Source organism: Uliginosibacterium sp. 31-12 (assembly GCF_030548425.1).
GTDB classification, from domain to species: domain Bacteria; phylum Pseudomonadota; class Gammaproteobacteria; order Burkholderiales; family Rhodocyclaceae; genus Uliginosibacterium; species Uliginosibacterium aquaticum.
Window position 1 is genome coordinate 54833 of sequence record NZ_JAUOOA010000008.1, and the last position, 55391, is coordinate 110223.

Sequence of the window (55391 nt, forward strand, 5' to 3'; positions counted from 1 at the left end):
TGGGCGAAAGCCGGCACGCAGACGATGGCCAGCGAGGCGGCGGAAAACTCACGCAGGCCGCTGGCGGTGGCGACGATGCGCTCGAGGCCGAGCCAGGAACGCTGCACTTCTTCGAACAGGCTCAAGGCGCGGGCGGTGGGCTGGAGGCGGCCACGCACCCGGTCGAAGAGGGCGAAGCCGAGCAATTGTTCGAAGCGGGCGAGATCGCGGCTGACGGTGGGCTGTGAGGTGAACAGGCGGGCGGCAGCGGCGGTGACGCTGCCGGCCAGCATCACGGCCCGGAAAACCTCGATATGGCGATGTTCGATATTCATGTGCGCTCCTGGTCGGCACGTTTGCGCGCAGCGCGCAAAAACTCCTGCAGCAGCGGCCCGCTGTCGAGCAGGCCCTGATCATGGGCGGGATGGAATTCCGGGTGCCACTGTACGCCGTAGACGAAGCTGCTGCCCTCCCAGCGGATGGCTTCCACTACGCCGTCCACGGCGGAGCGGGCTTCAATGTGGAGGCCGTTGCCCAAGCGGTTCACGGCCTGGTGGTGGATGCTGGAGATCCTGGCGCTGAGGGCGTTGTGTGGATAGAGACGGGCGAGCAGGGAGTTTTCGCTGAAGGCGACCGGATGGGTGTGGGCGTCGTAGGCCTCGGCATCCACATGGCGGATGGCGTCGGGCAGTTGGGTGCTGATGTCCTGATACAGGCTGCCGCCGAAGGCCACGTTGAGCAACTGGCAGCCGCGGCAGATGCCCAGCACTGGTTTGCCCTGGAAAATGCATTCCCAGATCAGATCCAGTTCGTAGAGATCGCGCACACGGTCGCCACTCCATTCCGGGCGCAACGGGAATTCGCCGTAGCTGTTGGGGCTCACGTCCATGCCGCCCTGCAGGAGCAGGGCATCGATGGCATGCACATAGTCGCGCAACTGTATGGCCGAGCGGTGCAGGCTGCTGGCCCCTTCCACGGTCGGAATCATGAAGGCCAGCGCGCCTTCGGACAGTACCCAGTGGGCGATGTTCTGCTCCAGGTATTGCAGGGTCTTGTTGCGAAAGCCCAGCTCGGCCGGCGGCTTGTGCATCAGCCGGGCTGAAATGCCAATGCGCAGGGGCTGTTTGCGCAGCGCCGGCTTGAGGCCGGCGGCCTGGCCCGGCCTGCTTGCCGCAGTCACGGCGTGTCACGCCACTTGCGGGCCTGCTGCCAGACCAGGTCTGGCAGCGAGCCCTGGCGGGCATACACTTCGCGCATCCAGCTGGCGTCGTTGCCCGCCTGGAGGGCGCTGCGCAGCGAGGCGAGCAGTTCGCTGGTGCCCAGCTCGGCTGCATGCGGGGCCAGCAGCTCGAAAGTCGCGAGAATGTCCTCGCGCAGCACCAGGCGCTGCTGGCTGACCGGATCGAGCAGGCCCCCATCAAGGCCGAAACGGGCGGCCTGGAAGCGGTTGAAGGTGTACACCGCATACAGCGCTTCGTTGATGACGAAGGGGCGCTCGACCAGCAGATAGCGGCACAGGGTCTGGGCGTAGGCCGTGAGTTCGGTGGCGCGGCGCACGGTGAGCGGGGTGTCACAGATGCGGATTTCGACGGTACCGAATTCAGGCTTGGGCCGGATGTCCCAGTAGAAGTCCTTCATGCTTTCGACCACACCGGCGGCCTGCATGGTTTCGTAGTAGGTGACGAAATCATCCCAGCGATGCACCAGCGGCGCCCGGCCCGAGAGCGGGAAGGCAGACACGGCGGTCAGGCGCGAGCTGTCGAAGGCCGTGTCCACTCCCTGATAGTAGGGCGAGGCGGCGGACATCACGATGAAGTGCGGCAGATAGCGCGACAGGCTGTGAAGCAGGAACAGCGCTTCGTCTCCGTTCGGGCAGCCGATGTGGATGTGCTGGCCGAACACCGTGAACTGCTTGGCGAGATAGCCATACATTTCGTTGAGCTGGTGAAAGCGCGGCTTGTCGAAGATCTTGCGCTCGGCCCAGTGCTGGAAGGGGTGAGCGCCGCCGCCGCTGATCAGCAGGTTGAGGCGGTCGGCCGCCGCCAGCAGGGTCTGGCGGATGTCATCGAGTTCGGCGCCGAGTTCCGTGCAGCTGTGGTGCACCGAGGTCGATACCTCGATCATGCTCTCGGTCATCTCAGGCTTGAAGTCGCCACGATGCGGCTTGCGCTCCACCAGCCCCAGTAGTTCGCTGGCGCCGCCGGTGAGGTCGCCGTCGAGGCGACTGATGATCTGCAGTTCGAGTTCGACGCCGAGGGTCAGTGGCGTGGAGGCGGGAAAATCGAGGCTACTCATGTCGGGTCTCCGGCTTCGTTGGCGCGGCGCAGGGCAAACTGCAGCGCGGGCGGGGCGAGGAATTCCATGATCAGCAAGGCTGTGAGCACCACGGCGGCCAACTGGCCGCCTAGCTCAGGCCATACCAGGGCGGTGCGTTCGGTCCACAGCAGGGCCGCGCCGGACATCGGCAGCATGCCGATCGCCAGCAGCGAAGCCTTGCGCAGCGACAGGCCGCTCGGGCGGGCAAAGGCGAACACGGCTACGCCCTTGGCCAGTGCGCGCGCCGCGAGCAGACCGATGGCCGGCAGGGCCGCGCTGGCGAAGCTGTCCGGGTTCAGCAGCGAACCGGTGGCGACGAACATTACGATCAGTGCGACCCGGCTGAGCAGGCCGAAATCCATCGGCTGCAGGCGATGTTCGCGATCCAGGCTGCGGCTCAGGATGCCTGCCATCAGCATGGCCAGCACCACCGAGAGATCGAGGGTGTGTGCTAGCGCCACACTCACCATGATCACTGCGATGGCGGCCAGGGTCTGGCTGTAATGGCCCACGCGAATCCTTGCCAGCAGGCGCAGCACGGTCCAGGCCGCAAGCGCGCCGAGCAGTGAGGAGCCGGCCACCAGATACAGGGGATGCAGCAGGATGGTGGTGAGTGGTGCGGCCGTCTCGCCATGCAGCACTCCGTAGCACACGCCGAGGATCAGGAAGCTGTAGCAGGTGGATAGCGCCGCGAGCAGGCCCAGGCGATCGGTGACCTGGCCGCGGGCTGCGCAATCCTTGCTCACGGCGAGGATCACGATCGGCCCGGTTGAGCAGGCGATAGCGCCGATCAGCACGGCCAGCATCGGCGGCTGCTGGAACAGCAGCATCAGTGCGGCCACGGCGACAAAGGCCAGTGCGGATTCGGCCAGGCTGGTGACCAGCAGCCAGGGATTGCGTCGCAGCCAGCCCAGATCGATGCGCTGACCCAGCTCGAAGAGCAGCAGCGCGAAAGCGAACTCGAAGATCTGGTGAGCGACCGGACGCAGCCCGGTGAGGCTGGGCTCATCGCGCAGCAGGCTCAGTAGCACGCCGGTGAAAATGTAGGCGCTGATGCGTGGCAGGTGCAGACGGCTGAAGAGCTCGCCCAGGGCGATGGCAAGGAATAGCAACAGGCCGAACAGGAGCAGGGGATGGGCTTCGGGCGGCCAGGCGGGAAGGAATGGCAGGGCTTGCAGGGGCTGCAGAATCTCCATGAGGTGGGTTCCCTTCGTGGATGGCGTGAGCGCGGATGATCGCCGGCGCGGGTGAAAAGCTGGCTGCGCGCGGACTGCGGTTTTATGGCAGTGCTGCCGGAGCGGCACTGGAAGTCTGACGCGGCTGAGGCCCGAGGGTTCCCTGATTGATGGTTTGTATATCAAAAACGGATTGATTGTGTATTTTTAAGTATTTTACTGAATTGAATTTGGGTGACATGCTTCGCCCCTCTTCAGCCGCTGCGGCCATTGCCCGCAACTGCGGCAACTCGACGGAGTTCTCTGCATGCAAAAGCCTTTGGACCAAGCCTGCCTGGGCCGCCTCGCCACCGAATTCGGCACCCCGCTGTGGCTTTACGATGCTGCCGTGATTCGCGCGCGCATCGCCGCGCTGCGCGCCTTCGACCATATCCGTTTCGCGCAGAAGGCCTGCTCGAACACCCACATCCTGCGCCTGATGCGCGAAGAGGGCGTGGTGGTGGATGCGGTGTCGCCGGGCGAGATCGCACGCGCCCTGGTCGCCGGCTTCAGCTCGAAAAATGGCAAGAGCGAGATTGTGTTCACGGCCGATCTGGCTACCGAAGAGACGCTGGATCTGGTGGTGCGCGAAGAGATCCCGATGAACGCCGGCTCGATCGACATGCTGCGCCAGCTCGGCGCCAAGGCCCGCGGCCACCGCGTGTGGCTGCGCATCAATCCGGGCTTCGGCCACGGCCACAGCAACAAGACCAACACCGGCGGCGAGCACAGCAAGCACGGCATCTGGCATACCGACCTGCCGGCGGCACTCGCCGTGATTGCCGAGTTTGGCCTCAAGCTCGTCGGCCTCCACATGCACATCGGTTCCGGGGTGGATTACGGCCACCTGCAGCGAGTCTGCGGTGCGATGGTGCAGCTGGTGAAAGACGCTGGGCAGGACATCGAGGCCATCTCGGCCGGCGGCGGCCTGTCGATCCCCTATCGCGACACCGATGCGCAGATCGATACCGCTCACTACTTCGGCTTGTGGGACGCAGCGCGCAAGGAAGTCGAGGCTCACCTCGGCCATCCGGTGAAGCTGGAGATCGAGCCGGGCCGCTATCTGGTGGCCGAATCCGGTCTGCTCGTGAGTGAAGTGCGTGCCACCAAGGACGTGGGTTCAAACCACTTCGTACTGGTCGACGCAGGTTTCACCGAACTGGTGAGGCCAAGCATGTATGGCAGCTATCACGCCATCAGCGTGCTGCCGCGCGATGGTAGCGATGTGGCTAAGCGCCCGTTGCGCGAGTCCGTGGTGGCCGGCCCGCTGTGCGAATCCGGTGACGTGTTCACCCAGGCGGAAGGCGGCGTGGTCGAAACGCGCAGCCTGCTGGCCGCTGAGGTGGGCGATCTCTTGGTGCTGCACGACACCGGCGCCTATGGCGCGAGCATGTCCTCGAACTACAACAGCCGCCCGCTGATTGCCGAAGTGCTGCTGGAGGGCGAGGCTGCGAAGCTGATCCGCCGCCGCCAGACGATGGACGAGCTGCTGGCACTGGAGGCTTGATCTTGGCCTGTAGGTGCGGCTTCAGCCGCACACCGGGCTTGGCGGCGGACTGAATCAGCTCTGCATTCGAGGCTGGCTTCAGTCGCACGCCGACCCCGTGCCTGTTGCCCTTCGATCAGCGTGTGCTGCACAGGCGGGGCGTTTTATCCCCGCGCTGACCGCAAGGCGTCTTCGCTTCGGGGTTTGGGTGAGGTGTGCCGTCGTCATCCATGCGTGCTTCCACCGCATCCCAACTCACGACGCCAGCCTTGTCGAGCGTGAGGCGCAGCAGCCAGCCGGTGCGGCCGGGGGCCTCGTCAAAACCGTCAAACACGAAGTTGCCGAGGCTGTAGATGACCGGCTTGCCACGATAGATCTCGGCGCCTTGCGTGACATGCGGATGCCCGCCGACCACCGCATCGGCGCCGGCATTGATCATCAGGCGGGCGAGCTGGCGCTGGCGGGCGTCGGCTTCGCGCACGTTTTCCCAGCCCCAGTGCATGAAGGGGATCACCAGATCGGCCCCGGCCTTGCGCGCGGCGCGGATGTCGGCCACGACGCGGCTATCCTCGCTCCACGCAATGCCGGGCCAGTCGGCACCTGCTTCGAAGCTGCGCGGCTTGTACTCGTTGTAGGCGAGCACGGCGATCTTCAGACCCTTCTGTTCGATCCACAGCGGGCGATGCGCTTCGGCCAGATTGCGGCCGCCGCCGAAATAGCGGATGCCTGCTGCGTCCAGTAGCGTCATGGTTTCGACGAAGGCGGCCTGACCGTAATCGCCAGAATGGTTGTTGGCCAGCGACACCGCATCGAAACGCCCTTGCAGTGACCTCAGTACGGCCGGCGCCGAGCGGAAGGTGACAATCTTGCTGGCGTTGGCCTTGCCGCTTGTGGCGACCGGGGTTTCGAGATTGCCGATGCGGTAGTCCGCCTGCCGCAGGATGCTTTCAAAAGGCTTGAGCGGATCGCCGCCGCGCGCGATGAGGCGCCCGGGGCCGTCGTCGAGCATGAGGTCACCGGCGAAGACCAGACTCAACGTTTCCGCAGCGTGTACGGAGCCGGTAAGCAGTAGCAGACAGGCGAGCAGGCGTTTCATCGGTGAGTCTCCCGGGGGCCTTGAATCTCGCACCAGTAGACCAGCTCGCTGTCGCGGATCGGTTCATACACACGCTGTTCGCCGGTGAAGCCGAACTTGCCTTGCGAACGCGTGGCGGCCGGGTAGGCGTAGCGCGCCACATGCAGCGGCAATGGGCCATCCGGGTGGTCGGTGAGGCTGTAGAGCTTTACTTCCGTGGGCTCGAAAACCGGCCGGAACAGGAAGTAGGAGCCGATGGCGAGCGGCTTCTGCGTGTAGGCCGTCTGTGCGCTGGCGAGCTGAGGCTGCCGGACGCTGCGGGTTTCGCCGCCGTAGCTGTAATGGCAGACCAGCTCGGGTGAAGCGGCCATGGTCGTCTGGCAAGCGACAGCCAGCAGCAGGGCTGCGCACCTCACAGGAAGCGATCCAGCAGTTTGCGCGAGTGGCGATCCAGCGCGGAGAGCTGGCGGATCATGAACTGGATGCCGTGGGCGTCGGCGATAAGCAGGATGCCGCCGGGCAGGCGGCGAATGTCTTCTTCGCCCTTGAGCACGAAGCTGGCGGCGCCACGATCTGTCTCCACTTCCCAGGTGCTGGGCGTGGCGAAGCTGGAGACTGTGTTCAAGCGCTGGATCTCGGGCATGAACTCGCGTGTGCTGAGTTCTTCCTCGATCAGCGCGCGTAACTCAGCCGGCACCCAGGCGAGCAGTTCGATCCAGGCGACTTCGTGGCCTTCCGTGCTCATCAGGGCGATGCCTTCGAGCGGTGCGGAGATCGGGTTGGCGCGGACCGGGGTCACGCCTTCATGGCGAATGCCCTCGGCATCGGTCAGCACGAGCTGGCCGAAGGCGTTGCGTTCGAGCGAGAAATTGACGTTCAGCGGCGCGCTCATCATTCGCCTCCTTCGAGAAGATTCTGTTCGGCATTGCGCAGCTGGGCCTGATACAGGCGCCAGTAAGCGCCCTCGGCGGCCATCAGTTCGTCGTGGTTGCCGACTTCGACGATCTGGCCACGGTCCATCACCACCAGGCGGTCGGCCTTGCGCAGGGTGGACAGGCGGTGGGCAATGGCGATGGTGGTGCGGCCTTGCACCAGGTTATCCAGCGCGCGCTGGATTTCCTTCTCGGTTTCGGTATCCACCGCCGAGGTGGCTTCGTCCATGATCAGGATGGCCGGGTCGATCAGCAGCGCGCGAGCAATCGACACGCGCTGGCGCTCGCCGCCGGACAGGCCCTGGCCGCGCTCGCCGACGATCGAGTCATAGCCTAGCGGCAATCTCAATATGAATTCGTGGGCATGAGCGGCGCGGGCGGCGGCGATGATCTCGGCGCGGGTGGCGTCTGGCTTGCCGTAGGCAATGTTCTCGGCGATGGTGCCGAAGAACAGGAAGGGCTCCTGCAACACCAGCCCGATGTTGCGGCGGAAATCCGCAATCGCCACGCTGCGGATATCCACGCCGTCGATCATGATCGCGCCTTCCGATACATCGTAGAAGCGGCAGATCAGGTTGACCAGCGTGCTCTTGCCGGAGCCGGAGTGACCTACGAGGCCGATCATTTCGCCGGGTTTGATGTCCAGCGAGAGGTTGCGGATCACCGAGCGGTTGCCATAGCGGAAGCCGATGTCACGCATCTGGATGCTGCCGGTCACGCTGGGCAGCGGCACGGGTTTGACTGGCTCGGGCACGCTGGAGACGTGATCGAGGATATCGAAGATGCGCTTGGCGCCGGCGGCAGCCTTTTGCGTCACCGAGACGATGCGGCTCATCGAGTCGAGTCGGGTGTAGAAGCGCCCGATATAGGCGAGGAAGGCGACCAGCACACCGACAGTGATGTCGTTATGCGAGACCTGCCAGATGCCGAAGGCCCACACCACCAGTAGACCGATTTCGGTGAGCAGGGTGACGCTGGGCGAGAACAGTGACCAAGTCTTGTTGATCTTGTCATTTACCGCCAGGTTGTGGGCATTGGCCTCGCGGAAGCGCTGGGTCTCGCGTTTCTCCTGCGCGAAGGCCTTCACTACGCGGATGCCGGGGATGGTGTCGGCGAGGATGTTGGTGACTTCGCCCCACACCCGGTCGATTTTCTCGAAGCCGGTACGCAGGCGGTCGCGCACCGTGTGGATCATCCACATGATCAGCGGCAGCGGCAGAAGGGTGACGATGGCCAGCCAGTGGTTGATCGAGAACAGGATCGCCGTGGTCATCGCGATCATCAGCACATCAGTGATGAAGTCCAGCGCGTGCAGCGAGAGGAACACGCTGATCCGGTCCGACTCGGAGCCGATGCGCGCCATCAGATCTCCGGTGCGCTTGCCGCCGAAATACTCCAGCGACAATTTGATCAGGTGCTCGTAGGTGGTGGTGCGCAGATCGGCCGAAATGCGTTCGGACACCAGTGCCAGAATGTAGGTCTTGGCCCAGCCTAGCAGCCAGGAAAGCAGGGCTGCGCCGAAGAGGCCGGCGAGCAGCTTGATCTCGAGCGCGGTATTGATGGGTTGGCCGTTCTGGTAAGGAATCAGCACCTTGTCCATCAGCGGCATGGTCAGATAAGGCGGCACCAGGGTGGCGGCGGTGGCGCCGGTCATCAGTGCGAAGCCCGAAACCAGTTGCCAGCGGTACGGTTTGGCGAAGCGCCACAGGCGGAACAGGGTCCAGGTGGAAGGCGCTTCATGCAGCTCGCGCGCGCAGATCGGGCATTCGTCTTCGCCCGGTGGCAGTGGCGCCTTGCAGGTGGCACAGACCTCTTCCTCCGGTGTGGCCGGCGGCTGGCCGGTGAGGAGCGCTTCGATATGGCGCTCGAATTCGCTGATCAAGCGCAGCGCGGCGAGGTTCTGGCTCAAGGTGTAGCGCCAATGGGCGAGGCGGCCACTGGCATCGACCAGTTCCAGCGAGCCGACGCCGGCATGATCCGAGTGGCGTAGGGTGAGGCTGGCTGCGAGCGGCCACTCCTGCCAGGATTGGTCCGGGCTGCAGGCCAGCAGGCGGCGGGGCGTGAGCAGCAGCAGGCCACGTGCAAACTGCAGGCGGGCGTCGAGATCCAGTTCAAGTACGGCCAGTACGGTTTCACCGGGCATCAGGCGGGCGAGGGCGTCGGCTTGCCAGATGGCAGGGAGCTTGGGCTCGGAAATCGGCAGCAGCATTGTGTTTGTCAGGTGCAGTGGTGTCAGTTTTTTGTCAGCAGCGGGCCGGATGCGGGGCGCCGGCCGGCACGGAAGTCCGGTAAACTCGCCGCTGGCAAGGCGGGATCGGCCGGGCAGAGGATGATAAACGCTGCAGGCTGGTTCAAGTTTACAGGGATCGTGGCAGGTGTCCGCCTTGTCCGGCCGGGTGTACTTCGTGCCCGTTCGTAAACCTTTCGCTGCCTGCGTCGTTTACCGGACATTGGCGGAAGCCGGCAGGCACCCGCCCACTACATGGCTGACATGAGCAAAGACATCCGCATCCTCGGCGTGCAATATTTGCGCGGCCCCAATATCTGGACCTACCGCCCGGCCGTCGAGGCCCTCGTCGATATTGGCGATCTCGAAGACTGCCCCTCCAACACGATTCCCGGTTTCTACGAGCGCCTGTCGGCCTGGCTGCCTGGGCTGATCGAGCACAAGTGCAGCTACGGCGAGCGCGGCGGCTTCCTGCGCCGCGTGCAGGAGGGCACCTGGCCGGCGCACATCCTTGAACACGTCACGCTTGAATTGCAGACCCAGGCGGGCCAGCGCACCAGCTTTGGCAAGGCGCGGAGCACTTCGCAGCGCGGCGTGTACAAAGTGGTGGTGCGCTCGCGCCAGAAGGATGTGACCATTGCCTGCCTCGAAGCGGCACGCGATCTGGTGATGGCAGCGATCGAGGACAAGCCCTTCGACGTGCCCGGAAACATCGCCCGTCTGCATGATCTGGCCGACTCCCTGTGCCTCGGCCCCTCCACGGCCTGCATTGTGGATGCAGCCACCGATGCCAGCATCCCCTCGATCCGTCTGACTGATGGCAATCTGGTCCAGCTCGGCTGGGGCTGCCGTCAGCGCCGCGTTTGGACGGCCGAAACCGACCGTACCAGCGCGATCGCTGAAAGCATTGCCAGCGACAAGGATCTGACCAAGAGCCTGCTGGTGCCTTGCGGTGTTTCGGTGCCTGAAGGCCAGATCGTGAATAGCCCTGATGAAGCCTGGGAGGCCGCACAGGACATCGGCCTACCGGTGGTCGTGAAGCCTTCCGACGCCAATCATGGGCGCGGCGTATCGCTCGAGCTGATGACTGAGGACGAGGTGAAAGCCGCCTTCCCGGTGGCGGATGCCGAAGGCAGTGACGTGATCGTCGAGCGCTTCATCCGTGGCAATGAACACCGTCTGCTGGTGGTGGGCGGCAAGCTGGTGGCGGCCGGGCGTGGCGAGAATATTTTCGTGACCGGCGATGGCAAGTCGAGCGTGCGCGAACTGATCGACAGCCAGCTCAATACCGATCCGCGGCGCGGCGAAGCCGAGGAGTTCCCGCTCGAAACCATCAAGATCGATTCCGACCGCACCATGCAGCTCCTGATCGAGCGCCAGGGCTGCACTGCCGAATCGGTGCTGGCAGCCGGGCGCAAACTCACCGTGCAACGCAACGGCAATGTGTCGATTGATTGCACCGACGAAGTTCACCCTGAAGTCGCCGCCGCCGCCTCGCTGGCCGCGCGCATCGTCGGGCTGGATATCGCAGGTATTGATCTGGTGACCGAAGATGTATCGCTGCCGCTGGAGAAAACCGGTGGTGCGATCGTTGAAGTGAATGCAGGCCCCAGCTTGCTGATGCATTTGAAGCCGGCCCAGGGGCAGCCGCGCCCGGTGGGGGAAGCCATCGTGGCCCACCTGTTCCCGGGCGAGGGTAATGATGGCCGCATTCCGGTGGTGGGGGTTGCGGGGTGCGACGACAGTACCCGCATCGCCCGTCTGCTCGGCTGGCTGCTCCATGTGGGGGGCTACCATGCCGGCCTCGCCTGCCGTGAGGGCTTGTTCCTCGATCAGCGTGCCGTCGAGCGTTGCGATAGCGCCAATTTCGCCGCAGGTCAGCGCCTGCTGATGAATCGCCAGGTCGATGCGGCAGTGTTTGAGACGCCTGCGGCCAACATCCTCAGCGAAGGTCTGCCTTACGACCGTTGTGATGTGGGGGTGCTGACCAGCATCCGCGTGCTGCCCGAGCTGGAAGCTTTCGATGTGCGTGAGCTGGAGCAGGTGCGCAATGTGCTGCGCACCCAGGTCGACGTAGTGAGCGAATCTGGCACAGCCGTGCTCAATGCCGATGACCCTGAAGTAGCCGGACTGGCCGAGCTGTGCGATGGCGAGGTGGTGTTCTACGCCAGTAGTGGTTCGGCGCCCGCACTAGCCGCGCATCTGGCCGCAGGTGGCCGCGCGGTGTATGCCGAGGCTGGTCAGCTGGTGCTGGCCAGTGGTGACAAGCGTCAGGTGCAGGCCAGCGATTTGCCGGCCGGCCGAGCGCTTGGCGCCGAACTGGCGGCAGTGGCCGCCGCTTGGGCGCTGGGTATTTCGCCGGATCTGATCAATAGCGGCATCGAGAGCTTCGAAGCCAGCCTGGCCCGCTGAGGCCGGAAACAACAGGAATACGTTCAATGGAAGTTTCCCGCATCCGTGCGCTGCGTGGCCCCAATCTGTGGAGCCGTCACACCGCCATCGAAGCCATCGTAACCTGTGAGCCCGGCGAGCGTTCGCTGGCAGACCTGCCCGGTTTTGATGCCCGCCTGCGCGAGCTGTTTCCGCAGATCGGCGAGATCCGTTCCACCGATCACGGTGAAACCCAATCCATGGCTCATGCCCTGGAGTTCGCTGCGCTTGGTTTGCAGGCTCAGGCTGGCTGTCCGGTAACCTTTAGCCGAACCACCACCACGACCGAGATCGGGGTGTACTTGGTTGTGGCGGAGTACAGCGAGGAGGCGGTCGGCAAGCGTGCGTTCGAACTGGCTCAGCAGCTCGTGCATGCCGCTGCGCATGGCGGCGAGTTCGATGTGGAAGCGGCGCTGGCCGAGTTGCGTGAGCTGGACGAAGACGAGCGCCTTGGCCCCTCTACCGGCTCCATCGTGTATGCCGCTGTGGCCCACAATATTCCCTTCCGCCGCCTCACGACCGGCAGCCTGGTGCAGTTCGGCTGGGGCAGCAAGCAGCGTCGCATCCAGGCGGCCGAGATCGATTCCACCAGTGCGATCGCGGAATCCATTGCGCAGGACAAGGATCTCACCAAGAAGCTGCTTGAAGCTGCCGGCGTGCCTGTGCCTAAGGGACGCCCGGCCACTGGCCTGGAAGACGCCTGGCTTGCAGCTAACGAGATCGGTTTCCCGGTGGTGGTAAAGCCGCAGGACGGCAATCAGGGTAAGGGTGTGGCGGTGAACATCACCACCCGCGAACAGTTCGAGATCGGCTATCGCGCGGCCAACGAAATCAGCGATGAAGTGCTGGTCGAGAAGTACCTGCCTGGCCATGATTTCCGCATGCTGGTGGTGGGCGACAAGCTGGTAGCCGCCGCGCGTCGCGAGCCGCCGCTGGTGATTGGCGATGGCATGCACACAGTGCGTCAGCTGGTTGAAGAGGTGAACAAGGATCCGCGTCGTGGCACCGGCCATGCCACCTCGCTGACCAAGATCCGTTTTGATGACATTGCACTGTCCAAGCTCGCCGACCAAGGACTCAATGCTGAAAGCATCCCAGCCAAGGGCCAGCGGGTGATCCTGCGCAACAACGCCAATCTGTCTACCGGCGGCTCGGCTACCGATGTGACCGATGATGTACATCCGGACATGGCCGCGCGCGCAGTGGCCGCCGCGCAGATGGTTGGCCTCGATATCTGCGGTGTGGATGTGGTGTGCGATAGCGTGCTGCGGCCGCTTGAAGAGCAGTCTGGCGGTATCGTCGAAGTGAATGCTGCGCCGGGCCTGCGCATGCACCTGTCGCCCTCTTACGGCAAGGGCCGTAACGTGGGCGAGGCGGTGATCTCCACCATGTTTGCACCGGGCGATGACGGCCGCATTCCGGTGGTGGCGGTGACCGGCACCAACGGCAAGACCACCACCGTGCGCCTGATTGCTCACCTGCTGATCAAGAGTGGTCTGCGTACTGGCATGACCAATACTGATGGCGTGTATGTGCAGGGCAAGCAGATCGACAGCGGTGATTGCTCCGGTCCGCGTAGTGCGCGCAGCGTGCTGATGCATCCGGATGTGGATGCCGCCGTCTTTGAAACCGCGCGCGGTGGCTTGCTGCGCGAAGGCCTCGCTTTTGATCGTTGCAAGGTGGCCGTCGTCACCAACATCGGCATGGGCGATCACCTCGGGCTGAACTACATCACCACCCTGGATGATCTGGCCGTGCTCAAGCGCGTGATCGTGCAGAACGTGGCTGACAATGGTTACGCCGTGCTCAATGCTGCCGACCCTATCGTGGCCGGCATGGCGGCCAATTGCCCGGGCCAGATCATCTACTTCGCCGCGGATCGCAATAACCCGGTGATGGCTACCCATCGCGCTCAGGGCAAGCGCGTGGTGTATGTCGAGAACGACGCCATCGTGTGTACCGAAGGCAAGAAATCACAGCGCATCTCGCTGGCCGGCGTGCCGATCACGCGTGATGGCACGATCAGCTTCCAGGTTGAGAACGTGATGGCCTCGGTGGCAGCGGCTTGGGGCGTCGGTCTTGAGTGGGATGTGATCCGCGCGGGTCTGGCCAGTTTCGTGGCCGATAGCGATAACGCGCCAGGGCGTTTCAACGTCTTCGATTACAAGGGTGCGACCATTATTGCTGACTATGGCCATAACCCGGACGCCATGCTGGCGCTGGTCAAGGCAGTCGAGGCCATGCCGGCCAAGCGTCGCTCGGTAGTGATCTCGGGTGCTGGGGATCGCCGCGATGAAGACATTCGTCAGCAAACCGAAATCCTCGGCGCTGCGTTTGATGGTGTGATCCTGTACCAGGATGCCTGTCAGCGCGGTCGTGCCGATGGTGAAGTGATCGGCCTCTTGCGCGAAGGGCTCAAGGGGGCTGTGCGTACTGCCGTGGTCGAGGAGATCAATGGCGAGTTCATCGCGATCGACCGGGCTTTGGAACTGCTTCAGGCGGGCGATCTGTGCCTGATCCTGATCGATCAGGTCGAAGAAGCGCTGGCGCATATTCGCCAGCGTGTGGCGGCGCAGTAAGCACAAATCAAGGCGCGAGCATCAAGGGCGGCCTCGGCCGCCTTTCAGCTTTCTGGAGGGCGATCATGAAGATCAAGCATCTGAGTGCTCTGTTGGTGTCCGGGCTTTTGCTGCTTGCCTGTTCCACACCGCGGATTCCTGTTGCCGGTACCCCGCAGATGGATACACAGGCCAAAACTTTTGCAGTGCATCCGGCCCGCGCCCGCATCTATGTATATCGCAATCTCAGTAGTCTCAGCGAAGAGTTGCGGGTGAATGGTGCCGTAGTCGGCACGCTCACGGGCCGCAGTTATCTGCCGCTTGAAGTCTCCCCGGGTACTTATCGCCTGCAGGCCAAGCGTGAGCGCGAGACGATCCTGGAGTTGAATGTGCTGGCCGGGCGCAATTACTTCGTGCTGCTGGAGGCGATCGAATCGCCCATGAACTACCGCAGTTCGTTGCGAGAGGCGAGTGAGGCCGAGGCGCGCGAGGCGATCAAGAGCAGCCAACTGCTGCTTTCGCCGGTCTATCCGCTCACCCCCTGAGGGGACGGCACGTCAACGAAAAAGAGCGCCCGCGGGCGCTCTTTTCGCGTTCTGCGGCGAGGCGAATTACTTCTTGGTTTTGGGGGCTGCCTGCGCCGTGACGGTGATGGCCAGAGCCTGGCTGAACACGCCTTCGACCTGATCACCGACCTTCACTTCCGCCAGCTTGGCCGGATCTTCCACCTTGAGTTCCACGATGCGGCCAGCGGCGCCCTTTACGGTCACGAGTTTCTTGACGCTATCCACGGCAATCACGTCTGCCACGAACTGCACTTCGCGTTCGAACAGGGCACCCGGCTTCTTGCCCTTGGGGGTCCGGCCGACCATGGCCCCAGCCGTGGTGTGGGCTTCGCCTTTGACTTTCTTGAGCTGCATGGCAATGGCTTCAAAGTACTCGGCACTGACCTGATCACCTGCGCGCAGGTTGTCCAGGTTACGAGCTTCCGCACCGGCGACCAGATCGAAAGTCTCGCCATCTTTGCTGCGCAGGGTCACCTTGCGGGATTTCAGGTTGACGGTGACCACCGTTGCTTCGAACTTGGCAGAAACTGCCATGCCGCCACCAGGCACACTGACTGCTGCCGGCTCGGCAGCGAAGATCGGCGTGGCGAAGAGGCCAACGGTGAGCAGGGAGATAGTGCAGAGAGCACGCATGTGGCGATCCTTGTTGTCAGGGTGAAAAACGGGAAGCGCTGGCGCATCGTTGAATGCCTTGATGGCCAGCGTATGGCGCTATGATCCATGGGAACATAGCATGGATCAGATTCGTATTTTTTGCCCGCAGGGGCGGCTGCCTGCCGCGCCTGGCCATCGGAGAGTTCTCATGCCAGGATCTGCCCGACTCGCCTTGCGTCTGATGCTGCTGTGCTATGCAACACGGGCCGCCGCAGCCCCTTGTTCCGAGCTGAAGCCAGGTGGCGCGCAATGAAGCTCTTGCGTGGTGTGCTGCTGGCGTGCATGTTGCTCATTGGTGCATGTGCCACGCCGCGCCGCGATCCTGCGCGTAGCGAACTGCCCTTGCCGGAGCCCAACGAGCCAACCCGGCTGGAGCAATTGGCGGAACAGGAACTGGGTACGAGCCCACAACTGAATGCCTTCCGTTTGCTCCCCGAGAGTGTCGAGGCGCTGCTGGCCCGCCTGATGCTGGCCCGCACCGCCGGACGCTCGCTGGACCTGCAGTACTACATCTGGCGCGATGATCTTACGGGGCGACTGTTGACCCAGGCATTGCTCGAAGCAGCCGATCGGGGTGTAAGGGTTCGCGTGCTGCTGGATGATGTGGGGAGCAGCGCCAATGACAAACTACTGCTTGCGCTGGATGCGCATCCGCTGGTGGAAATCCGCCTGTTCAACCCCGTCAGTTCACGCTCCTTCCGTACCCTGGGCATGGTGCAGGACTTCTCGCGCATCAACCGGCGCATGCATAACAAGGCTTTCCTGGCCGATCACAAGATGGCCATCGTGGGTGGGCGCAATATTGGTGATGAGTATTTCGGGGCCTCGAACGAGATAGCCTTCGGTGATCTCGATGTGCTGACCTTTGGCCCGGTGCTGTCGGAATTACAGGACTCCTTTCAGCGGTACTGGGATTCTCCGGCGGCCATTCCGATCGAGGATCTTCTGAACGACGTGGCGGGCCCCGATGAACTCGATGCCCTGCGCCGTGACCTGACTGGCTTTCTGAGCACACAGCGCGATAGCCCCTATGCGCAGCTTGGCAGCAGCATTCTGGCGACCTGGTTTGGCGATGCACCGATCACTTTTCACCGCGGTGATGCCCGCGTCCTGCAGGATGATCCGGACAAGATCAGCCGTCCGCCGGGCAACATTGCCGGCACCCTGATCACCCAGTTTGGCTATTCGTTGGTTCAGCCTGCAGAGGAAGTCTTGCTCGTATCGCCCTACTTTGTGCCGGGCAAGGCTGGACTGGAGTGGTTTCGAGGCCTCACTGCGCGTGGCATACGGGTGACCGTACTGACCAATTCGCTGGCGGCCAGCGATGTGGCTGCGGTGCACGCCGGTTATGAGCGCTATCGCAAGGAACTGCTGGCTGCCGGCGTGCACCTGTACGAAATGCGTCCGGAGTCGGACCCGGACGGTGAGCGCAAGCACACCCACATGTATCTAGGTTCTTCACGCGCTTCGCTGCACGCCAAGACCTTCGTTTTTGATCGGAGCTCGGTGTTCATCGGTTCGCTGAATCTGGATCCGCGCTCGGTGAAACTCAATACCGAGATCGGCCTGCTGTGCGAGAGCCCGGCGATGGCCGAGGAGCTCTCAAGTGGACTGGAGGATGAACTGGACGCCGTGGCCTGGCGGCTCGAGTTGGCGGCAGACGGGAAAGGGATCGTATGGGTGGAGCAGACTCCGGCAGGTGAGGTGCGTCACACACGTGAGCCACAGGCGAGCTCACTGCGCCGCTTCAGCGTCTGGCTGCTGGGGCTGCTACCGATAGAGTCACTGTTGTGATGCTTGTGATGACGAACCCCCTTGCTACTAAAGTGTTAATGGGTGGCTATATACTTCATGGCGTTTGGTTGGGGCTGATGCCGATTGCGCATGTCGGCTTGCGGCTTCAGAATTTACGCCATTAGTCGTAGACCCATCCTGAAGGGCGGCCAGCTGCCGCTGGAGGAGTGCTTGCGTGCAAGAAAACCAGACAGGACTGGAAGGACCACTCCTGTTCGCTGAGGATGACACTGCCGGGGAAGTACCCAAGCGCCTGAAAAGCTGGCGCTGCCTGATTGTGGACGACGACGAGGGCGTCCATCAGTCCCTTGCTTTCGCCATGAATAACCTGCCGGTGCTCGAAGGGCGCATCGAGTGGCTGCACGCCTATACCGCCCGCGAAGCACGTGAAATACTCGAGCGTGAGCGTGATGTGGCAGTGATCATGCTTGACGTGGTGATGGAGCATGAGCAGGCCGGCCTTGAACTTGTGCGCGTGATCCGCAACGAGCTGGGACTGAACGATACCCGCATCATCCTGCACACAGGCCAGCCGGGCTTCGCGCCAGAAATCACCGCGATCCGCGAATACGACATCAACGATTACCGGACTAAGGCCCAGCTGACGCGCGGCCATGTGTATACCTGCCTGTCCTCGGCCATTCGTACCTATCGCCAGATTCGTGCTATTGCCCAGGGGCGCGAGCAACTGCGGCGCATTATTGAAGCCGGTGACGAGCTGATGATGCAGGTGGATGAGGCGGCCTTTGCGCGTGGCGTGCTGGCCCATTTTGCCCAATTGCTCGATACCGGCTTGTCTGGTTTTGCACTGACGGCTACCCGCCCCGACAGCCTGGGCCTGCTGCCCTTGCTGGTGGCCGAGGGGCAGCATGCCGGCCGTGCCGGGCGCTCCCTGAATGCCAGCGAGGCGGCTGAAGCCTTGGCCTGCTGCCTGCAAAGTTTGAGCGGGCATGGCGTTGCCTGGGGTGCGCGGGGTGCAGCCTTGTGCATCCGGAGCCACCCTGGCGCAGTGTTGTGCCTCTACCTGGATCTTCAAGTGCCGGACCCGGAATCGGTTGACCCCGGAGTGATCGATGTCTTTGCCGGGCATTTTGCTTCCTGCCTGGACAACCGCAGCCTGCTGCACCAACTGCAGCACGACGCTTATCACGACCGCCTCTCCGGATTGCCGAACCGGCGCGCGCTCGGTGAGGAGCTGGGGCGCTGCCTGGTCGCAGGCCAGACGTCTGGCCTCTCGCTGGCCCTGATCGATATCGATGCCTTCGGCGAGATCAACGAAACCCTCGGCCACGCTTTCGGCGATGAACTGCTGCGCGGCATTACGGCGCGCCTGCGGGCCTCCGCTACGCCCGAAGTCATGGTGGCGCGCATCTCGGCGGACATCTTTGCCGTGCTGGGGGCTGAGCGCCGCATTACACCGGAATTCGTGCTGCCCCTGTTTGCGGAGCCGTTCACTGTGGGGGGCGAGGAAAGCATGGTCTCTGTTACGGTCGGTTTTACCCGCCTGGGAGACGTAGAGGCGCAAGGGGGGGGGGAAATGCTGGAAGCCGCTTTCCAGGCCCTGCGTTATGCCAAGACCTATCAGCGTGGCCAACTCGCCTGGTATGACCCGGCACTCACCTCGCAGACCCATGAGCGGGTGCGCCTGCTCAATGGTTTGCGCCATGCGCTGCAGGGCGACGGGCTATATGTGGTGTTCCAGCCTCAGGTGTCACTGGAAGACCAGCGCCTGATCGGTCTGGAAGCCCTGATGCGCTGGCGTACAGAGGATGGCAGCGTGATTCCGCCTGATCGCTTCATCCCGGTGGCTGAGCAGTCCGGCCTGATTCGCGAGCTGGGCTTTTTCGTGCTGCGTGAAGCCTGCTCTTTGCTGGCCCGTCTGCACGCCGAAGGGCATGCCGGTGTGCGCATGGCGGTCAATGTGTCGGCGGTCCAGTTCCGCAATCCGTCATTTCTCAGTGAATTGCGCCAGATCGTCGGTGCCAGCGGTATGGATGCGCATTATCTGGAACTCGAAATCACCGAATCGATTGCGATGGAGGATTCCGCCTATGTGCGCGAGGCACTGGAAGCCTTGCGTACGATGGGGGTGCAACTGGCAGTGGATGATTTCGGTACCGGCTATTCCTGTCTAGCGCAGCTGAAGCAGCTGGCATTCAATCGACTGAAGATCGACAAGGCGTTCGTTCACGATCTCAGCGAGGAAGAGGCGGATGCGAGTATCGCCGGCGTGGTGATCCAGCTCGGCCAGCGTCTGGGCAAGGAGGTCATTGCGGAAGGCGTGGAAACCGAGGCACAAGCCCAGATCCTTGGGCGTCTGGGCTGCCGTGAGGCGCAGGGTTATCTGTATGGCCGGCCGATGCCGGTGGCAGAGCTCTATCGCTGGTTGAAGTCACGCGCTTGAGTATTGTCAGAGAATGTGGCCGCGCCATGGCTTTCTGGCGCCGGCCAAACTTCCTGCCTATAATCCGGACTCTCCGAGGAGCGCTGCGAGAGCGTTGGGTGCTTCCACCCACGATCCCAGGCTCGGAGTTTCGCCAGCGCCAAGCTCGGCAGGATTCAACTGCGCTCACCTGTTCAACCGTGCCGGGCACGGGAAGACGGTGAGCCCCTCTGTAAGCTCCCCTCCCGCTCGGCCACCTGTTCATGGAGAACATCGTGGCTCAATTCAATGATTACGTGATTGCCGATCTCAAGCTGGCCGACTGGGGCCGCAAGGAGATCCTCATTGCCGAAACCGAAATGCCGGGCCTGATGGCTATTCGCGAAGAATTCGCGAAGGCCCAGCCGCTCAAGGGCGCACGCATCACCGGCTCGCTGCACATGACCATCCAGACCGCCGTACTGATCGAGACGCTGACTGCGCTCGGCGCCGAAGTGCGCTGGGCCTCGTGCAACATCTTCTCGACCCAGGATCACGCCGCCGCCGCAATTGCCGCCGCGAACATCCCGGTCTTCGCCGTCAAGGGCGAAACGCTGGTCGACTACTGGGATTACACCCATCGCATCTTCGAGTGGGCCGATGGCGGCTACTCCAACATGATTCTGGATGACGGCGGCGACGCGACTCTGCTGTTGCATCTGGGCGCTCGCGCCGAGAAGGATCTGTCGGTCATCAGCAAGCCGGGTTCCGAAGAAGAAACCATCCTGTTTGCCGCGATCAAGGCCAAGCTGGCGATTGATCCGAGCTGGTATTCCGTGCGCCTGGCGGCCATCAAAGGCGTGACCGAAGAAACCACCACCGGCGTGCACCGCCTGTACCAGATGCATGCGCGTGGCGAACTGAAGTTCCCGGCGATCAACGTCAATGACTCGGTCACCAAGAGCAAGTTCGACAACCTCTACGGCTGCCGCGAGTCGCTGGTGGATGGCATCAAGCGCGCCACCGATGTGATGATTGCCGGCAAGGTTGCCGTGATCGTTGGCTACGGCGACGTGGGCAAGGGCTGCGCCCAGGCCATGCGTGCGCTGTCGGCCCAGGTGTGGGTCACCGAAATCGACCCGATCTGCGCCCTGCAGGCCGCCATGGAAGGCTATCGCGTGGTGACCATGGAATATGCCGCCGACAAGGCCGATATCTTCGTGACCACCACCGGCAACTTCCACGTGATCACCCATGACAACATGGCTGCGATGAAGAACAACGCCATCGTCTGCAACATCGGACACTTCGACAACGAAATCGATGTCGCTTCGCTGGAGAAGTACCAGTGGGAAGAGATCAAGCCGCAAGTCGATCACGTCATCTTCCCGGACGGCAAGCGCATCATCCTGCTGGCTAAGGGCCGTTTGGTGAACCTGGGCTGTGGCACGGGCCACCCGAGCTACGTGATGTCATCAAGCTTCGCCAACCAGACCATCGCGCAGATCGAACTGTTCACGCGTACCGCCGAATATCCAGTGGGCGTGTACACCCTGCCCAAGCATCTGGATGAGAAGGTCGCGCGCCTGCAACTGAAGACGCTCAACGCCCAGCTCTCCGTGCTGCGCCCCGATCAGGCTGCCTACATTGGCGTGCCGGTTGAAGGCCCGTACAAGGCTGATCACTACCGTTACTGAGCGACCTTGAACCGCGCCGGCGCAAGCCGGTGCGGGCCTGCCCCATGGACTCCTTTCACGGCCGCCATTCGCGACTCAAGACTACTCCGCTTGCTGAATCGGCAATGCCGGAGCGCATCGCACCACGCGCCGACCAGTTGCTGGTCGAGCGTGGTCTGGCAGAGTCTCGCACGACTGCGCAGCGCATGATCGGGGCCGGCCGGGTGAGCTGGCAGGATCTGGGGGGCGTGAAGATAGTACGCAAGGCATCCGAGTCAATTCCGAGCACGGCTGAAATCCTGATTGAACCAGACGAGGCGGATCGCTATGTGTCGCGAGGCGGCCTCAAGTTGGCTGGCGCGCTGAGCAGCGTCGGGCTGGATGTGACTGGCTTGCATTGCCTGGACCTCGGTCAGAGCACCGGCGGCTTTACGGATTGCTTGTTGCAGGCCGGTGCGGCCAGTGTGCTGGGCATCGAGGTCGGCCATGACCAGCTTCACCCGCGCTTGCATGGTGAGCCTCGCTGCAGCACGATCGAGGGCCTGAATGCCCGTGATCTGTACGCAGCCCAATTAGGCGAGCGCATGCCGAAAGCGGGTTTTGATCTGATCGTTTGTGATGCGAGCTTCATTTCGCTGACGCTCCTGCTGCCGCAATGGCCGTCTCTGATGGCGGAAAATGGGCGCGTGCTGGCGCTGGTCAAGCCTCAGTTCGAACTGGGGCCTCAAGCCCTTGGCAAAGGGGGCATCGTGCGCGACCCTTCGTTGTATCCGGCGGTCGAAGCGCGCATCCGCTCGGCCTGTCAGGTCGCTGAATTGGACGTGCTGATCTGGTGCGATAGCCCGATCACAGGCGGCGATGGCAATCGCGAATTTTTCGTCTTCGCTCGCAAAGCGCAGAACTGAGGAAAGAACATGAGCAAGAAACTTGAATTCAGTCTCGAATTCTTCCCGCCGGCAACGGCGGAGGGTGTGGAAAAGCTGCGTGGCGTGCGCACCGAACTGGCGGCGTTGGGCCCGGAGTTCATTTCCGTGACCTACGGTGCAGGTGGCTCCACGCGTGACCGTACCCTTGAAGTTGTGCGCGAGATCCGTGCTGCCGGCATCGACGCCGCCCCACATCTTTCCTGCATCGGCTCCACCCAGGCCAGCATCCGCGATCACCTCGCCGAATTCCGGGAAATGGGCGTGAAACGCATCGTTGCGCTGCGTGGAGATCTGCCTTCCGGTATGGCCGACCCGGGCGAGTTCCGTTACGCCAACGAACTGGTCGAATTCATCCGCAAGGAATCTGGTGAAGAGTTCTTTCTGGAAGTTGCGTCCTATCCCGAAATTCATCCCCAGGCCCGCAGCTACGAGGCTGATCTCAAGGCTTTCGTGAATAAGGTTAATGCTGGCGCCGATTCATCGATCACCCAGTATTTCTACAATGCAGATGCCTATTTCACCTTCTGCGATGCGGCGCGAGAGGCGGGGGTCCGTATTCCAATCGTACCGGGCATCATGCCGATCGCCAGCTTCAGCAAGCTCGCTCGTTTCTCCGAGAGCTGTGGTGCAGAAATCCCGCAGTGGATGCGCCGCAAGTTTGAAGGTTTTGGTGATGATGCTGAAAGCGTGCGTGCCTTCGGCCTGGATGTGGTCACCGGTCTGTGCGAGCGCCTGATTGCGGGTGGGGCACCAAGCCTGCACTTCTATACGCTGAATCAGACAGGACTGACCCGAGAGCTATGTCAGCGCCTGGGTCTCGCCTGAAACTTTGGCGTAAAAAGTGTTTGACAGGATCAGAATAGCTTTCTATAATTTTGATTCTTCGCTTTCGGCGGGTCGTTAGCTCAGTTGGTAGAGCAGCGGACTTTTAATCCGTTGGTCGCAGGTTCGAATCCCGCACGGCCTACCACTCGTAGAAGAAGCGAAACAGATTTTGGGGGTATAGCTCAGTTGGTAGAGCAGTTGACTCTTAATCAATTGGTCGTAGGTTCGAATCCTACTGCCCCTACCAAAATATGTAAAAAGCCCAGTCTTCGGACTGGGCTTTTTACATTCTGGATATGTCAGTAAAAAAAGCCCGATCAATATCGGGCTTTTTTTATACGCGTTGCTTTGGCCTTGCTCAGAGACTGCAGAAGGTCAGCTCGAAAGGAATGTCGGCTTCGGACTGGCGTGGACGGGATATGACATCCGGGGCTACGAAGCGGATGTTGAACGCATATTTGTTGGCGCTGATCTCTGGGACGGCGCTGATTTCACGCGCAAGACGTACGCGAACCAGTTGGGCGCTGCGGCCGGTCATCATGATCTGGTAGCTGCCGCGCTTGGCGAGCTGGCTTTCGGAGCGCCCGCTTTCACGCAGCAGGCGTAGCACGATGGTGAGGCCATCGCGAATCGGCAGCATGGGATTGAGCCAAGTTGTCAGATCGTGCCTGCGCAGATGGAAATCCCGATTGAGCCAGAAGTGGTAGGAGGGCAGATCGAATTCACAAGCGCCTCCCGGGATGGCCGTGCGCGAGCGAATTGCCATCAGCCACTCTGACTCTCGCAGATACTGACCGATGCGGCCTGCCATGGACAGCAGCGCACTGCTGGCCTGCTCGATCTCATAGAGCGCGCCGGACAGAGCTTCTTCGGAAATCTGCGGGTTGTCGCGGAAGGCGAGCAGGATCTGACGCTGACGCTCAAGCTCTTGAACCAGATCAACTTTCAGATCGGCACGACCGGCAACGTCGAGAATCTCGAATAGCGCCAGAAGGGCTGTGTGATGCTCGTAAGGGCCGTCGGCAAGGGAGAAGTGAAGGACCTTGTCGAAGAGGTCTTCCAGCCGCAGCAGAGTGCGGATGCGTTCGCCGAGAGGGTATTCGTAGGTGATCACCGCTGGCCGCTACCGGGAAGATGTGTGCTTTGCAGGCGTTGGAGTGCCCGCATCATATCATCAAGGATTCTGATTGGGCTGAGCTGCCAGCTGCAGATAGTGTGCATGCAGCTTGGCAACCTGTGCGGGAAGCGCGGCAGGTGAGCCCGAGTTGTCGAGAACGTCATCTGCGACGGCAAGACGTGCAGCACGCGTGGCCTGGCTTGCGATGATCCGGCGCGCCTCTGCTTCCGCCAGGCCGCTGCGTGCCATGACGCGCTGAAGCTGGATATCTTCCGCACAGTCGACGAGCAGCACACGCCGGCATAGCGGCAGATAGTGGCCGGTTTCTACCAGAAGCGGGACTGCCAGCAACACGTAAGGGGCGGCGCAGGATTTCAGCTGCGCGAGGCCGGCGCTGCGGATAAGGGGGTGCAGAATGGCTTCGAGCTCGGTGCGGCGGGATGGTTCGGCAAACACCAGGGCTCGCATCGCGGCGCGGTCCAGTGCGCCATCCGGGCGCTGCATGTCCGCACCGAAGCTGGCGACGATAGCGGGCATGGCGGCCCCGCGGGGCGCTGTGAGTTGGTGGGCAATCCGGTCTGTGTCGACGAGCCCGGCGCCGTGAGCCGTGAAAAGCTCCGCTACAGTGCTTTTGCCACAGGCAATGCCGCCAGTGAGTCCGATGACGCAGGCGTGTGCTTGCTCAGCCTGGCTGGCAATCTTCACGCTGGGCTTCCTTGAGGCGGGACATGAGGTCCTCCACCAGCGGCAGAACCTTGCCGGCGCTGCCGCGCACTTCAACCCTAGCCGCAAAGTTGGTGTTGTCGCGCACGGTGATGCGCGCGGTTTTCACATTCTTCTTCTGCAGCTGTTCGATCAGGCGTTTAGCGGCCTCTTCACTGCGGAACAGGCCCAGCGAGATGGCGAACTGGTTGGGGCCGGCTTCACGCACGATGATGTAATCAGTAATGCCTGCCTTGGCCAGGATTTCTCCGCGCCTGGCGGCGCCATCCTTGCCGCCACCAGGCGGGATATTGACCCAGTAAGAGCTTGGCTGCACGCCGCTGGCCTTGAGTTTGACGGCTTCACCGAGCGGGCTGGCGATGGTCGTGATCTGGGCAACGTCGTCTGCCCCGAGGTGCTTTAATGCCACGCAGGCTGCTGCATCCGGATTGCTGGTGACGGCCGCCGGAGCGGGGGGACTTACCGGCACGGGCTGCGGCGAAGCGGAAGCAAGCGAGGCTGCGGGGCCGGTGTTGAGCAGAATGATCTTGTCGGCAGAGAGTTGGCGCTTCAGGCGCTCGGCTTCACCGCCGGTTTGCCAGGGCGCCTGGACGCCTGCCAAGCCGAGGCCGCTGAACAGGGTCAGCACGATATTGATGGCGAGCAGCAGGTAGAAGAAGGTGCGGAGGATCTGCATGGTGGGATTATCCTGCGAGGCGTTACGCTCTCCAAGCCTTGTCGTCAGTTTCCGAGCGGTCCGTTGCTATCGCTAGCAGGCCTTGCAGGACCAGATCGGACTGCAGGCGTGCGGTGGCCCCCAGGTGCGGCAGGAGGCGCGCACCGTTTCCACCGGCAACTAGAATTGGCGTGGCTGGTGGAAGTTGCATGGCGATCAGCTGGATGGCACCGGTCTGGGCCAGCAGGCAGCCGCTGGCAATGGCGTCATGGGTGTTGCGTGGCGGCATGACGTAGTTGCCCCTGCTGCGTGGCAGACCAGCCGTGTTGTGGGCCAATGCGTCAAGCATCAGCTCCAGCCCGGGCAGGATGCAGCCACCCGCAAAGTTGCCGGTGTCCTGCACGATGTCGATAGTCGTAGCGGTGCCAGCGCAGACAACTAGCGCGTTGCTGCGCAGCATATGCCAGGCGCCGATCGCGGCTGCCCAGCGGTCCGCACCGAGGCTGGCGGGGTGTTCGTAGTCGTTACGCAGGCCGCAGCGCATGGCGCTGGCCATGAGCCATTCACACGGAGCGTGGATGTCAGTGAGCAGGCGCTCCAGGTGTGCAGCGACGCCGGGGCCTGCGACGTTGGCAATCACGATGCGGGCGGGAGCGAAGCCGACGGGAAGCGTCAGTCCAGGCGCGTCGAGCGCTACCGCATGCTGGCTCAGCCACCGGCCGCCATCATGGCAGGCGTACTTGAGGCGGGTATTGCCGGCGTCGATCAGCAGATACATGTCATGTTTCCTCTGCCAAGGCCAGACGCAGGCTCAGGTCGCCACTGGTAATCAGTACGCGCGCACCACAAGCGGTCAGCAATTCCAGCGCCCCCTCGGCGTTGGTGTGGCCGCAGCGCCCGGTGTGGCTACCGCTTTCGGAAGAGACTGTGACGGGCAGACCGTACAAGGCGTTGCGGGCGGCCCAGTGCTGGCGCAGGGAGGCGAAGCCCGCGCGGGCAAAGTGATCGAGACACTGCGCAAGCTGGCTCAGAATCGTGCCCAACACTTGTTCGCGGGTGAGCTCGGGAAGGGCTTCATCGAGACTGGCGAATGCTTGGTCGATGCCTGCATCGCGGGCGGCATCGCGCCGCAGATTGAGGCCTATGCCGATGATGAGTCCTAGCCCGGCTTCATCTGATTCGACCTCGATCAGTACGCCACCGAGCTTGCGTCCGAACAGCCAGATGTCATTGGGCCACTTGAGGCCCACTGCAGGGACGTTCAGGCTCTCCAGCGCTTGAGCCACGGCAAGGCCAACCGCAAGGCTGAGGCCTGCGCTTGAGCAGCCAGGGGCGAGACGCCAGAGTAGCGAAAAGGTGAGGCTGGAAGATGCGTTGCCGGAGCGCCAGCTGCGGCCCCGGCGTCCGCGCCCGGCGGTTTGCTCGTCGCACACCACGACGCTGCCCGAGGGTGCGCCTTGGGATGCGCGCGCCAGCAAGACGCTATTGGTGGAGTCGCAGCGCTCGATATGGTCGACATCAAAGCGCGCGCGCTGATCGCCCAGCGCGACGAGGAGTGCGGTGTAATCGAAAACAGCGGGCATCCGTGAAAAGGCGGGGGCGGAAAGCCCGGAGTCTAGCCCGAAACAGCGCTGTTTACTCTTCGTTGCGACCTGCGTCGATGCCCAGCTCCTGGATCTTGCGGGTGATGGTATTGCGGCCGATGCCGAGTACCTGGGCGGCCTCCACGCGCCGTCCACCTGTGCTGGCGAGTGCTCGCAGGATCAGGCTTTTCTCGAATTCGCGGCTGAGGCGGTCGAAAACTTCGCCGGGAGCGCTGGCAATCAGCCGGTCGGCTTCGGCATTCAGGGCGGAGAGCCAGTCGCCCGCTGCGCCACCACCAGTGGTGCTGGGTACCGCATCCCGCATTTCAGCAGGTAGGTCGGCCACGTCAACGCTCTGGCCAGGAGCCATCACAGTGAGCCAGTGACAGAGGTTTTCGAGCTGACGTACGTTGCCAGGAAAGTCAAAGGCCTGTAGACGCTTGAGGGCGGCATCGGTGAGGCGCTTGGTTTCGACGCCGAGCTCCTGGCTGCTATGAGCAAGGAAGTGCTTGGCCAGCAACGGAACGTCTTCCCGACGCTCACGTAACGGCGGCAGGCGCAGACGGATTACATCAAGGCGGTGAAACAGATCTTCCCGGAACAGACCATCGCGGACGCGCTGCTCAAGATGCTGGTGGGTGGCGGCGATCACACGCACGTTAGCCTTCACCGGGGTATGGCCGCCGACCCGGTAGAAGTGGCCATCGGAGAGTACGCGCAGCAGACGCGTCTGCAGTTCCGCCGGCATGTCGCCGATTTCGTCGAGGAACAGGGTGCCGCCTTCTGCCTGCTCAAAGCGGCCGCGGCGCTGGGCTGCTGCACCGGTGAAGGCGCCACGCTCATGACCGAAGAGTTCGGACTCGAGCAGGTCTTTCGGAATCGCGGCGGTGTTGATGGCGACAAACGGACCGTCCTTGCGCGGGCTGTGGCGGTGCAGGGCGCGCGCCACGAGCTCCTTGCCGGTGCCGGACTCGCCGTTGATCATCACGGTGGCTGAAGATTGCGACAGGCGGCCGATGGCGCGGAAGACCTCCTGCATCGAGGCGGCCTGGCCAAGAATTTCAGGCACTGAGCTGGCCTGTTCTTCTGCACCTTCCTGGTGCGTGCTTTCCTTTAGGGCACGTTGCAGCAGATCGAGAGCCTGATCTACGTCAAAGGGCTTGGGCAGGTATTCAAAGGCGCCGCCCTGAAAGGCGGAGACCGCACTATCCAGATCCGAGTAGGCGGTCATGATGATGACCGGCAGGTTGGGGTATTTTTCCTTGGCCCTTTGCAGCAGGACCAGGCCGGACTCACCCGGCATATGAATGTCGGAGATCAGCACCTGGGGAGGCGTGGCGCCGCTATCAAGCACCGTGAGAGCTTCGCTGGCGGAGGAGAAGCTGCGGTGTGCAATGTTTTCGCGGGCCAGGGATTTTTCCAGCACCCAGCGGATGGAGCGGTCGTCGTCAACGATCCAGACTGCGTTCATGTCGTGTATTCCGTTGTTCTGCTTGTCGGGGGCTTCGTGCCTCAGGCCTGGGTGATCGGCAGGAGGATGGTGAAGCAGGTTCGGCCGGGATCGCTCTCTAGATCGATGGTGCCCTGATGCTGTTCGACAAAACTCTGTGCGATCGACAGACCGAGGCCGGTGCCGCCTTCACGTCCCGACACTAGTGGGTAGAAGATCTTGTCGCGGATTTCCAGCGGGATGCCCGGTCCGTTATCGATTACTTGCAATTCCAGTGCCAGCTTGTGCCGTTTCTTGGCCAGGGTGACCTGACGGGCAGCCCGCGTGCGCAGCGTAATGCAGCCTTGACCTTCCATGGCTTGGGCGGCATTGCGCGAAATATTCAGGATGGACTGGATTAGCTGTTCACGATCAGCTGTCAGCATCGGCAGGCTGACGTCATAATCGCGCCGCACCGTGACGTCCGGAAACTCGGCCTGAACGAGACGCAGGACACGCTCAAGCACATCATGCACATTCACCACCGAGGGGTGCATCATTCGGTGCGAATTGAGCAGGCGGTTCATCAGGTCCTGCAGGCGATCAGCCTCGGCAATGATGACCTGGGTATATTCGCGCCACTCCGGGTTGTCCAGTTCGCGCTCAAGTAGCTGGGCCGAACCACGGATGCCGCCGAGCGGGTTTTTGATCTCGTGAGCGAGGTTGCGGACGAGTTCGCGATTGACCTGCTGCTGCTCGGCCAGGCGTTCTTCACGGGCCACCTTGAGCTGGGCGTCGATCGGGCGAAACTCCAGCAGCAGACGTGCGGGTTGCAGATCGATGGGGGTGGCTGTGCAGTCGACATGCAGCACCAGCGTATTGGGCCGGCGGATAGCGAGATTCTGTCCGGTGTGGCTCCAGTTGTTGGCCAGCGCATTGTCCAGCGCCGCCCACAGGCCGGGGATGTCACCGAGCAGGGCCGATAGATGGTGACCGAGAATCTGCCGGCCGCTGGTTGCGAACAAGTGTTCGGCCGAGGGGTTGACGTAGCAGACCGAGCGGTCTGCGCTGATCATCACGACGGCTGAGGACAGCAGCTCAAGGCCGGCCGTGGATGCACTCAGCGTGTTTGATTGCGGGTTCAGGCTTGGAGGGCTCATAAGCGATCAACGCAAGCAAGAAGCACGCCGCGATCATTTCAGCTTGGCAATTTCCTTGTTCAGGGATTCGACATTGCGCTCATGAAGTGCGACTTTGTCCTTGTACGACTGAATGCGGTCGATGTATTTCTGGTAGTTCTTCTCGTCTCCGAGACGTACAGCTTCCTGTTCAGCCAGATCCTTCCGGGCTTGCGCCAGCAGTTTTTGCTCTGTCTCCAGTTCGGTTTCGAGGATCTTGCGGCGATCGTTGTCGCGGCCCTTCTGGGTGTCGGTATCGACTTTGGGAAAGGCGGCAGGAGAGGGTTGTGCGGAGGATTTTCGCTGTGCCGGCACGGTGGTGACGGGCTGTTCCTTGGTCATCAGGGAGCAGGCCTTGCGTTGCCCGGCTTCCGGCTTGTCATTGGTGTAAGTGGTGTGGCCAGAGTCGTCCACGCACTTGTAGATATCGGCCAGTGCGCTGCCGGTCAGCAGACTGATACTCAGGGCAAAGACGTAATGAAGTGGGCGCATGACAGGTTCCGCAGGAGGGTTACTTGGAGTTTAAGGCGCGAGGCGCAAAACGCAAACTGCGCGCCGACCTGATGCCGAGCGGGCCGGGTGGGCGGCAAAAAAAAGGACGGGCAAGCCCGTCCTTTTTCACGCGGGGGCCGAAGCCCCTGTACGCATCGCTGATTACAGCGAGTAGTACATGTCGAATTCCACCGGGTGGGTGGTCATGCGGGTGCGGTTCACTTCGCCCATCTTCAGCTCGATGTAGGCGTCGATGAACTCGTTGCTGAACACGCCGCCACGGGTCAGGAACTCGCGGTCAGCGTCGAGTGCTGCCAGTGCTTCTTCCAGCGAGGCGCAAACGGTCGGGATCAGCTTGTCTTCTTCCGGCGGCAGGTCGTACAGGTTCTTGTCAGCCGGTTCGCCCGGGTGGATCTTGTTCTGCACGCCATCCAGACCGGCCATCAGCAGAGCGGAGAACGCCAGGTAGGGGTTGGCCAGCGGATCCGGGAAGCGGGCTTCGACGCGGCGAGCCTTGTCCGATTGCACGTGCGGGATGCGGATCGAAGCGGAACGGTTGCGAGCCGAGTAGGCCAGCTTGACCGGAGCTTCGTAGTGCGGAACCAGACGCTTGTAGGAGTTGGTGCCCGGGTTGGTGATGGCGTTCAGTGCCTTGGCGTGCTTGATGATGCCGCCGATGTAGTACAGAGCGAAGTCGGACAGGCCGGCGTAGCCGTTGCCGGCGAACAGGTTCTTGCCATCCTTCCAGACGGACTGGTGCACGTGCATGCCGGAACCGTTGTCACCCACGATGGGCTTGGGCATGAAGGTGGCAGTCTTGCCGTACTGGTGAGCGACGTTGTGCACCACGTACTTCAGGGTCTGGGTCCAGTCAGCACGTTGCACCAGGGTGCTGAACTTGGTGCCGATTTCGTTCTGGCCTGCGGTAGCCACTTCGTGGTGGAACACTTCGACCGGGATGCCCAGTTGTTCGAGCAGCAGCACCATGGTGGCGCGGATGTCTTGGTGGCTATCAACCGGGGGAACCGGGAAGTAGCCGCCCTTGACGGTCGGACGGTGGCCGATGTTGCTGCCGTCCTGATCTTCAGCGGTGGCCCATGCGCCTTCGTCGGACTTGATCTTGACGAAGCAGCCGGAGATGTCGGCAGACCAGCTCACACCGTCGAAGATGAAGAATTCGGGTTCCGGGCCGAAGTAGGCGGTGTCGCCCAGGCCGGAGGACTTCAGATAGGCTTCAGCGCGCTTGGCGATGGAGCGCGGGTCGCGGTCATAGCCCTTGCCGTCGGACGGCTCGATCACGTCACAGGTGAGGATGACGGTGGTTTCGTCGAAGAAGGGGTCGATCTTGGCGGTGGAGGGGTCCGGAGCCAGCAGCATGTCGGAGGCTTGAATGCCCTTCCAGCCAGCGATGGAGGAGCCGTCGAAAGCGTGGCCGTGGTCGAACCACTCTTCATCCACCACATGCGACGGAACGGTCACGTGTTGTTCCTTGCCGCGGGTGTCGGTAAAGCGCAGGTCCACGAACTTGGCGTCGTTTTCCTTGATCAGCTTGAGTACGTCTTGAGGGGTCATTTAACTCTCACTCCTGGTGTGTTGAACCGAGATGGACAAACCTGTCCGCGCCAGCGGGGCTGTGCGTTAACGTCGGACAGGAAGCATGTACCATGCCATAGGGCGGGGCGGATTTCCGCGTTCGACGTATTCCGGCCAAAAGGGCACCGGCCTACAGGGAGCGGCAATTGTGCCACAAGCGCCCTGCAAGGTGATTTTCTGTGTCAGCACCAAGATGGATCATTGATTGTCTTGAATGCATCTTTGTGGTGCATTTTTGCTTTTGGGGTCTCACGGGCCATACTTCCTGGTCCCGACAAACTGAGTAAGAGTTGAAGCCATGGCTAGTCTGAGTGAGTTGCTGGGTCTGGCGCGCGAGCGTGCCGAAAAGATGAATCTGCCGTACGCCGGGGCGCTGACGCCAAGGGAAGCGTATCGCGTGCTGGAGCTCGCCGGTGGCGCGGCGCGTATTGTGGACGTACGTACGCGCGCCGAGCTCGACTGGGTCGGACGGATTCCGGGCGCTGTTGAAATCGAGTGGAACAGCTATCCCGGCAGTGTGCCCAACCCGGATTTCGAGCTGCAGCTGAAGAAACAGGTTGATAACGAGGCCTTGCTGATGTTTATCTGCCGCAGTGGCGCCCGCTCGCATAACGCGGCGATGGCTGCGGCGGTGGCTGGGCTGGCCGGGTGTTACAACGTTCTCGAAGGTTTTGAGGGGGACAAGGATGCGCATGGTCGGCGCGGCAAGATAGGCGGCTGGCGCCATGCGGGTTTGCCTTGGTCGCAATCCTGACTCGGCATTGAGGTGTAAGGAGCGCCGCGCGAGGGGTAGAATCTGTATTCCCCGGGGTTTCCCCCTTGCTTCTCCCCTCACGGCAATGCAACAGATCATTTCCTTCGACCACTTCAACGCTCTCAAGGATGCCGAGGCACATGCACGCATCCGCGCCGCCAAGGAAAAGCTTGGCAAGCGCGTCGTGTTGCTGGTGCACCATTACCAGCGGGCCGATGTGTACCAGCACCTAGATCTGACTGGCGACTCGCTCAAGCTCTCGCGCTTGGCGGGTGAGACGGATGCCGAATACATCGTGTTCTGTGGCGTGCACTTTATGGCCGAAGTGGCGGACATCCTGTCCAAGCCGAATCAGATTGCGATCCTGCCGGATCTGGCCGCAGGCTGTTCGATGGCAGACATGGCTAACCTGGCCAAGGTCGAGCGTTGCTGGCGCGAGTTGCGCGAGGTGCTGGATACGCCCGATGAGCAGGTAACTCCGGTGACCTACATCAACTCGGCGGCAGACCTGAAGGCCTTTTGCGGCGAGCATGGCGGCATCGTATGCACCTCCAGCAATGCGCCGAAGATCCTCGAATGGAGCTTCGCCCAGCGCGAGAAGATCCTGTTTTTCCCGGATCAGCATCTGGGCCGCTGGAGCGGCTACAAGATGGGCATTCCGCTGGAAGACATGGTGGTGTGGGATCCGGATCAGCCCTATGGCGGCCTGACTCACGAGCAGATCAAGAAAGCAAAGATGCTGCTGTGGAAGGGCCACTGCGCGGTACATCAGATGTTCCAGCCCTCGCACATCGCTAACTGGCGCAAGGCGAATCCGGATGGCATGGTCATTTCGCATCCGGAGTCGGCCTTCGAGGTGTGTCGGGCGTCGGATTACGTTGGCTCCACCGAGTACATCATCAAGGTGGTGAAAGAGGCTGCGCCGAATACCAAGTGGCTGGTCGGCACCGAACTGAATCTGGTTAACCGTCTTGCTGAGGAGGTGAAGCACGAGGGCAAGCTGGTGCAGTTCATGAGCCCGATGGTGTGCATGTGCTCGACCATGCAGCGAATCGATCCGCAGCATTTGGCGTGGACACTGGAGAACCTGGCTGCCGGAAAAATCGTCAACCAGATCAGCGTGCCTGCCCACGAGGCCGCGTTGGCGAAACTCTCGCTGGAGCGCATGCTGGCCGTATCCTGAGCGCCGTTCGCGGAGACCATGGCAAACAGCCTGCGCATCTGCAGTTACAACATCCACAAGGGCTTCTCGCATCTGAATCGCCGCATGGTGATTCACGAGATGCGGGAGTGCCTGCACCGGCTTGATCCGGACATCTATCTGCTGCAAGAAGTGCAGGGCTTGCACCTGAAGCATGCGGCCCGGCACCATGACTGGCCCGAACAGCCTCAGCATGAGTTCCTCGCGGCGGGCCTCCTGCATTCTGCCTACGGCAGCAATGCTGTCTATGATCATGGCCATCACGGCAATGCCGTGCTCTCGCGGCATCCCATTGTGCGCAGCCGCAACAGTGATGTGAGCCTCTATCGCCTGGAGCGACGTGGCATCCTGCATTGCGAGGTGGCCTTGCCCCACGGCCTGGTCGTGCATTGCCTGTGCGTGCATTTTTCCTTGACGGAATACCAGCGCCAGCGCCAGCTTTTGATGCTGGCTGAATATGTCGAGCGGTACGTGCAGGTGGGGGCACCACTGATTATCGCAGGCGACTTCAATGACTGGCGTGGCCGTGCGAACGACTGGCTGGCCGAGCGGCTACATGTCTGCGAAGTCTTCACTGAGCTGACGGGCACGCCGGCGCGCAGCTTTCCGAGCAGCCTGCCCATGTTGCGTCTGGACCGTGTCTACGTGCGTGGGCTGCGGCCGGATAATTGTGCGGTGTATTGGGGTAAGCCTTGGTCTGGAGTGTCGGACCACGCCTTGCTGGTAGTGGAGTTGCTCCTGCCATGAGGCAAGGCCTGCTTGCCGGCAACCGTATCGAGTTGCTGCAGTCAGGCGTCGAATATTTTCCTGCCCTGTTGCAGGCGATTCGCAGCGCACAGCGTGAGATTCTGCTGGAAACCTACATTTTCGAGCGTGATGCTACGGGTGTTGAGGTGGCGGACGCCTTGCGTGCTGCGGCTTTGCGCGGGGTGGTGGTGCGCTTGCTGGTGGATGGCTTTGGTGCGCGAGAGTTTGTGCGCAGCGGGCTTGCCGATTTGCAGAGTGATGGCGTTGAGGGTCTGGTATTCCGCCCGGAGATCCGGCAGCTGTCTTTGCGCCGCCATCGCTTGCGCCGCCTGCACCGCAAGCTTGTGGTGATTGATGGCCGTACCGCTTTCGTGGGGGGTATCAACATCATTGATGATATGGACACGCCGGGCCAGATTCCGCCGCGCTTTGATTTTGCCGTGCGGCTGCAGGGGCCGCTGGTGGCTGAGGTGCATGAGGCCATGGCGCGCCTGTGGCGCCTGGTGTTGTGGGCAGGTCTGCATCGGCGCCTTACGCCGCTGCGCTGGGTCAGGCCCGGTCACGCACGCGTGGGCAGCATGCATGCTGCTTTCGTAATCCGCGACAACCTGCGCCATCGTCGTGATATCGAGAACGCCTACCTTGGCGCCATTCGCATGGCGCGTCATGAAGTGTTGATAGCCAACGCTTATTTTTTCCCCGGCCGCGCCTTCCGTCATGCGTTGATCGAGGCGGCAGGGCGTGGTGTGGAAGTCACCCTCCTGTTGCAGGGGAGGGTGGAGTACTGGTTGCTGCACCACGCTTGCCGCGTGCTTTACCCCAATCTCATGGAGGCAGGCGTGCGCATCGTGGAGTATCGCAAGAGCTTTCTGCATGCCAAGGTCGCGGTAGTGGATACGGACTGGGCGACAGTAGGGTCCAGCAATATCGACCCTTTCAGTTTGCTGCTGGCGCGTGAGGCAAACGTGGTAGTGCGGGATAGCGGTTTTGCAGCAGATCTGCGTCATGCCCTGCGTGTGGCCATTGCAGACGGCGGTTGCGAACTAACTGCGGTTCACTGGCAGCGCCAAAGCCTTCTCCAGCGTGCACTGAGCTGGCTGGCCTATGGCTTGCTGCGCCTGCTGCTGGGGGTGGCCGGCTATGGTCGGCGGGCGTTATAGACGCATGAGATGCCTGCCAGCTTCAGCTTGTCAGGCATCGTTTGGGCTGCTTGGATCTTCCTGGGCACGCACGCGCGGCACGCGGGCAAGTTGCCAGTATTCGGATGCCCAGGCCCACACCTCGGCTACGCTGGCCCGGCCGAGATCGACGGGCGGATTCTGGCCGAGCAAGCTCAGTGCGGTGCGCAGGGCTGGTGCTGCGTGGGCTGGCTGCAGCGCGGGAGCAAGGGTCTGCTTGGAGAGCTTTTCACCCGCGCGATTGGTGAGGACTGGCAGGTGGGCATAGGCGGGCTGAGGATGGCCCAGCAGGCGCTGGAGATGGATCTGGCGTCCGGTTGAGTCCAGCAGATCGGCGCCACGCACGACATGCGTCACCCCTTGCCAAGCGTCATCCACGACCACGGCAAGCTGATAGGCAAACTGACCATCGGCGCGCAGCAGGACAAAGTCCCCCACGCTTTCGGCTAGCCTCTCGTGCTGTTCGCCCTGGATGGCGTCGGACCAGTGGAGGTCGCTGGCGTCGCTCAGGCAGCGCCAGGCGCGGGCTGCCCGTCCGGCAGGTAGGCCTGTGCGACAGTTACCAGGGTAGCGTAGCGAGCCGTCGGGCGCGCGCAGGGCCGAGTCGGCGATTTCCCGGCGCGAGCAGGCGCAAGGATAGGCGTACTTGTGCTGGATGAGTTGATCGAGTGCGCAGCGATAGGCGTCGAGCCGCTGGCTTTGCCATAGCACCGGGCCGTCCCATTCAAAACCGCAGGCTTCGAGCTGACGCAGGATGGTGTCGGCCGCTCCGGGTTGGGTGCGCGGCGCGTCGACGTCTTCCATGCGCACCAGCCATTGGCCTTTGCGTGCTCGGGCGTCAAGGCAGGAGGCGAGGGCAGCGATGAGCGAGCCCTGGTGCAGGGGCCCGCTGGGTGAAGGGGCAAAACGGCCGATGCAGGTGCCGGGAGTCATGCCCGGATTGTAAGCGTGCAGCAGCGTGACCGGGCTCAGTTGGCTGTGTCGAGGCGCTCGTCTGCACCGAGCAGAATCTTGCTGATGACATCCATCATCAGGCCGAAGGTCTGCTGGGTTTTCTGCATATAGCCTTCGACAGCATAGCGCTGCTCGATGCTGCCTTCGTGCTCGGCGCCGGGTTGGCCCGAACGGATCAGAATTTTCAGATCCTGGCGACCGAGCGGTCCACGCAACTCGCGCACCAGACGCAGGCCGGCATCGCGGGTCTCCATCATCACGTCGAGCAGCACCAGATCAATATGCGGCTCAGCCAGAATTACTTCGCGGGCTTCCGCAGCGGAATGGGCGTGCAGAAAGCGGAATGGGCGATCGCCAATACGTCCCCGGCGCAAGGTCAGGGTGGTGGCTTCATGGACCTGCTGTTCGTCGTCCACGATCAGCAGCACCCAAGGGGCTTCGGTTTGCGTTGGCGGGCGCTCTTGTGCGTCTTCTTCCATGAAGGAGAAGAGATCGTCTTCAGCGTCGCCCGCGCCGGGTTCGGTCGAGTCCGCCTGCAGGCGTAGCTTGCACGCAGCCCAATCGAGGCGAATGGGATCGGAGGCGGAGGTGTTGCTCAAGGGCATCGGGACTCCCGGGAACGCAGGAACGAGACGGTCAGGGCCGGCGCAGCGATTGCGGCAGCGCGGAAAGCGCAAGCATACCTATAACTTTCGTCTAGTGCAGCTGTTGCGCTCCACGCCGTTTCGATGCGTGCCTGCAGTCAATATTTAGTTCACACGTTAAACAAAAAGTCTGACCGAAAAGGCTTGCCAGTGCTTCGTGTGGGCTCTTGCGTCATTGTTTTGTACCCGTTTTCATACCCGCTATTGACGATGCTGCATCCGGTCAGACCAGCGCAGTAGGCGCTGTTGAACGGTCAAACCGCAGCCAGACGATCCACCGTGTCCGGAAACTTTTCGACCAGGCGAATGAGCAGTGCTGCTTGCGCGTTTGGCCGCGCACGACCCTGTTCCCAGTTTTCCAGCGTACGCGGATTGGTTCGCAGGTAGCGGGCAAACACCTGGCGTGACAGATGCAAGCGCTCCCGCAAGGCCAACACTTCACTAGCAGTCACCTCGGGCGCCGGATGCATCTCTACCTCGTGCGTACGCAGAGTCTGCTTGCCAGCGCGTGCGCTAGACAGTGCGTCAAAGCCCTCTGCAATCTCTGCAAACAAGTTCCGCTTTTTCATCGTCGCGCCTCCAGTTCCTTCTTCACCATTCCCTTGAGCACCTTCCGTTCGTCAGGGCTCAAGTCGGCCAGTTCGTCCTTGTCGTACAGGGTGAACAGCCAGAATTGCCGACCACCATCCCACCAGTAATAGATCACCCGCAAACCGCCGCGCTTTCCTTTGCCTCTACGCGAATCGCCATGTCGCAGCTTGCGTAAGCCTCCTGTGCCTTCGATCACGTCGCCAGCATCAGGGTTCTTCATCATTGCCTCTTGTAGGCTGCGGAACCCCTCATCGTCCAGATAGTCGGCCCGGTGGCGGGAAAATGCAGGCAGCTCAACGAAGACGGCTTTCATTTGCTTGACTATACGCAAGTTGCGGTGTTGTTGTCAAAGGCGGTGTGACACCACGTTTTTTCGCGCCCGCGAAAATGGCCCTTGGCCCACGCACGCTCGAATAGGTGTTTGCCTTGAACACCGCCTCCGTGCATGCTTGAACTACACAGAAAGCAGAAGGCCCGATGAGTAGATGCCTTGAAAGCGAAACACAACCGATGGGGTCTGCATGGGCTGCGGGGCGATGAGGCTGCCCGCATCCCATGCAGGATGATACGGTTTGGTGCGCCGTCAAGGCCAAGCCCTAGCGGGCGCCTGCGGCGGCCTTGACGGGATGACCGCCTTCACGAAACCACGGTTTTGGAACACCTAACAGCATGATTTCTGAATACGAACGTCAGCGAAGGAAAGACGCGATCGACTTTGCGAGAGGTAGTGTCCGCTTGGAAGGCTGCATCCTCGACGAAGAGATCGAACGCTTCAATGCAGAATTTGTCGCTGGCAATCTCAGCAACGAAGAACATTCATGCGTCTGTCAGAGGTACATTCTGACCAAAAACTCAATTCAGCAAACTTGATCGCTTGTGCTGTTTTTGAACAGGCAAAACAAAGTCCGCGCTTGCGTCACTCCACTTACTCAAACTCACTTCATCAGCTTCTCAGCAAGTTGCTCTACGTAGACAAAGTGCGGTGCCCATTCGGGGATCAGCATCCCCTTAAGTCGCTCACCTTTCGGTTTTCTCCCGTAGGAAAAAAGGCGCCGATTGGCAGATACGACAGCAGCGTAATAAAGCTTCTCCTGAAGACTCATCGATCTCTTGGGAAGGAGTACGCTCACATCGCTATTCGGGACAAAAGCGCTGACCGAAACCCACGCATAGGTGTGACTCCCCTGTCCGTTTGTCGAGACATACAGCGTATGCCGGGGGTAAACGTTGTTTGAGCCTGCGATATCACTATCGACATACTCGACGAATGACGTGGTTTGGGTCTTCGAGGGCCTCACATATGGCAAAAACTCTGGCCCGCTTTTTACATCCGAGCGTGCGTCTGAACCAAGCGACAAACCGCTTCGCACATCAAACACGCTGTCTAGCCTGACCAAGCTGCCCTTCGTATTTGGCACCGAGGCCCGAGAGGACAGCTTGTGGTCGTCTTTGATCTCGAACGTTGGAACCGAAAGGCCCTTAGCCCATGAAGGCACCTCGGTCCTGGATGGCACCAGAAGTAACTCGAAGCTCCGGTTGGCTTCACGACCATGCGTGGAGTAACGACGGCGATTCTCTACGATGCAACGGCAATAGAAGGCTTTCTCGGAAAGGCTCATTGGCTGCAGTGGCGTAAGAACCTTAATGTTCTGCGCCGTGTAGAAGGGTTCCGGCTGGACAAAGGCACTTAGCAGATACGTCCCCCCCATTGTCACAGTGATCAAGCCCGCGTCATTTGGAACGTGTCCAGGGACCAATTCGACGCAGCCTACGACTCCTAGATTCTTGCTTGAACGAGAAACGAAGTTGACCCCTTGGTCCGTGAACGTCAGCTTGTTCGCGTCCAGCTTGTTTCCATATCGAACTGCGAACACTTCGCCTATGGGAACCATCTCATACCTCCGCCTCGTCCGAGAGGATCTCGAACGCCAGGTAACGGCGCAACTCCGCTTCAACGGCAGCCTGATCGATGTGACTGTAGTCCACGGTCATATAGGCCTCGGCGCACCATTCATCTTCTGGCTTGAGTGCAACAGCAATGCTTCGCCCATCCTCCACGTCGCGATTGCGGTACGCTTGAACCCAAGCCTCGCGGAGAGCCGGCCAACGACCGAACTTGTCTATACGACCCCGGCCTTTTACTTTCACATGGCCGTCATCGCGCCAATAGCCGAGCCACGTTTTCTTACCCTTCTTGTGGGGCGTATGGGCTTTCAGAACGACCGCACAAGTCACGACTCCCACCTTGGAGTTGTGGAAAAGGTCCTCGGGAAGCGACATGACAGCCTCAAGCGTGTGGCTCTGCAACAGCCGCCGCTTCAGTTCGAGATTCGGGCCTTCCTGAGCAACGACACAGCTAATAGGCACGAGGCCAACGCAAATGCCACCGGACTCGAGCATCTCTAGGTTGTTGAGAACAAACTCCAGTTCTTCGATGTCATCCTTCTCAGCCTTGTACGGCGGGTTAAGTAGCCCCACGGAGGGTGACTTTGCTTGCATTTCGGCTACTAGCTTGAAGCAGTCGCCGCTAACAATGGAGCTCTTGCCATCCTCCTGCAGAATCATGTTTGATATGGCGAGCGCATATATGTCATGCTGAGCCTCGACGCCGAGGAGCTGGGTCCTTTTGACGATCTCGATCTTCTCGCTATCTCCTCCACAATCCGCGACCATTTTTTTCATCGCACTAATCAAAAAGCCGCCCGTCCCACAGCAGCTGTCTAAAACAATGCTGTCCTTACCGACCTCAGCTATATCGGCGAACAATTCTGTTATATGGGGAGGTGTGAGGACGATCCCGAGCCCTTTGTCGTTATTGGCGTAACGAAGGAATTCGATGTAGAACTGCCCCACCGTATCGAAGTACTTGTGTGTCTCCATAAACCCAAGTACATGCTCTCCCACCTCCGCGATCAAATTCACGAGAGCGCTGGGGTCATTGGTCAGCGTAGTGTGCGTCTGGATGAACGCGTACGCGTGGGATAGGTTTTCGATCTTGTCTCTAGGGACATCGGATGCTTTGAGTTCATCGATAACCGTCTTTACCAAGCTTGTCGCCAACTGGGCTGGCGTTTTGTGTTTCGTGTAAGAAGCAAGAAACGCCGTGTTTTTCAAAGAGATCAAAATGCTGCTGATGAGCAGGCTTCTATGGGACTCTTTGACTTTTAATCGATGCAGAGTTCGATTGAGCGTCTGCGAATAAGAAAGAAGATCCGCATAGTCGACATTGAACTTCTGAGGAGATGTGATGTAGGTACTGTATAGATCCTTAAAGGACAGGATCGACTCTACGTCCAGCTCATATGGCTTGTGTTGCCCCTCCAGATGGGCAAAGACGCTGACTCGCTGCTCACTCTTCGTTTCGCCGCTTACGCCAATCGCAATTACATCGAATTCCTTCGATAGGTAGGCGGCGTACAGCACGGCACCATCACATGCGTATTCTTTGGGTTTGTCCAACTCCTTGCTTCTATGTCTCTTGGGGCTGGCCTTGCACTCAATGACGATCACGAGATTGGGATACTGAGGGGCTGTGATAATAAACTCCGGATACCCCGCCCCCACCCCTGCCTTCGAGGCCCGCTTCAGCAACTTCTGGATGCGCGGGTTGTCGCTCTGCTGTTCCTCAACGAGCACCCCCGCCTTGCCCTCGTAGCCGCGCGCCAAGAGAGCACTTCGCACAAGCGTTTCAGTTTTTCGTTCGTTCAAACCAGCTCCTCGAATCCTTCTGTCGCCAAGACGCGGCTAGCCACCGCCATATCGAGATTGTTACATGCATTGCCAAAGCAGAGCACTCAATCTTCGGCTTCAGCGCTACAAGGAGGACTGCTTGCCCCTTCCACCAACAGGCTTGTCCGAAGGAATTCCAGCCAACCCTTCGCGTATTGGTATGAGTCCGCCGGTCAAACTACACAGACTCGTCTAGTCCTGAGAGAAAACCGCCGAAAATGGTGTGTGGCGCGGCCAAATTACAAAATTTGCGAAGTTTGACCGGCGGCAGCTTCGGCGAGCGTCCTCCGAACGGTTACCACTTGTGGTTGTGATACGCCCACTCCAGCAGCATCCAATACAGCGGCGCGACGATGATGAAGGTGAGAAACGTGACCATATGGCCTCCAGAGGCTAAAGGCGCTGGACTTGAAGAACCAGCAAGATTTCCGACCGAGAAGTCTCGGAGCCGGACGTGTGCAGAAACTTCGGCAGGAACGTCAGTCCGTCCCTGCTGTTGCTGTCCTTGTTTTCGGCCAAGCCGCCCAGGACGATCAGATCACCATCCCTCACGCTGACAGAGGTCTTGAGCGAACGCTTGGTCAGGGTCGGTGAGTTGTTGACGCCGGTTGTGGTTGCGATGAAGTTCGAGAGCTGCTGGTCAATGTTCAGGTCGATCGCGCCTTCACGTACGGTCGGTTGAATGTTGAAGATGACGCCACTGGACCGGTACTCGACGCTCTGGACTGCTTGGCCGCTACTTGGGTAGCTGACCGCGCCAAGCACGGGTACATCTTGGCCGACTGAGAAAACACCCTGAGCGCCAGAGCGGATGCGCAGTGACGGACTGGAGAGCACCTTGAAGCGGCTGTCCTGGTTCAGCAGGGAGTAGATGCCGTCGAGGTTTGCTGCCTTGAACTGGATGAAGCTGTTTGCCTTGGTGAGTGCGCCAATACCTATTGAAAAGCGGCCGTCCAGCAAACTGGCTAGCAGGCCAAATGCAGAGCCTTCCTTTTCAGACGTGCTGACCTCATAGACCACGCCGCGTGCCATGACCTCACCAAACGCGACATCGACCTGAGAGAGTGCCTGTTGCAAGCGGCCAATCTCGTCTGGTGTCCCTGTGAATACCAAAAGGTCTGACGCACGATCCACCAACGCAGCGGCGCTGTTGGGCGGCGGTGTTTGTCCCTGGGGAATTTTTGCCGAGTCGGAGGCTTTTACCGTGCGGTTTGCCGTAAAACCGGAGCCGAACAGTGGTGCAAGAATTTCCGTCAGAAAGCCCACCTCACGGAACTTGGGCCGATAGACGAATACCTCAGCGGCAGGGGCATCGCGACGTGTCTTGCGAGCGACGAAATCCACGCCGGCACGGTTTTCAAGTGCGTAGCCAAGGCTGTCCAGAAAGCTGGTCAAGAAAGGGCGCAAATCCCCCTTGTCGCTTTGCCAGCGGAAAGAAATTATCCGCTGATCTGCGGCCACATCGGGATCAAACATGTAGGGAGTGTGCAGGGCATCACCAAAGATGAGCTGAAGCGCGTCCGCCACCTTGACGCCTGTCAGATCGAACCCAGCTGGAGCATTTGCGGCAAGTGCGGGCCATGGAAGAACAGCAGCCATCAGCAGGGTGGCAATAAGCTTTCTCATGGCATCGCTCCCGCGATAGATGGGGCTACTGGCGGAGGCGCAATTGTTCCACTGTAGTAGGTCACTGTCTCACCATCAATCTTCCCTGCCATCGCTTGGCCACTGTTCGCGAAGTTGGAAGGGCTTTCAAAGCGCAGGCGCCCTGTTGGACTGGCGAGCACCACGTACTGTTGATTGCCGGAGACGAACCGCCCAGCAATGCGCCAGGCTGTGCTGAAACTGATAGGCGGCGGAAGCCCCGTACCTTGTGCGTGCAGCGGGCCACCGGGAGCCTGTGCTGATGCCGGCATGGCTGTAGTCTCGGACTGGAGGGCGCGGTTCTTGAGGTGTGTTTCCGGCTGGAAGAAACGGTAGATCTTGTAGAACGAGAAAAAGACTGCAATGGTGACGCCAATGATTACCGGCAGAAGCCACCAGCGTTTGAAGATGTTGGTTCGATCATCAATCGCTTTTTCGTTTCCGTTTCCGCCCGCGTAGCTCTTGTACATTGGGAAAAATACTTTGTCATACTCTTTCTGGTAACGGCTAATCGCATTCGTCCGCGTCTGCTTGTAGCCTTCAAAGACCTCGACGCGGTAGCGCTTACCAATGCCCAGGGCTTTGTGCTTGGTGGTCCTGAAGCTGAACTCCACGACATTCTTGACGCTCCGATGCAGGCCCGAAATATCCTGAATCATCAGTGCCACATCACAGCTCACGCCCGTCTCGGGGTGCGTGTAATGGCGGTGCATGCGGAAGAACTGCATGTGCTCATGGGTGAGCTTTCCTCCGTCAGCAGGCCAGAAGCGCCACGCTTCATCAATGGCGACCAAGTCACCAGGTAGAACAACTGAAGCGACCTCGGGGTGTTCTTCGTCGGGAAAGAATGCCGGCTGAAGGATACGTTCGTTGGTGACATGAACGACCGTCCCGAGCTTGCCTGCTTGTGCCTTGTTCTTGGCTAGCAGGTATTCGTGGATTTTCTCTTCGTTGATGCCGTCAATATTGGTGATGACCCGGCGACCTGCGGCAATGGCCGATACGATCACTGAACTGGTGACTTCGTAGGACTTGCCGCTGCCTTGAAGGCCGGTATACGCATTGATCGCCATGGGTCACTTTCGCATTTGCGAAAATCAGCCGATCACGGGGATGCGGCGGATGATGAATCGGGTGGCGTAGGCCGACAGAACCATGGGCACGCCGACGTTGAACTGCATGATGTTCATCAGCCACCACATCGAGCCGGGCAAACCGCCAAACGCGCTGCGAAGCGATGATCCATCAGGCAGGATGGTCGTCAGGATCTGGATGAACTCTGTTGTGATGAAAAACAGGCCGAAATAGAGAACGAACTTGACCAGTACAGACCGGGCAACCCATGCCAGCGCCGACCAGAGAGCAGAAAGAAGGATTCCGTACATGGCTGTTCCTCAAGCACGAAGCAGGACAAGCAGCGCCAGCACTGACCAGGCTACGAACATGAATGCCTGGATGATTTGCTGGTTCTGTCCGACGATGGTGCAGTGCGCGTCTATTTGAAAGCTGTGATTCCAGACGCTGAAGCTGGCAACCGGACATGTTCCGGCTCCTGTTGGCATCATGAAATTGCGCAGGCTTGGCAGCAGGTTCAACACTGGTGCCATGATTTGTTGGGCCGTGGGCGTAGGCTCAAGCTCCGGTTGAGGGATAGCTGGATCATCCCCAAGATTGACCTGTGGTTGCTCGGCAGCAGGATTCACAGCATTTGGATTCGGATTCGTCGTTTGCTGGAGCTGTGATTCAGGGGCGGTAGGGTTGAACGGAAGGGAGTACGAAGTAGGATCGGTCGTCGGTTGAGGCTGAACGAAATCACGCACTGTTGGCCAGTAGCTTGGGTTTTGATCCATCCACGTCTGTGCTTCTGATGCAGTGATGGGATTGGCCTGCTGATATGGCAGGCCCTGGTATCCCGGCTGCGTAGCCGCTTGCTGCCAAAGTTGATTGGCAAGATCAGCGACAATTTGCGGATTCAGGGGCTTTGCAAGCTCACTTTCAGGTAGCGCCGCTACCGCTTGTTGCAAGGTTTGCCCCGGAACGTTCTGGACGGTGCTTTCGAGAGGATAGCTATAGCTGGTGCAGACATTTGCCACTGCAAACATGCCCCTGCCGCACGAGACCTCGGCTCTCAGGCCATAACTAACTGAGGTATTTCCACAGTAGTAGGTAATTGAGTTTGCGGAAAAGCAATTTGGCTTACTCGGCTGAGCAATCCCTTGAGCTCGCTTGGCCGCGTAATACAGTTCTTGTGCCAACGCATTCGGATCGCTTCCATATACTTGCCGACCGGCCGGGTCCCACCCGCTCCAAACAATATCGCCGACACCGAATCCGTCGGCGCTATACGACAGGTTGGCCGCCTGGTATTGGTCAACCTTCATGGTGTCCTTGTGGAAGAGCCAGTTCACGAGTCCATCGATGGCAAGCGTGACGCCGTATCCAACGGCGGCGGCGGCTGCCGTCGCAAGCATGGCGGTGGCCCAAGCAGGCGCCGTGGCGCCAAGCATGACAACGACACCAGCCCCGGCCGCAGAGCCTACCGCCGATCCGGCAACGCCAGACATACCGGACAGAGTGTCGTAGAAGCGAGGGTCATTCGCCGCAAAACCACGTGACCTCATTGATTGCTGAGTAACGCCACTGACTGCACGATTGACGCCTCTGGAAACCGGCAAGGCTTGAGCGCTCGCTGATGTCGCATGAAGGGTCAATACCAATGCCGCCAGCAGTGCGAACGCACGGGCGATCATAGTGACAGTCCTTTGATGACAGCCCATGCACAAAGCTGTCCCCAAGCAAAAACGAAGATGTACCAAATCTGAGTGCTGGTCATGCAGTAGGCCTCGGGTGAGATTTTCGCGGGCGCGAAAAAGTGAAAAGGGGAGTGCTAGCCCTCCCCCTGTCATGGCGACAAAGGGGGCTGATCAGGCACCCTTGAACATGCGCCAGACGATCTTCACGCCCTTGATGGCGAGCAGCAGGCCCATGGCCGAAACACCGATAGCCATGATGGCGGTGATGGTGGTCGACAGATCGATCTGGCTGGTCAGTGTCGAAAAGTCGGGGCCGGTATTGGTAGCCGTTTGTGCAAACGAAACCATCGGCGTAACCAGAGCCACCATTGCGGCGACGAAAATTGCGAAGAGCTTTTTCATGTTGCTTCCTTCAAAGAAATGTCCGGGTGCGCCGGACGCGCTTGTTTCGATTACGCGCCTCGGAAGAAGCGCAGAATCGTTCCAACCTTGAGCGCCACGAGATACAGACCCACCGTGACGCAAAATGCTGCCGCCCATACTTGCGCGGCATATGTGTAATCAAAGGACTCCGGGGTACAGCTCGGGCTGATGGCTGTCGTAGATGAGACTGGGTTATTCACGACCGCAGTAATGACGCCTTGCCACGTGCTTGTCCCTGAGGCGAAAGTGATGATCGTGTTGGCTTGAACCGGGTCTGATGTGCACGACTTTGCGGACCAGCCACTTCCCCAGCCGAGCGCAGCGGTAATAGCCGGTTTGACGTTGGAACACGTCAGGTCAGTTACCGCGACGGTCGTATTGTTGAAAGTGACTGTAGCCATGGAGAGAAAACCTTATGCAGCCTTGGCAACCTTCACATCGACAAGATCAACTTGGCAGATGTACTCAATGCCAACGACAACGAGCTTCTCAACGTCGCTGGAAACCTCGCGACCATCCATGACCTTCTTTTCAACCGCCGTCACCCGGCGATAGGTGATGAAACAGCGAGCCGGAAAGAGCTTGTCTTTCATGCTGCGGCCCACATCGGCGTCCGCAATCTTTTGATCCAGCGCGGTGAAACCCGTCCAGTTCTTGCTGGCAGGCGTCGATACGATGCAGATCTTGGTCGATTCGATCCCCTCCATCCTGGTGCCCTTTTCGCCCTCAAACCCGGTCGAGACCCCCAGCACGAATTCCTCACTCTTCAGTTCTGCAACGTGACGAGACAAAAGCGACATTTCTTTCTCCTTTACGAAAATGACCAATCAATGTTTTGAGCGATGTGCTCGACTGCTTCTGCACCGCCAGATCGAGCGGCTTCCAAAAATTTGCCCATGCCGCCAGCCTTGACGATGTTCTCGAACTCGACACGGCCAACTCGGGTGATGATTGCGGACTCGCCTTGCGCATTCGCATCCTCGATGTCGTCAAACGTGACGGGAAGATCGAAGCGCCGGAGAAGAGGCGCGGCAGCCTTCATGGAAATGCAGGACTTGCCTTTGGTCGCGCGCAGGTATTCGAGCCAGAGCGTGAAGGCTTGCGATTCGCGCCCGCGCTGAATGGCGTCTTCCAGAATTGCCCAGGGAGTCAGCGATTGCGATCCACCGGTTTTCAGCCTGCCGGCAGTCATTTCGGCAGACAGGCTCCAGTCCCGCTCTCGGTCAAATTTGGCGAGATACTCACTGGCGTCCCATGCCGGCCGTACATCAACGCCAACACGCCGATCTTTGAAAAACTCGCGGCAGTCCAAACCATGCTTGAGCAGCGCGCTTTGCCAGACAGGGAATAGCGAAGCTGAAAGCAGCTCGGTCTCGTCAGATGACAATGGGCGCGGAAAGAACCACGCCTGGTGCTGGTGAGGGTGCCAGCCATTACGCGGGCTCCACTTAATTTCAGTGGCAACACATGCACCGCTTCGAGACTCGGCCAGGGCACGGAACTGACGTGATTGACTGAGCGTGCGTTGGGCAGATTTGAACTTTTCCAGCATCAGGGCCAAAGAGTCGTCCAGCCGATGCGCACACGTGAACGTGACCATTACTGCGCCTCCGCCTTCCGCATGTACGGCCTCGAATAGCGCGCCGATTTGCTCCGCCCGTCGTCGCATAACCTTGGCGCAGCAAAAAACGCAGCCCCAAACGTTCCCGCAGCGGAGAACCCCACCGATGCCGACCCCACCCTTAGCATTCCGATAGACGGGCACGTCGTACTCAAGCGCGGTTCTGCCACATACGCTGACCCTGAACTCACTCCTCTTGCCCGTGATTTCACCGGTGTCGCGATCAACAACATCCCGCCAGAATGGATAGAGCAAGTCCTGACTGCCCTGAAGCAGAATGTATCGATAGACCCGAAGCGCAGCTTCTGACGGCGCTGGGATGGCAACACCATCGCGGATGTGACGGACCCCGACAGGCAGGGTTTCAACAAAGCGAAGGTCGGCAAGTCGGGACACATCACGAACCTGCCTTTGCCGGCGTTGACAACAAAATCCGTATAGATTTACCTAGAGGCGCCGACCCGGCTGCGCCCTCGTCCTCGCGCTGGCGCGCTGCGGGCGTTACGCTGCCGGTCGGCTGTGTCGTTGCGTTGTCTTTGGCGACGCCTGACATGGCTCGCGCATAGAAGTTCATCCCAGGGGCAAGCGCCTCGGGGAACATATCGAGCTGAACGAGCGGCCGCCGCGCTTTCACTTCTGCGCCCCGCTCGCAGTTCCCCGCGAAAGAACCCAGGAATCGACCTCGGCTACAACGAAGCCAAGCTTTCGCTTGCCAAGCCGGACAGGGCGCGGAAAGTCATTGCTTTCATCGCGCAGCCAGCGCCACAAGGTTGGGCGGCTGATCCCGATGCGTGACAAAACAGAGGAATAGCTTTCAACGGTAGGGGGCGCACCCAAAGAAGAGTGAGCTACACTGCTTTTCATCATCTATCCTCACCCTAATCGTGAACTATGTCATCGATTTAGCGAGGATAGTTTCCTGTTTCGGGAGGTGTCAAGTGTTTTCGAGCATCCATTCGAGGATGAAGCTGCTGATTGAGTCGAAACTGCCCAAGTACGGGCGCTTCCAAAGGCTGGAAGACCTTTCGAAAATCAAAGTCAGCGTATGGAAAAGTTGGTGGGCAGGTAGGCAGCGAGCTACTGCGCAGATGGTTGAGGCTGTTGCTTTGATTTGGCCTGAGCATGCCTACTGGCTTGCAACTGGCGATGAGCTTCCCAAGGAGGGGCTCACGAACCCAGCGAGAAGCCCTGAACTAGAGTTCTCAGCGATTGCGGGTATTACTCAGCAAGTGTTGGCAAGACGATTTTCAATTCTCAAGGAATTAACTGGTTGCCTTGACTGGAACGCCATTGAACAAGATGGAGAAATCGTTGCTGAGCGGATATCGGCTGCGGTAGATAAGTTTTTTGAAACGTATGCTGAACTCAGCGATGCTGACATCGCAACGACAGCTTCTGCTCTTGAAAAGATGTCGCCCGATGCAATGACAAAAAGATGGCGGGCCGTATTGGAAAACGATGAACAGTTGAGAGAGCTTGAGAGTGCGCGTGAGCGATTAATGGCAAAGATTTTCTCAAGGTGAAACTGGCTTGCGTTTATCTGCCTCTACAAGTTCGTCTAGCATGTCCGCCCACTTCTGCATCATTTCACGCCTCTCATCCAGGTAAGTCGCGTGGTTGTAGGTTCGGCGTACTGAGTTTGGTTCTGTATGTGCAAGTTGAGCTTCAATCACGTCGCCCCGGTGGCCGAGTTCGTTAAGCCTCGTTGATCCGGTGGTTCGCGTGCCGTGAGGGCTATATTTTGTTGCCCAGCCAAGTTTCTTCAGTGCTTGGCGAATCGTGGCATCAGCCATTGGCTTGTTCCGATCATCACGGCACGGAAAGACAAACGGCGTAGAACCCGTGATTGGGTGCAAAGCCTTTAGTAGATCGACAGCTTGGCGAGGCAAGGGAACCACATGCTCTCGCCGATTTTTCATGCGGTGAGCTTGAATTTTCCATAGGCCTGTTTCCAAGTCGATCTCGGTCCATTCCGCCCGGACGGCTTCGTTCGGGCGCGTCAGCGTGAGCCACATCAGTCGGAAGGCATATATCGTCTGGAAATGGCCGCCGTGCCCCGAGAAGTCTTTCAGAAGTTGCCCGATTTCTGCAGTACTCAAGGCGCGTTTATGCTGGGTCTTGTTTTTCGGTAGCGCCTCGCGCCATTGATGAACTGGGTTCGCGTCAACCCTGAAAGTCTCACAAGCAAGCTCAAAGATGCCGAACATGGTGCGCTTTGCTTCGGCGGCGACTGTGACTCCATTTTCCTTTGAGCTTTTCAGAAGAATGCTGAGGATGATCGGAGGGGTGATCTGCTTGATTGGCAATTTGCCAATGGTTGGGAAAACCACTCGCTCAAGCATGTTTAGCCGTCGAGCTTTGGTGACGGCTTCCCAGCTTTTGAGTGACAGCCATTCCGTTGCGAGAGCTTCAAAAGTGTTAGCCGCTTCCTTGATGAGGCGGGCCTTTTCCTGCTTGCGGTGCACGACGGGGTGAATGCCCTGCTTGACCTGCTTTCGCACTTCATCACAGCGTTCGCGCGCGTCGGCCAACCCCATGTCCGGATAGTTGCCCAGAGCGAACATGGATTCTTTGTTGTTCAGCTTGTATCGGTAGCGCCAGGCTTTGATGCCGGAGGGCTTGATTTCCAGGTACAGGCCATTGAAGTCCTTCAGCCGATATAGCTTTTCGCGGGGTTTGGCGTTGCGGCAATGGGCGTCTGTCAGCATGGCATGCCTCTGAAGGAGTGGACGCTTCGATTGTACCCACTATATCAACATCAAAACTCTGCCTCGTACCCGCTTTTGTACCCGCCTGTCTATTGAAAGCAAGTGAAATTTCATGATGTTTCACGAGCATTCAATCCATGTGAAAACGCCCGCGAATCCTGAGACTGGCGGGCGCTTTGAACGTTTCGCAATGTTTCAGCACATTGCGCGGTGTTGCATCAATCGGGCTACACGTTGAACAGGAAGTTCAGCACGTCGCCATCTTTAACGATGTACTCCTTACCTTCGGAGCGCATCTTGCCGGCCTCCTTGGCACCTTGCTCTCCCTTGTATTGGATGAAGTCGTCAAAGGCGATGGTCTGGGCGCGGATGAAGCCCTTCTCAAAGTCGGTGTGGATCACGCCGGCGGCTTGCGGGGCGGTGTCGCCCTTGTGGATGGTCCAGGCGCGCACTTCCTTCACCCCGGCGGTGAAGTAGGTCTGCAGGCCGAGCAGGTCGTAACCGGCGCGGATCAGGCGGTTCAGCCCAGGCTCTTCGAGGCCGATGTCGGCGAGGAAGGCGAGCTTGTCTTCGTCATCCAGGTCGGCCAGTTCGGCTTCAATCTGGGCGCACAGGGCCACCACCGGCGCGCCTTCCTTGGCGGCGTGCTCACGCAGGCGATCGAGGTGAGGATTGTTCTCGAAGCCGTCTTCGAGCACGTTGCCAACATACATCGCCGGCTTCAGGGTCATCAGGCACAGTGGCTTGAGCTGCACCAGATCGTCTTCGTTTAGCTTGAAGGTGCGGGCTGGCTGGCCTTCGTTCAGATGCGGCAGCATGCTTTCGAGCAGGGCCACGAACTTCTGTGCATCTTTGTCGCCTGCGCGGGCCTTCTTCTGTTCGCGCTGAATGGCCTTTTCCACGGCCGTCATGTCGGCCAGCGCCAGTTCGGTGAGGATGGTCTCGATGTCGGCAATCGGGTCGACGCGGCCAGAGACGTGCACCACGTTTTCGTCATCGAAGCAACGCACCACGTTCACGATCGCGTCAGTTTCACGGATGTTGGCTAGGAACTGGTTGCCCAAGCCTTCACCCTTGGAGGCGCCGGCGACCAGACCAGCGATGTCGACAAACTCGACGATAGCCGGCTGCATGCGCTGCGGTTTGACGATCTCGGCGAGCTGGGCCATGCGCGCATCCGGCACCTCGACAATGCCGACGTTCGGCTCGATGGTGCAGAAGGGGTAGTTCGCTGCTTCGATGCCGGCCTTGGTGAGGGCGTTGAAGAGGGTGGATTTGCCGACGTTGGGCAGGCCGACGATGCCGCACTTGAGACTCATGTTGTTTCCTGGGGTCAGTTAGCAGTTATTTGCCGGTCGCGCGTGCGTTCAATTGAGTGTGGAACAAGGCGCAGCAACGAAGGCAGGGTGGCTCCCTGTCTAGGCGCTGCAACGTAGTGCCACGATCAATTGAGCGCAAGCCCTCCGGGTTGAATCTTATGGCTCATGGATACTGCGTTGCACTCCTTGTGTCGGGCACCTCCCCACACTGCGTCACGCGCCTTGTCCCATAAGCCATAAGACTCAACACGATCCGGCAAATAACTACTAACTGACCCCCGGCGCAGCAGGGCGCGCGTTGATGTGTTGGGTGGCGGCATTCCACTCGCCGCTGGCAATTTTGGACCAGGCTGCGAGGGCGCGATCGATCGCCGTGTCGATTTCGCTTTGTTCTTCGCGACGCGGGCGGTTCAGGACGAAATTGGCGACTTCGTTCTTGTCGCCGGGGTGGCCGATGCCGATGCGCAGGCGCCAGTAGTCCTGCGTCGACAGGCGCGAAGAAATGTCCTTGAGACCGTTGTGTCCGCCAAGACCCCCACCGAATTTGAGCCGCAGCTGGCCGGGCGGGATGTCGAGTTCATCATGCACGACGAGTATTTCATTCGGCAGGATGCGGTAAAAATGCGCCAAGGCCAGGACTGATTGGCCAGAGCGATTCATGAAAGTCTGCGGCAGAAGGAGCCAGGTGTTGCCGGCCTTGCCGACGAAGCCATGAAAACGGCTTTCATGATTGAAGCGGGCGCCCAGGTCCTGTGCCAGGCGCTCACAAAACCAAAACCCGGCGTTATGCCGGGTCTCGGTGTATTCGGCCCCGGGGTTCCCGAGGCCGACAATCAGCTTGGGAGCCGATTGGCTCATCAGGCCTTGGCTTCGCCTTCAGCGGCGGCCGCGTCAGCAACTGCGCCGCGCACGGTGACGATGGATGCGAGCACCTTGTCGCCATCAGCGGCGTGGGCCAGCTCAACGCCAGCCGGCAGCTTCAGGTCACGAACGTGCAGGGCTGCACCGTTGTCCAGATCCTTGCAGTCAACTTCCAGGAATTCCGGCAGGCTGCCCGGCAGACCCTTGACGTCAAGTTCGTTCACGCCGTGCGACAGCATGCCGCCATGCAGCTTCACGCCAGGGCATGCATCCGCATTGATGAAGTGGACCGGCACCTTGATGTGGATGGCGTGGGTGGCGTCGACGCGCTGGAAATCGATGTGCAGCACGATCTGGCGGAACGGGTGCCATTGCACGTCACGCAGCACGGCGGTCTCGGTCTTGCCTTCGACGTCGATGCTCAGCACGGAACTGTGGAAGGCTTCCTTGCGCAGGGCGTGGAACAGATCGTTGTGATCCAGATTGATCTGGACGGCAGGCTGACCGGCACCGTAGATGATGCCTGGGGTGACGCCGGCATGACGCTGGCGGCGGCTCGCACCCTTACCCTTGACGTCACGCTTGGTGGCTTTGACATTGAATTGCATGTTGAACTTCTCCAGTAAATGGCGAGAACCGCGACCAGATCCCACCAGGGCAAAAAGGCGGAGCTTGATGGCTCCGCCCGAAACTTGTACGACTATTCGTCCATGAACAGCGAGGACACCGACTCTTCATTGCTGATGCGCAGCATGGTGTCTGCCAGCAGGGAGCCGATCGAAATCTGCTTGATCTTGGGGCAGGCGCGGGCGTCTTCGCGCAGGGCAATGGTGTCGGTCACGACCAGCTCGTCCAGCTCTGATTCGGTGATGCGGGCAATAGCGGAGCCGGACAACACGGGGTGGGTGATGTAGCTCACCACGCGCTTGGCGCCGTGTTCCTTGAGTGCCTGGGCCGCCTTGCACAGGGTTCCCGCGGTGTCGACGATGTCGTCGACGATCACGCAGGTGCGGCCCGACACGTCGCCGATAATGTTCATCACTTCGGAGACATTGGCTTTCGGGCGGCGCTTGTCGATGATGGCCAGCTCGGTTTCGAGCTGCTTGGCCACAGCGCGGGCGCGCACCACGCCGCCGACGTCCGGCGACACGACCATCAGGTCGCTGGAGTGCTCAGCCTTGCGCAGATGCGAGAGCAGCAGTGGGGTGGCGTAGATGTTGTCGACCGGGATGTCGAAGAAGCCCTGGATCTGGTCGGCGTGTAGATCAACCGTCAGCACGCGCTGCACGCCCACGGCCTGCAGCATGTTGGCCACTACCTTGGCGGTGATCGGCACGCGGGCTGAACGCGGACGGCGATCCTGGCGGGCATAGCCGAGGTAGGGGATGGCGGCGGTGATGCGACCGGCCGAGGCGCGCTTGAGCGCGTCGACCATGATCATCAACTCCATGAGGTTGTCGTTGGTCGGGGTGGATGTCGGCTGAAGCACGAAAACGTCTTTACCGCGGACGTTCTCAAGCAGTTCGACATTCACTTCGCCGTCGGAGAAGCGACCGACCGTGGCGGAGCCAACGGCGATGCCCAAGCGTTTGACGACGTCGGCAGCCAGTTTGGGATTGGCGTTGCCAGTGAAGACCATCAGGCTGCGGTACGCCATGACTACCTCGTGTATGCGTTGGCAGAAACAATTCGGGCAGGCCGACAGCCTCGGCTGTGACCTGCCCGTTCATTGGGGCTGGGGAAGAAGGATTCGAACCTTCGAATACCGGAATCAAAATCCGGTGCCTTGACCAACTTGGCGACTCCCCAACAAAACCTGTGCTGTGCGATGGAAGCAACGCTTGAATCCATCGTACAAAAATTCAATCTCTTGCCCAAGCATGCAGTGGATGCTTGTCCAGTGAAGGGGCGCACCACACGCGCCATTTATCCCGCACTGCTTCAACAACTTCTTTTGCCTCGGCTTCGCGCTGGCAGGAAAGGAACACACAGGCTCCAGATCCACTCATTCGCGCAGTGCCGAAAGGAGTCAGCGCATCAAGCGCTTGCTGCACTTCCGGATACAGCCGGCAGGCCACTGCTTGCATGTCGTTGCGTCCCTGTTGCTCCAGAAACGCTTGTGTTTGCTCAGCAGCGAAGCCCGGCATTATCAGGATCGAAGAGTCCCTTGTCAATTCTTTTGCACGAAAAATTTCAATAGTAGGGACGGCGACCGGGGGTTCGATCACCACATACCATGCTGGCGGCAATTCGAGCGGCTGCAGTGCTTCGCCAACGCCCTCGGCCCAAGCCGTCTGTCCGAAGAGGAAAAACGGCACGTCGGCGCCTAACTCCAGCCCCCAGGCTTGCAGTTCTGCTCGGGTGCAGCCGAGTTGCCACAGATGGTTCAGCGCCAGCAAGGTGGTGGCGGCGTCCGAGCTGCCGCCACCGAGTCCGCCACCCATGGGGAGTTGTTTGTCGATGCGGATCTCCAC

Annotated in this window: 54 protein-coding genes, 3 tRNA genes and 1 riboswitch (2 of these 58 running past the window's edge); of the genes, 17 read left to right on the forward strand and 40 right to left on the reverse strand. The window is 60.5% G+C overall.

Features of this window, described 5'->3' with window-relative positions:
• The 4 genes in view from Q3Y64_RS14935 to Q3Y64_RS14950 are tightly spaced (each overlapping or abutting the next) and all read right to left on the reverse strand, a layout consistent with a single transcriptional unit that may run on beyond the window.
• Positions 1-314: the 5' portion of a LysR family transcriptional regulator gene (locus Q3Y64_RS14935; protein ID WP_303563030.1), read on the reverse strand. Its footprint begins 646 nt before the window's first position; only the first 314 of its 960 coding nucleotides appear in the window; it begins with the start codon at positions 312-314; the stop codon falls past the left edge of the window.
• Positions 311-1159: a gamma-glutamyl-gamma-aminobutyrate hydrolase family protein gene (locus Q3Y64_RS14940; RefSeq protein ID WP_254048252.1), complete on the reverse strand. Its 849-nt coding sequence runs from the start codon at positions 1157-1159 to the stop codon at positions 311-313. The genes Q3Y64_RS14935 and Q3Y64_RS14940 overlap by 4 nt, the downstream gene beginning before the upstream one ends.
• The gene (locus Q3Y64_RS14945) at positions 1156-2274 is read right to left on the reverse strand and encodes a YbdK family carboxylate-amine ligase (protein ID WP_303563035.1); all 1119 of its coding nucleotides are present in this window, start codon (positions 2272-2274) and stop codon (positions 1156-1158) included. Before Q3Y64_RS14945 ends, Q3Y64_RS14940 begins: the two co-directional genes overlap by 4 nt.
• Complete coding sequence (locus tag Q3Y64_RS14950; RefSeq protein ID WP_101943284.1) at positions 2271-3491, reverse strand: cation:proton antiporter; 1221 nt, start codon at positions 3489-3491, stop codon at positions 2271-2273. Before Q3Y64_RS14950 ends, Q3Y64_RS14945 begins: the two co-directional genes overlap by 4 nt.
• Positions 3492-3777: 286 nt before the next feature.
• On the opposite strand from Q3Y64_RS14950, the gene lysA reads away from it, so the two are divergent.
• Positions 3778-5016, forward strand: coding sequence for a diaminopimelate decarboxylase (lysA, locus tag Q3Y64_RS14955; protein ID WP_303563038.1), 1239 nt, complete (start codon positions 3778-3780; stop codon positions 5014-5016).
• Positions 5017-5131: 115 nt separating this feature from the next.
• Here lysA and Q3Y64_RS14960 read toward each other — a convergent pair whose 3' ends face one another.
• The 4 genes from Q3Y64_RS14960 to Q3Y64_RS14975 are packed head-to-tail and all read right to left on the reverse strand — an operon-like array spanning position 5132 to position 9211.
• Positions 5132-6091, reverse strand: coding sequence for a CapA family protein (locus Q3Y64_RS14960; protein WP_303563041.1), 960 nt, complete (start codon positions 6089-6091; stop codon positions 5132-5134).
• On the reverse strand, positions 6088-6441 hold the full coding sequence (locus tag Q3Y64_RS14965; RefSeq protein ID WP_303563043.1) for a hypothetical protein: 354 nt from the start codon (positions 6439-6441) through the stop codon (positions 6088-6090). The genes Q3Y64_RS14960 and Q3Y64_RS14965 overlap by 4 nt, the downstream gene beginning before the upstream one ends.
• Positions 6442-6482: 41 nt before the next feature.
• Positions 6483-6962, reverse strand: coding sequence for a DUF1854 domain-containing protein (locus tag Q3Y64_RS14970; protein WP_303563045.1), 480 nt, complete (start codon positions 6960-6962; stop codon positions 6483-6485).
• Positions 6962-9211, reverse strand: a complete 2250-nt coding sequence (locus Q3Y64_RS14975; protein ID WP_303563047.1) for an ABC transporter ATP-binding protein — start codon at positions 9209-9211, stop codon at positions 6962-6964. The genes Q3Y64_RS14970 and Q3Y64_RS14975 overlap by 1 nt, the downstream gene beginning before the upstream one ends.
• Before the next feature lie 282 nt (positions 9212-9493).
• On the opposite strand from Q3Y64_RS14975, the gene cphA (Q3Y64_RS14980) reads away from it, so the two are divergent.
• From cphA (Q3Y64_RS14980) to Q3Y64_RS14990, 3 genes are all read left to right on the forward strand, one after another.
• Entirely contained in the window at positions 9494-11641 is a 2148-nt protein-coding gene (gene cphA / locus Q3Y64_RS14980; protein ID WP_303563049.1) for a cyanophycin synthetase, read from the forward strand.
• A 26-nt stretch (positions 11642-11667) separates the two neighbouring features.
• Complete coding sequence (cphA, locus tag Q3Y64_RS14985; protein WP_303563052.1) at positions 11668-14238, forward strand: cyanophycin synthetase; 2571 nt, start codon at positions 11668-11670, stop codon at positions 14236-14238.
• A gap of 65 nt (positions 14239-14303) precedes the next feature.
• Positions 14304-14762 carry a DUF2846 domain-containing protein gene (locus Q3Y64_RS14990; protein WP_101943291.1) on the forward strand — a complete coding sequence of 153 codons (459 nt, stop codon included), beginning with the start codon at positions 14304-14306 and terminating at the stop codon, positions 14760-14762.
• 66 nt (positions 14763-14828) lie between these two features.
• Here Q3Y64_RS14990 and Q3Y64_RS14995 read toward each other — a convergent pair whose 3' ends face one another.
• On the reverse strand, positions 14829-15416 hold the full coding sequence (locus Q3Y64_RS14995) for a hypothetical protein (protein WP_303563055.1): 588 nt from the start codon (positions 15414-15416) through the stop codon (positions 14829-14831).
• Positions 15417-15686: 270 nt separating this feature from the next.
• On the opposite strand from Q3Y64_RS14995, the gene Q3Y64_RS15000 reads away from it, so the two are divergent.
• The 7 genes from Q3Y64_RS15000 to Q3Y64_RS15030 all read left to right on the forward strand — a co-directional run bounded on the left by Q3Y64_RS15000 (position 15687) and on the right by Q3Y64_RS15030 (position 23267).
• Complete coding sequence (locus Q3Y64_RS15000; RefSeq protein WP_303563057.1) at positions 15687-17231, forward strand: phospholipase D family protein; 1545 nt, start codon at positions 15687-15689, stop codon at positions 17229-17231.
• Positions 17232-17406: 175 nt separating this feature from the next.
• Entirely contained in the window at positions 17407-19635 is a 2229-nt protein-coding gene (locus Q3Y64_RS15005; protein WP_303563059.1) for an EAL domain-containing protein, read from the forward strand.
• Between the two features lie 69 nt (positions 19636-19704).
• A riboswitch (S-adenosyl-L-homocysteine riboswitch) is annotated at positions 19705-19809 on the forward strand.
• 68 nt (positions 19810-19877) lie between these two features.
• A complete protein-coding gene (gene ahcY / locus Q3Y64_RS15010) occupies positions 19878-21290 on the forward strand; it encodes an adenosylhomocysteinase (RefSeq protein ID WP_101943295.1) in 1413 nt (470 codons plus the stop codon).
• Positions 21291-21334: 44 nt separating this feature from the next.
• On the forward strand, positions 21335-22174 hold the full coding sequence (locus Q3Y64_RS15015; RefSeq protein ID WP_303563061.1) for a TlyA family RNA methyltransferase: 840 nt from the start codon (positions 21335-21337) through the stop codon (positions 22172-22174).
• A 9-nt stretch (positions 22175-22183) separates the two neighbouring features.
• Positions 22184-23020: a methylenetetrahydrofolate reductase [NAD(P)H] gene (gene metF / locus Q3Y64_RS15020; protein ID WP_101943297.1), complete on the forward strand. Its 837-nt coding sequence runs from the start codon at positions 22184-22186 to the stop codon at positions 23018-23020.
• A gap of 69 nt (positions 23021-23089) precedes the next feature.
• Positions 23090-23165, forward strand: a tRNA-Lys gene (locus Q3Y64_RS15025).
• A gap of 26 nt (positions 23166-23191) precedes the next feature.
• Positions 23192-23267, forward strand: a tRNA-Lys gene (locus Q3Y64_RS15030).
• A gap of 111 nt (positions 23268-23378) precedes the next feature.
• Here the strand turns inward: Q3Y64_RS15030 and zapD are convergent.
• The 9 genes from zapD to glnA form a co-directional block, all read right to left on the reverse strand.
• Positions 23379-24134: a cell division protein ZapD gene (gene zapD, locus Q3Y64_RS15035; protein WP_303563065.1), complete on the reverse strand. Its 756-nt coding sequence runs from the start codon at positions 24132-24134 to the stop codon at positions 23379-23381.
• Positions 24135-24194: 60 nt separating this feature from the next.
• Positions 24195-24842: a dephospho-CoA kinase gene (coaE, locus tag Q3Y64_RS15040; protein WP_303563067.1), complete on the reverse strand. Its 648-nt coding sequence runs from the start codon at positions 24840-24842 to the stop codon at positions 24195-24197.
• Complete coding sequence (locus Q3Y64_RS15045) at positions 24820-25536, reverse strand: SPOR domain-containing protein (RefSeq protein WP_303563068.1); 717 nt, start codon at positions 25534-25536, stop codon at positions 24820-24822. The genes coaE and Q3Y64_RS15045 overlap by 23 nt, the downstream gene beginning before the upstream one ends.
• Before the next feature lie 22 nt (positions 25537-25558).
• Positions 25559-26293, reverse strand: coding sequence for a type III pantothenate kinase (locus Q3Y64_RS15050; RefSeq protein WP_303563070.1), 735 nt, complete (start codon positions 26291-26293; stop codon positions 25559-25561).
• Between the two features lies 1 nt (position 26294).
• Positions 26295-27098: a biotin--[acetyl-CoA-carboxylase] ligase gene (locus Q3Y64_RS15055; protein ID WP_303563072.1), complete on the reverse strand. Its 804-nt coding sequence runs from the start codon at positions 27096-27098 to the stop codon at positions 26295-26297.
• A gap of 52 nt (positions 27099-27150) precedes the next feature.
• Complete coding sequence (ntrC, locus tag Q3Y64_RS15060) at positions 27151-28569, reverse strand: nitrogen regulation protein NR(I) (protein WP_101943302.1); 1419 nt, start codon at positions 28567-28569, stop codon at positions 27151-27153.
• Positions 28570-28610: 41 nt separating this feature from the next.
• Complete coding sequence (glnL, locus tag Q3Y64_RS15065; protein ID WP_101943303.1) at positions 28611-29687, reverse strand: nitrogen regulation protein NR(II); 1077 nt, start codon at positions 29685-29687, stop codon at positions 28611-28613.
• A 33-nt stretch (positions 29688-29720) separates the two neighbouring features.
• The gene (locus Q3Y64_RS15070) at positions 29721-30197 is read right to left on the reverse strand and encodes a DUF4124 domain-containing protein (RefSeq protein WP_101943304.1); all 477 of its coding nucleotides are present in this window, start codon (positions 30195-30197) and stop codon (positions 29721-29723) included.
• A 162-nt stretch (positions 30198-30359) separates the two neighbouring features.
• Positions 30360-31769: a type I glutamate--ammonia ligase gene (gene glnA, locus Q3Y64_RS15075; RefSeq protein WP_101943305.1), complete on the reverse strand. Its 1410-nt coding sequence runs from the start codon at positions 31767-31769 to the stop codon at positions 30360-30362.
• Between the two features lie 319 nt (positions 31770-32088).
• Between glnA and Q3Y64_RS15080 the strand changes: the two genes are divergently transcribed.
• From Q3Y64_RS15080 to clsB, 4 genes are all read left to right on the forward strand, one after another.
• Positions 32089-32544 carry a rhodanese-like domain-containing protein gene (locus Q3Y64_RS15080; protein WP_303563076.1) on the forward strand — a complete coding sequence of 152 codons (456 nt, stop codon included), beginning with the start codon at positions 32089-32091 and terminating at the stop codon, positions 32542-32544.
• Between the two features lie 85 nt (positions 32545-32629).
• Positions 32630-33727, forward strand: a complete 1098-nt coding sequence (gene nadA / locus Q3Y64_RS15085; RefSeq protein WP_101943307.1) for a quinolinate synthase NadA — start codon at positions 32630-32632, stop codon at positions 33725-33727.
• A gap of 18 nt (positions 33728-33745) precedes the next feature.
• A complete protein-coding gene (locus Q3Y64_RS15090; RefSeq protein WP_101943308.1) occupies positions 33746-34492 on the forward strand; it encodes an endonuclease/exonuclease/phosphatase family protein in 747 nt (248 codons plus the stop codon).
• On the forward strand, positions 34489-35652 hold the full coding sequence (gene clsB, locus Q3Y64_RS15095; protein WP_101943309.1) for a cardiolipin synthase ClsB: 1164 nt from the start codon (positions 34489-34491) through the stop codon (positions 35650-35652). Before Q3Y64_RS15090 ends, clsB begins: the two co-directional genes overlap by 4 nt.
• A 30-nt stretch (positions 35653-35682) precedes the next feature.
• Here the strand turns inward: clsB and gluQRS are convergent, their stop codons facing one another.
• The 4 genes from gluQRS to Q3Y64_RS15115 form a co-directional block, all read right to left on the reverse strand.
• A complete protein-coding gene (gene gluQRS / locus Q3Y64_RS15100; RefSeq protein ID WP_303563081.1) occupies positions 35683-36603 on the reverse strand; it encodes a tRNA glutamyl-Q(34) synthetase GluQRS in 921 nt (306 codons plus the stop codon).
• Positions 36604-36638: 35 nt separating this feature from the next.
• Entirely contained in the window at positions 36639-37223 is a 585-nt protein-coding gene (locus tag Q3Y64_RS15105; RefSeq protein WP_303563083.1) for a response regulator, read from the reverse strand.
• Between the two features lie 299 nt (positions 37224-37522).
• Positions 37523-37837: a DNA-binding transcriptional regulator gene (locus Q3Y64_RS15110; RefSeq protein ID WP_303563085.1), complete on the reverse strand. Its 315-nt coding sequence runs from the start codon at positions 37835-37837 to the stop codon at positions 37523-37525.
• Positions 37834-38172 carry a hypothetical protein gene (locus tag Q3Y64_RS15115; protein ID WP_303563087.1) on the reverse strand — a complete coding sequence of 113 codons (339 nt, stop codon included), beginning with the start codon at positions 38170-38172 and terminating at the stop codon, positions 37834-37836. The genes Q3Y64_RS15110 and Q3Y64_RS15115 overlap by 4 nt, the downstream gene beginning before the upstream one ends.
• A gap of 356 nt (positions 38173-38528) precedes the next feature.
• On the opposite strand from Q3Y64_RS15115, the gene Q3Y64_RS15120 reads away from it, so the two are divergent.
• Positions 38529-38729 (forward strand): antitoxin VbhA family protein, encoded by a 201-nt coding sequence (locus tag Q3Y64_RS15120; protein WP_303563089.1) that lies wholly within the window; start codon positions 38529-38531, stop codon positions 38727-38729.
• Positions 38730-38794: 65 nt separating this feature from the next.
• On the opposite strand, the gene Q3Y64_RS15125 is transcribed toward Q3Y64_RS15120, so the two are convergent.
• The 11 genes from Q3Y64_RS15125 to Q3Y64_RS19520 form a co-directional block, all read right to left on the reverse strand.
• Entirely contained in the window at positions 38795-39751 is a 957-nt protein-coding gene (locus Q3Y64_RS15125; protein ID WP_303563091.1) for a hypothetical protein, read from the reverse strand.
• Position 39752: 1 nt separating this feature from the next.
• Positions 39753-41567: a class I SAM-dependent DNA methyltransferase gene (locus Q3Y64_RS15130; RefSeq protein ID WP_303563093.1), complete on the reverse strand. Its 1815-nt coding sequence runs from the start codon at positions 41565-41567 to the stop codon at positions 39753-39755.
• A gap of 414 nt (positions 41568-41981) precedes the next feature.
• Complete coding sequence (locus Q3Y64_RS15135) at positions 41982-43214, reverse strand: type II secretion system protein GspD (RefSeq protein ID WP_303563096.1); 1233 nt, start codon at positions 43212-43214, stop codon at positions 41982-41984.
• Entirely contained in the window at positions 43211-44305 is a 1095-nt protein-coding gene (locus tag Q3Y64_RS15140; protein WP_303563098.1) for a zonular occludens toxin domain-containing protein, read from the reverse strand. The genes Q3Y64_RS15135 and Q3Y64_RS15140 overlap by 4 nt, the downstream gene beginning before the upstream one ends.
• Before the next feature lie 24 nt (positions 44306-44329).
• A complete protein-coding gene (locus Q3Y64_RS15145; protein ID WP_303563100.1) occupies positions 44330-44617 on the reverse strand; it encodes a DUF2523 family protein in 288 nt (95 codons plus the stop codon).
• A 9-nt stretch (positions 44618-44626) separates the two neighbouring features.
• Positions 44627-45982, reverse strand: coding sequence for a hypothetical protein (locus Q3Y64_RS15150; protein WP_303563102.1), 1356 nt, complete (start codon positions 45980-45982; stop codon positions 44627-44629).
• Positions 45983-46156: 174 nt separating this feature from the next.
• A complete protein-coding gene (locus Q3Y64_RS15155) occupies positions 46157-46387 on the reverse strand; it encodes a major capsid protein (protein ID WP_303563104.1) in 231 nt (76 codons plus the stop codon).
• A 50-nt stretch (positions 46388-46437) separates the two neighbouring features.
• On the reverse strand, positions 46438-46809 hold the full coding sequence (locus tag Q3Y64_RS15160) for a hypothetical protein (protein WP_303563106.1): 372 nt from the start codon (positions 46807-46809) through the stop codon (positions 46438-46440).
• A gap of 12 nt (positions 46810-46821) precedes the next feature.
• Positions 46822-47208 (reverse strand): hypothetical protein, encoded by a 387-nt coding sequence (locus Q3Y64_RS15165; RefSeq protein WP_303563108.1) that lies wholly within the window; start codon positions 47206-47208, stop codon positions 46822-46824.
• An 11-nt stretch (positions 47209-47219) separates the two neighbouring features.
• Entirely contained in the window at positions 47220-48425 is a 1206-nt protein-coding gene (locus Q3Y64_RS15170) for a hypothetical protein (protein WP_303563110.1), read from the reverse strand.
• A 234-nt stretch (positions 48426-48659) separates the two neighbouring features.
• Positions 48660-48896, reverse strand: coding sequence for a helix-turn-helix transcriptional regulator (locus Q3Y64_RS19520; protein WP_368506659.1), 237 nt, complete (start codon positions 48894-48896; stop codon positions 48660-48662).
• 95 nt (positions 48897-48991) lie between these two features.
• Between Q3Y64_RS19520 and Q3Y64_RS15175 the strand changes: the two genes are divergently transcribed.
• Entirely contained in the window at positions 48992-49552 is a 561-nt protein-coding gene (locus Q3Y64_RS15175; RefSeq protein WP_303563112.1) for a hypothetical protein, read from the forward strand.
• Here the strand turns inward: Q3Y64_RS15175 and Q3Y64_RS15180 are convergent.
• The 7 genes from Q3Y64_RS15180 to ispE all read right to left on the reverse strand — a co-directional run.
• Positions 49544-50737 (reverse strand): integrase arm-type DNA-binding domain-containing protein, encoded by a 1194-nt coding sequence (locus Q3Y64_RS15180; RefSeq protein ID WP_303563114.1) that lies wholly within the window; start codon positions 50735-50737, stop codon positions 49544-49546. The genes Q3Y64_RS15175 and Q3Y64_RS15180 overlap by 9 nt on opposite strands.
• A 227-nt stretch (positions 50738-50964) precedes the next feature.
• Positions 50965-52056 (reverse strand): redox-regulated ATPase YchF, encoded by a 1092-nt coding sequence (gene ychF / locus Q3Y64_RS15185; protein WP_101943312.1) that lies wholly within the window; start codon positions 52054-52056, stop codon positions 50965-50967.
• A 267-nt stretch (positions 52057-52323) separates the two neighbouring features.
• Positions 52324-52914, reverse strand: a complete 591-nt coding sequence (gene pth, locus Q3Y64_RS15190; RefSeq protein WP_101943313.1) for an aminoacyl-tRNA hydrolase — start codon at positions 52912-52914, stop codon at positions 52324-52326.
• A complete protein-coding gene (locus Q3Y64_RS15195) occupies positions 52914-53525 on the reverse strand; it encodes a 50S ribosomal protein L25/general stress protein Ctc (protein WP_303563119.1) in 612 nt (203 codons plus the stop codon). Before Q3Y64_RS15195 ends, pth begins: the two co-directional genes overlap by 1 nt.
• A 92-nt stretch (positions 53526-53617) precedes the next feature.
• Positions 53618-54574, reverse strand: a complete 957-nt coding sequence (locus Q3Y64_RS15200) for a ribose-phosphate pyrophosphokinase (protein WP_101943315.1) — start codon at positions 54572-54574, stop codon at positions 53618-53620.
• A 78-nt stretch (positions 54575-54652) separates the two neighbouring features.
• Positions 54653-54726: transfer RNA gene (locus tag Q3Y64_RS15205), tRNA-Gln, on the reverse strand.
• 53 nt (positions 54727-54779) lie between these two features.
• Positions 54780-55391: the 3' portion of a 4-(cytidine 5'-diphospho)-2-C-methyl-D-erythritol kinase gene (gene ispE / locus Q3Y64_RS15210; RefSeq protein WP_303563122.1), read on the reverse strand. Its footprint extends 264 nt past the window's final position; 612 of the gene's 876 nt are visible here — the last part of the coding sequence; its start codon lies beyond the right edge, outside the window; its stop codon occupies positions 54780-54782.

What these genes read in the sequence shown, in the direction of transcription:
- Q3Y64_RS14995 (WP_303563055.1), bottom strand. Translation starts at nt 15,416, where the DNA reads ATGCGTGCTCTCTGCACTATCTCCCTGCTCACCGTTGGCCTCTTCGCC.
- Q3Y64_RS15175 (WP_303563112.1), top strand. Translation starts at nt 48,992, where the DNA reads ATGAAGCTGCTGATTGAGTCGAAACTGCCCAAGTACGGGCGCTTCCAA.
- Q3Y64_RS15045 (WP_303563068.1), bottom strand. Translation starts at nt 25,536, where the DNA reads ATGCAGATCCTCCGCACCTTCTTCTACCTGCTGCTCGCCATCAATATC.
- Q3Y64_RS14990 (WP_101943291.1), top strand. Translation starts at nt 14,304, where the DNA reads ATGAAGATCAAGCATCTGAGTGCTCTGTTGGTGTCCGGGCTTTTGCTG.
- gluQRS (WP_303563081.1), bottom strand. Translation starts at nt 36,603, where the DNA reads ATGACTCCCGGCACCTGCATCGGCCGTTTTGCCCCTTCACCCAGCGGG.
- Q3Y64_RS14945 (WP_303563035.1), bottom strand. Translation starts at nt 2,274, where the DNA reads ATGAGTAGCCTCGATTTTCCCGCCTCCACGCCACTGACCCTCGGCGTC.
- Q3Y64_RS15015 (WP_303563061.1), top strand. Translation starts at nt 21,335, where the DNA reads ATGGACTCCTTTCACGGCCGCCATTCGCGACTCAAGACTACTCCGCTT.
- Q3Y64_RS15050 (WP_303563070.1), bottom strand. Translation starts at nt 26,293, where the DNA reads ATGTATCTGCTGATCGACGCCGGCAATACCCGCCTCAAGTACGCCTGC.
- Q3Y64_RS15070 (WP_101943304.1), bottom strand. Translation starts at nt 30,197, where the DNA reads ATGCGCCCACTTCATTACGTCTTTGCCCTGAGTATCAGTCTGCTGACC.
- cphA (WP_303563049.1), top strand. Translation starts at nt 9,494, where the DNA reads ATGAGCAAAGACATCCGCATCCTCGGCGTGCAATATTTGCGCGGCCCC.
- Q3Y64_RS15090 (WP_101943308.1), top strand. Translation starts at nt 33,746, where the DNA reads ATGGCAAACAGCCTGCGCATCTGCAGTTACAACATCCACAAGGGCTTC.
- Q3Y64_RS15160 (WP_303563106.1), bottom strand. Translation starts at nt 46,809, where the DNA reads ATGGCTACAGTCACTTTCAACAATACGACCGTCGCGGTAACTGACCTG.
- glnL (WP_101943303.1), bottom strand. Translation starts at nt 29,687, where the DNA reads ATGAGCCCTCCAAGCCTGAACCCGCAATCAAACACGCTGAGTGCATCC.
- Q3Y64_RS15000 (WP_303563057.1), top strand. Translation starts at nt 15,687, where the DNA reads ATGAAGCTCTTGCGTGGTGTGCTGCTGGCGTGCATGTTGCTCATTGGT.
- Q3Y64_RS15110 (WP_303563085.1), bottom strand. Translation starts at nt 37,837, where the DNA reads ATGAAAAAGCGGAACTTGTTTGCAGAGATTGCAGAGGGCTTTGACGCA.
- Q3Y64_RS15120 (WP_303563089.1), top strand. Translation starts at nt 38,529, where the DNA reads ATGATTTCTGAATACGAACGTCAGCGAAGGAAAGACGCGATCGACTTT.
- Q3Y64_RS14975 (WP_303563047.1), bottom strand. Translation starts at nt 9,211, where the DNA reads ATGCTGCTGCCGATTTCCGAGCCCAAGCTCCCTGCCATCTGGCAAGCC.
- Q3Y64_RS15080 (WP_303563076.1), top strand. Translation starts at nt 32,089, where the DNA reads ATGGCTAGTCTGAGTGAGTTGCTGGGTCTGGCGCGCGAGCGTGCCGAA.
- Q3Y64_RS15055 (WP_303563072.1), bottom strand. Translation starts at nt 27,098, where the DNA reads ATGCCCGCTGTTTTCGATTACACCGCACTCCTCGTCGCGCTGGGCGAT.
- Q3Y64_RS15140 (WP_303563098.1), bottom strand. Translation starts at nt 44,305, where the DNA reads ATGGCGATCAATGCGTATACCGGCCTTCAAGGCAGCGGCAAGTCCTAC.
- Q3Y64_RS15200 (WP_101943315.1), bottom strand. Translation starts at nt 54,574, where the DNA reads ATGGCGTACCGCAGCCTGATGGTCTTCACTGGCAACGCCAATCCCAAA.
- Q3Y64_RS15195 (WP_303563119.1), bottom strand. Translation starts at nt 53,525, where the DNA reads ATGCAATTCAATGTCAAAGCCACCAAGCGTGACGTCAAGGGTAAGGGT.
- Q3Y64_RS15125 (WP_303563091.1), bottom strand. Translation starts at nt 39,751, where the DNA reads ATGGTTCCCATAGGCGAAGTGTTCGCAGTTCGATATGGAAACAAGCTG.
- Q3Y64_RS15180 (WP_303563114.1), bottom strand. Translation starts at nt 50,737, where the DNA reads ATGCTGACAGACGCCCATTGCCGCAACGCCAAACCCCGCGAAAAGCTA.
- Q3Y64_RS14970 (WP_303563045.1), bottom strand. Translation starts at nt 6,962, where the DNA reads ATGAGCGCGCCGCTGAACGTCAATTTCTCGCTCGAACGCAACGCCTTC.
- ntrC (WP_101943302.1), bottom strand. Translation starts at nt 28,569, where the DNA reads ATGAACGCAGTCTGGATCGTTGACGACGACCGCTCCATCCGCTGGGTG.
- Q3Y64_RS15165 (WP_303563108.1), bottom strand. Translation starts at nt 47,208, where the DNA reads ATGTCGCTTTTGTCTCGTCACGTTGCAGAACTGAAGAGTGAGGAATTC.
- Q3Y64_RS19520 (WP_368506659.1), bottom strand. Translation starts at nt 48,896, where the DNA reads ATGATGAAAAGCAGTGTAGCTCACTCTTCTTTGGGTGCGCCCCCTACC.
- nadA (WP_101943307.1), top strand. Translation starts at nt 32,630, where the DNA reads ATGCAACAGATCATTTCCTTCGACCACTTCAACGCTCTCAAGGATGCC.
- Q3Y64_RS15145 (WP_303563100.1), bottom strand. Translation starts at nt 44,617, where the DNA reads ATGTACGGAATCCTTCTTTCTGCTCTCTGGTCGGCGCTGGCATGGGTT.
- Q3Y64_RS15135 (WP_303563096.1), bottom strand. Translation starts at nt 43,214, where the DNA reads ATGAGAAAGCTTATTGCCACCCTGCTGATGGCTGCTGTTCTTCCATGG.
- Q3Y64_RS14965 (WP_303563043.1), bottom strand. Translation starts at nt 6,441, where the DNA reads ATGGCCGCTTCACCCGAGCTGGTCTGCCATTACAGCTACGGCGGCGAA.
- pth (WP_101943313.1), bottom strand. Translation starts at nt 52,914, where the DNA reads ATGAGCCAATCGGCTCCCAAGCTGATTGTCGGCCTCGGGAACCCCGGG.
- Q3Y64_RS14960 (WP_303563041.1), bottom strand. Translation starts at nt 6,091, where the DNA reads ATGAAACGCCTGCTCGCCTGTCTGCTACTGCTTACCGGCTCCGTACAC.
- cphA (WP_303563052.1), top strand. Translation starts at nt 11,668, where the DNA reads ATGGAAGTTTCCCGCATCCGTGCGCTGCGTGGCCCCAATCTGTGGAGC.
- metF (WP_101943297.1), top strand. Translation starts at nt 22,184, where the DNA reads ATGAGCAAGAAACTTGAATTCAGTCTCGAATTCTTCCCGCCGGCAACG.
- glnA (WP_101943305.1), bottom strand. Translation starts at nt 31,769, where the DNA reads ATGACCCCTCAAGACGTACTCAAGCTGATCAAGGAAAACGACGCCAAG.
- Q3Y64_RS15150 (WP_303563102.1), bottom strand. Translation starts at nt 45,982, where the DNA reads ATGATCGCCCGTGCGTTCGCACTGCTGGCGGCATTGGTATTGACCCTT.
- clsB (WP_101943309.1), top strand. Translation starts at nt 34,489, where the DNA reads ATGAGGCAAGGCCTGCTTGCCGGCAACCGTATCGAGTTGCTGCAGTCA.
- ahcY (WP_101943295.1), top strand. Translation starts at nt 19,878, where the DNA reads ATGGAGAACATCGTGGCTCAATTCAATGATTACGTGATTGCCGATCTC.
- lysA (WP_303563038.1), top strand. Translation starts at nt 3,778, where the DNA reads ATGCAAAAGCCTTTGGACCAAGCCTGCCTGGGCCGCCTCGCCACCGAA.
- Q3Y64_RS14950 (WP_101943284.1), bottom strand. Translation starts at nt 3,491, where the DNA reads ATGGAGATTCTGCAGCCCCTGCAAGCCCTGCCATTCCTTCCCGCCTGG.
- ychF (WP_101943312.1), bottom strand. Translation starts at nt 52,056, where the DNA reads ATGAGTCTCAAGTGCGGCATCGTCGGCCTGCCCAACGTCGGCAAATCC.
- Q3Y64_RS15155 (WP_303563104.1), bottom strand. Translation starts at nt 46,387, where the DNA reads ATGAAAAAGCTCTTCGCAATTTTCGTCGCCGCAATGGTGGCTCTGGTT.
- Q3Y64_RS15115 (WP_303563087.1), bottom strand. Translation starts at nt 38,172, where the DNA reads ATGAAAGCCGTCTTCGTTGAGCTGCCTGCATTTTCCCGCCACCGGGCC.